Consider the following 55,558-nt stretch of genomic DNA (forward strand, 5'->3'; position numbering starts at 1 on the left):
GGCCGCTTGACGCGGATCAGTGACTTTCCGGCGCAACGTTGCCATATGGAATGTTGCGCGGACAGAAATCGATAAGGGACGTCCTGTCGGGCTTTCGACGGCAGGCGTTGCCGAGAGGAGCGACCGATGAATATCGACAAGTATACTGATCGGGTGAAAGGATTCCTGCAGTCGGCCCAGTCTTTGGCGCTGCGCGAGAATAACCAGCAGTTCACCCCTGAACATCTCCTGAAAGTTCTGCTCGACGACCCCGAGGGCCTCGCCGCCGGGCTGATTCAGCGCGCCGGCGGTCAGCCGCAGCTTGCGCTTCAGCTAACGGAGCAGGCTCTCGCCAAATTGCCGAAGGTGCAGGGTGGTTCGGGACAGATTTATCTCGCGCCCAGCTTGGCGCGCGTGTTCGACACCGCTGAGAAAGCTGCCGAAAAGGCGGGTGACTCCTACGTCACCGTCGAGAGGCTGTTGCTCGCGCTGGTGGTCGAAAAGGACACCGAAGCGGGCAAGGCGCTGGCGCAGGCCGGCGTGACGCCGCAGAACCTCAACGCCGCTATCGAGGCGCTGCGCAAAGGCCGCACCGCCGATAACGCTTCGGCGGAAAACGCTTACGACGCGCTCAAGAAATACGCCCGCGATCTCACCGCCGCGGCGCGTGAGGGCAAGCTCGACCCCGTGATTGGCCGCGACGAGGAAATCCGCCGCACCATCCAGGTGCTGTCGCGCCGCACCAAGAACAATCCCGTGCTGATCGGCGAGCCGGGCGTCGGCAAGACCGCCATCGTCGAGGGGCTGGCGCTGCGCATCGTCAACGGTGACGTGCCGGAGAGTCTCAAGGACAAGCAGCTGCTGGCGCTCGATATGGGTGCATTGATAGCCGGCGCAAAATATCGCGGCGAGTTCGAGGAGCGCCTCAAGGGGGTGCTCAACGAGGTGCAGTCCGCGGAAGGCAACATCATCCTGTTCATCGACGAGATGCACACGCTGGTTGGAGCGGGCAAGTCGGACGGGGCGATGGATGCATCCAACCTTCTCAAGCCCGCCTTGGCGCGCGGCGAGCTGCACTGCGTTGGCGCGACGACGCTCGACGAGTACCGCAAGCACGTCGAGAAGGATCCGGCGCTGGCACGTCGATTCCAGCCGGTGTTCGTGTCCGAGCCCACCGTCGAGGATACGGTGTCGATTCTGCGCGGGCTCAAGGAGAAGTACGAGCAGCATCACGGCGTTCGCATTCAGGACTCGTCGCTGGTGGCGGCCGCAACGCTGTCCAACCGCTACATCACCGACCGCTTCCTGCCGGATAAGGCCATCGACCTCATCGACGAGGCGGCTGCGCGGCTGCGTATGCAGGTGGATTCCAAGCCCGAGGAACTCGATTCCATCGATCGCGAGATCGTGCGTTTGAAGATCGAGGCCGAGGCGCTCAAGAAGGAGCCCGATGCGGCGTCGCGCGATCGGCTGTCGCGGCTGGAGAAAGAACTTGCCGGGCTGGAAGAGCGCTCGTCTTCTCTGACAGCGAAATGGCAGTCGGAAAAGGACAAGCTCGGCCGCGCCGCAGACCTGAAGAAGCAGCTTGATGAAGCGCGCAACGAACTGGCCATCGCCCAGCGGCAGGGTCAGTACCAGCGCGCGGGTGAACTTGCCTATGGCATCATTCCGGGCTTGGAAAAGGAGCTGCAGGAGATCGAGGCCAACGACAACGCCGCCGGCAGCGTGCGTGAGGAAGTGACGCCCGACAACATTGCGCAGGTGGTGTCGCGCTGGACCGGCGTGCCTGTCGACCGTTTGCTGGAAGGTGAACGTGAAAAGCTGCTGCAGATGGAAACGCAGCTCATCAAGCGTGTCGTGGGTCAGCAGGAGGCGGTTGTTGCCGTGTCCACCGCCGTCAGGCGTGCGCGCGCCGGGTTGCAGGATCCGAACCGGCCCATCGGCTCGTTCATGTTCCTTGGCCCGACGGGCGTCGGCAAAACCGAGCTGACCAAGGCACTGGCCTCGTTCCTGTTCGACGACGAGAACGCGCTGGTTCGCATCGACATGTCGGAGTTCATGGAGAAGCATTCGGTGTCGCGCCTGATCGGTGCTCCTCCCGGCTATGTCGGTTATGAGGAGGGCGGCGCGCTCACCGAGGCTGTCCGCCGCCGGCCTTATCAGGTTGTGCTGTTCGACGAGATCGAGAAGGCGCATCCGGATGTGTTCAACGTGCTGTTGCAGGTTCTCGACGAAGGCCGGCTCACGGATGGGCAGGGCCGCACCGTGGATTTCCGCAACACGCTCATCATCATGACCTCGAACCTCGGGGCCGAGTTCCTGGTGTTGCAGAAAGACGGTGAGGATTCCGAAGCCGTGCGCGAGGAAGTGATGGCCGTGGTGCGCAACCACTTCCGGCCGGAGTTCCTCAACCGTATCGATGAGGTCATTCTCTTCCACCGTCTCCAGCGGGATCAGATGACCACCATTGTCGACATCCAGCTTCGCCGGCTGGAGAGGCTGCTGGAAGAGCGCAAGATCACGCTGGATCTGGATGAAAGCGCCCGCAACTGGCTTGCCGAGCGCGGCTACGACCCTGCTTATGGTGCACGGCCGCTGAAGCGGGTGATCCAGAAAAACGTGCAGGATCCGCTGGCGGAGCTGATTCTCAGCGGCAAGATCAAGGATGGCGAGACCGTGCACATCAGCGCCGGGCCGCTTGGGCTTGTCATCGGTGACGTGCCCGTCACGCCGGAGCGTCCGCCGAATGCAGCGCTGAACTGACGCGCCTAGCCGAAACTGGCAATTAATGGAAATCGGGGAGCGACTATCGCTCCCCGATTTTTTATATGCGGCGTTCTAGATTTTGTGTTTCAACACAAACAGCTTTAATTGCCGGCGGGTTTTTTGGCTTCGGCGGAGGTGCAGGACACGGGCTTGTCGGCATCCTTCATCAGATCGTAGAAATCCGCCGAATCTCCCTTGCTCCACCACACGTAGGGGCCACCGGCGTATCGCGCGCCGGATGCTGAGATCACGTTCGACGCCACGACGAACTGGCCATTGAGGGACAGCGTGGCGAGCGAGGTGCCGCCCGCGTTGATGTATTCCACGTTGACCGGCGTGCCGGCGCAGTCATAGGCCACCTTGTTACGCTCCACCGAGCGTGCATCCGGCACGTCGATGGTAATGGCGGCGGAGGGCGATTGGGCCGTGAAGCGCGCAAGCACCTTGCCGTCGCTCCCCAACAGGGTCAGGCCGGCGTCGTCGCGCTTCCAGTTTCGGGCATTTTCAAGCGCATTGTGGAAGCGCTGCTCCTGATCCAGCACCGCTGGCGCACAGGCCATCCGCGTGCTGGCGGACGGTCCGAAGCTGATGGTGTCGGCCGTGGATTCGAACGTGCCGCGGAAGCGGTTGCAGCCGCCGGTGCCCGTGGCGGCATTATCCGAGGCAAGTTCCAGCACGGGCCGCGCATCGCCTGCCACGCTCTGGCCATCGATGTCGGCGGCGATCCACGTGCCGTAAGGGGTATCGGCCGGGGCCTGCGCCCACGCGGGGGCGGCGAAACCGGCGATGGCGACGAGGGAGGCGGCACGAAGGACAGGTTTCAGCATGAGCGGCGCTTTCTTCTTGGATATCCGGCCCCGGAATGGGCCATGGTTCTTCAAGCAGACATTTGTGATCTTGTCATGGCGCTTCATCATGGTGCCTTGTCGGGGAAGGGTTATTCCACGCCGGCTTTGCTTATTTCCGCATAGGCTATTGGGCCGATCCATGCGATGTTGGATCATACCATTTGAGGTCCATGCCATTGGTATACAGGCTGGTTCAGCTTGGGCCGCCGCCGCGAAGACAGTCAAAGTCAACCGAAACGCCATCAACGGAACCTGACATGCCTTTCTCCAACGACAACCAGGCCGACGCTCTCGTGCAGATCGGCCGCGTGGGAACCCTCGGACGCATCCACCTCAACCGCCCCCGGGCGCTCAACAGCCTGACGCTTGAGATGGTGCGCATCATCGTCGGCGCGCTCGATGCCTTCGAGATCGACGACAGCATTGCGGCGGTGCTGATTACGGGCGAAGGGGACCGCGCTTTCTGTGCCGGCGGCGACATCCGCGCCCTGCATGACGAGGGCCGACAGAATCCCGCCGAGGCCCGCACGTTCCTGCGTGAGGAATATCGCCTCAACGCCCGCATCAAGCGGTTTCCCAAGCCCTATATCGCGTTCATGGATCTCATCACCATGGGCGGCGGCGTGGGCCTGTCGGCGCATGGCAGCCATCGCATCGTCACGGAACGCACCCGCCTTGCCATGCCTGAGACAGGCATCGGCTTCTTTCCCGATATCGGCGCCACGTGGCTGCTGTCGCGCGGGCGTGCGGGCCGCGGCAAGGTCGAAACCGGCACCTTCCTTGCGCTCTCCGGTGAGCAGATCGGCGGTGCCGATGCGATCCATGCCGGGCTGGCCGATGCCCTGGTGCCGTCATCCGCACTGAGCGATCTGGCGGATAACCTGTCGCAACTGCCCGCGACCGCCGATGGCGCGGACGTGAGCGCGATCATCGGTGCCTACGTGTCGACGGTTGAGCCGGGGCCGGTGGAGCAGAACGCGGCCGAAATCGATGAGGCCTTTGCCTTCGATACGGTGGAAGAAATCTTTGCCGCGCTGGGTGCTTCGGAAACCGCTTTTGCAGGCAAGACGTTGGCAACGCTGCGCACCCGCTCTCCCACAAGCCTCAAGCTGGCGCTTCGGCTGGTGCGTCTCGCGCGCGACGACGCCCGGCTGGAAGACGCGCTGGAGCGTGAATATGCCGCCGCGGCGGGAATATTGGCCGGGCATGATTTCTACGAAGGTGTGCGCACCGCCATCATCGACAAGGGGCAGAAGCCGCAATGGCAGCCGTCAACACTGGCTGAAGTGACGGAGGAAAGCCTCGCCCGCTACTTCGAACCCGCACCCGAGCGGCTGTTTTCCTGAATCGTTTGATCGGCGGATAGTCGCGCGGGATCCGAAATTGAAATGCTCCTGCTGCCAAGGCAGGCAGGAGCATTTCAAATATATGCGTTTCAATAAGGACAGGCCGCCCGTATGAGCGGCCTGAGTGTTTTTGCGCAATCCAGGTGCGATGGGTTTTCTGAAACCGCGTCAGTCGGCTTCAGTATCGTCGTCGCTCTCCGTGCGCGGCTCCTCGTGAGCGAGAATGGAATAGATCGCTGCCGCATCGCGGGCTGAACGCAGCCGGTCGAGGTTGCCGGGCTCCCGCAGAACGCGCGCCACGCGGGCTAGCGCCTTCAGATGGTCTGCCCCTGCCGATTCGGGAGCCAGGAGCAGAAAAACGATGTCGACAGGCTGCCCGTCGATGGACTCGAAGTCGATCGGCCGCTCAAGTCGGGCAAAAAGCCCGAACAGGCGATCGATGCGGGCCGGCTTGCCGTGAGGAATGGCGATACCGTCGCCGATCCCGGTCGATCCGAGGCGCTCGCGCTGGAGCAGCGTCTCATAGATTTCCCGTTCATCGAGGCCGGTGATTTGAGCGGCTCTGGCCGCGATCTCCTGCAACGCCTGCTTCTTGCCGCTCACCTTGAGGGAGGGGACTATGGCGTCGGATGTGAGGATGTCGGTCAGGGGCATGTTTCGAACACGTGCGCGCACGTGTCGCTCCTTCGGTGCCTGTCCGTTACGCGCACCATGGCGCGTTTCAGGAACGAGGCAATCTACCACAGACTTGAGCGTCGAACCGCCTGCCAAAAAACAGACGGTCGACGCTCGCTCTACACAGCGGCTGGCGGAGACCGTTCCCGGCCGTTATCCCGTCAGCCCTGATTGTCGGAACCGTTCGGCGGATCGATCCAGCCGATGGTGCCATCGTGACGGCGGTATACGATATTTACCCGGCCACTGCCAGCATGTCTGAAGACAATTACAGGAGCACCCGTCAGATCAAGCTCGACAACCGCCTCGCTAACCGAAAAACGGTGCAGGGCAGCAATGTTTTCTGCGACGATGACGGGGTGGAAAGCGTCATCGACTTCCGTTTCCTCCTGCGGAGCCTCAATCACGTAGGCGCGCAATTCTTCGGCATCCACAACCGGGCGGTGGGCCAGATCGGCCGCGCCGGGCTGTGCGCGCTCCTTCAGGCGGCGGCTGTGACGGCGCAGACGGCGCTCGAAGCGCTCCGCAGCCTGGTCGAACGCCGCGTAGGCGTCCGGCGCCACGCCGGTCGCTTCCAGCGTGATGCCGGTGTTGAGGTGCAGCACGCCGACGGCGCGAAAACCGCTGCCTTCCTTTTCAACGACCACGTGGCCGGAATAGCCGGTGTCGAGATATTTGGCGATCGCCGCGGTGACACGTGCTTCGATCTGCCCGCGCAGTGCGTCGCCGATGTCGATGTTTTTTCCGGTTATCCGCAGAGGCATTCTTATCTCCTTCCCTTGCGCGCCGAGGGGGCGAGACGGATTTTTCAACGATACGGCTGCCGTTTCGATCCGGCGCGTATCATGAGCTTAAGTCGAGGAGCAATCCGCTGCCAGCTTTATTTGTTCCTTGGGAAACAGGGGGATGGCCTGTGGAGAGATAAACGATAGCCGGATTGTGATTGCCCGGTCCGGGTTCCCCATCCGCCTGGGGAAAAATCTTACGGCCTTCTCCAATCGCAGAGTTGGTCACCGGCTCGTTGTCATGTGTTTCCGAGGCATGTGCTTCTGGCTCATGCGTTTCTGGCGGCTAGCGCCCGCCGGCGTTCGACGGATGAGGCGAGGCGCAGCGATTCCCGATATTTCGCCACCGTGCGGCGGGCGACCTCGATGCCTTCCGTCTGAAGCTTGCGGACCAGCGCGTCGTCGGACAAAACGTCGCGTGGGGATGCTTCGGACGCGATCAACTGCCGGATGCGATGACGCACAGCCTCTGCCGCATGCGTCTCGCCGCCATCCGAGGCGGAAACGGCGGCCGAGAAAAAGAACTTCATCGGCAGCACGCCGCGCTCGCAGCCAATGGCCTTGTTGGCGGTGACGCGGGAAATCGTCGATTCGTGCATGCCAATCGCATCCGCGACGGTCTTCAGGTTGAGCGGGCGCAGGTGCGCCGCGCCGTGGATGAAGAACTCTTCCTGCATCCGCACGATTTCTGTCGCCACCTTGAGCACGGTGCGGGCGCGCTGTTCGAGACTGCGGGTGAGCCAGTCACCGCTTTGCAGGCATTCGGACAGAAAAGCGCGGTCGGTTTCCGAGCGCGCGCCGCCCATCAACTTCGTGTGGTAGGCGCGGTTCAGCAGCACGCGGGGGAGGGTGTCGTTGTTGAGTTCGACGATGAACCCGCCATCGCGCGACTGGCGCACGAAGACATCCGGCGCCAGCGTTTGTGCCGGCTGGCCGCCGAAAGCACGGGCTGGTCTCGGGTCCAGCCGGCGCAGCTCGGCGAGCATATCGGTCAGATCATCCTGATCAACGCCGCACAGGCGGCGAAGCGCAGTATGATCGTGGCGCGCCACCAGTGCCAGATTGGCGACGAGAGCCTGCATCGCCGGGTCGAAACGATCGCGCTCGCGCAGTTGCAGCGCCAGGCATTCGGCAAGGTCACGCGCGCCGATCCCGGTCGGCTCGCAGGCCTGCACCAGTTCGAGCACCTGCAGAACCTGCGCTTCCGACACTTTCAGGCGGTCCGCGATATCGGCCAGCGATTCCGTCAGATAACCAGCGCCGTCGATGGCATCGATCACGAAACGGCCGATCAGCCGTTGCAACGGGTCCGTCGTCAGCATGTCGAGCTGGGTGCACAGGTGGTCTTGCAGCGAGATATCCGCCGCGAGGGTCGCCTCGATGTCGGGCGCGTCATCCGAATCGTTGCGGGAGCCGCTCGCATGCGGCGGGCCGGACGACACCATCAGCCCCTCGTCAGCCGCAGCGGATTGCTCTGCGACAGCCGGGGTGGCCGCGTCATCGGGAAATACGTTGTCGAGAGAGGTGCCGAAGTCCGCCTCGATGGCGGCGCGTTCCTGCTGCGGCTCCGAGGGCGACCAGTCCGCCGCATCCTCGCCGGTGGCGTCATAGGCACGGTCCTCCTGGGAGGGGCCGTTATCGTCCGAAGATGTATGGGGCGATTCGTCGCTGCTGCCAGCCGCTGCCTCGGCGTATTCCAGCAGCGGATTGCGCTCCATCTCGGCCTCGACGTGGGCCACGAGATCGAGATGTGACAACTGCAACAGCCGGATAGCCTGAAGCAGTTGCGGCGTCATCGCCAGCGACTGGCTCTGGCGCAGTTCCAACCGGTGAGCAAGCCCCATCGCGCATTTCCCCGCCCTGGATACCGCGGCCCGCAACGATCGGATCGATTGTTCGACGGCGTCCGCGTGGATCGCCAGCCATGACGGCCTTGCGGCACGTTTCTTGCTTGCGATGCCTTTTCAGGCTTTCTAGCGGTTTCGCGTCACCACGTCAAAGGTGGAAATCTTCACCCAGATAAAGCCGGCGCACATCCGGGTTGGCGATGATTTCAGTCGGCGTGCCTTCCATCAGCACCCGGCCCGAGTGGATGATATAGGCCCTGTCGATCAGGCCCAGCGTCTCGCGCACGTTGTGATCGGTGATGAGCACGCCGATGCCACGCCGCGTCAGGTGGCGGACGAGGTTCTGGATGTCGCCAACGGCGATGGGGTCGATACCGGCGAAAGGCTCGTCGAGCAGCATGAAGGTGGGATCGCCGGCAAGGGCACGGGCAATTTCGCAGCGCCGCCTTTCACCGCCCGAAAGCGCGATGGATGGCGACTTGCGCAGCCGCGCGATATCGAATTCCTCCAGCAGCGCGTCGAGCTTTTTTTCGCGCTCCTTGCGGCTCGGCTCCACCACTTCGAGCACGGCGCGCAGGTTGTCCTCCACGCTGAGGCCACGAAAGATCGAGGCTTCCTGCGGCAGATAGCCGATGCCAAGACGTGCGCGCCGGTACATCGGCAAGCGCGTGATGTCATGCCCATCGAGGGTGATATTGCCCAGATCCGCCGCAACGAGGCCGGTGATCATATAGAAGATGGTGGTCTTGCCCGCGCCGTTGGGGCCAAGCAGGCCCACCGCCTCGCCCTTGCGCACGGTCAGGCCGGCTTCCTTGACCACGGTGCGGCCGCGATAGCTCTTCTGCAATCCGCTGACGGAAAGCGTGCCGACGCGCATGTCTTGATCCGGCTGGCCATAGGGCGAACCGTCATAAGGTCGGCCCTGAACGTCGCTGCCGGAATTGTCAAAGCTGTCGTATGGCTGCAAAAGCATCACCACTTCATACTTGTTGCGGAAAGGGCGGTATCAGCGTTTCGGCGCGTTGCCGCTGCCGGGCACGAAAACGCCCTGCACCCGCCCGCCGGGCTTTGCTATGCAGTTGGCCACGCTGTTGGCGAGGTTGTAAACGATCCGGTCACACTGCTGGACGTTCTTTTCCTGACTCAACAGGACGTTGCCGCTCAGGGTAACGGTGTTGGCCACGCGGTCGAAAACGGCGTGCTGGCCAGTAGCCGTCTGCCCGCTCGACACGACGGTAACCGGGCCTGCGCAGTCCAGCTTGCGGATGTTGTTGTCTCCGTCCGCCTGCGCACCCTGCGTTTGTGCAGGCTGGTTGCCTGTCGCGCCGCCGGTGGCGCTTTGCTCATAGAACACGTTGAGGGCGGAGCAGCGCAGCGTGGTTTCGCCCTGCACGGCGACGACATTGCCGGTGAAGGTCGCGCGCTTCTCGCTGTCGAACACGTCCAGCCGGTCGGCGTCAATCTTGATGGGGTCTTTGCCTGAGCCGAGCCCGCCGAGGGGAGAATTGGCGGGTGCGGTTGCCTGCGCGAGCGCGCCGGTGCCTGTCGCCGCGCCGGCCACAGCCAGCATCACGGCGGCGAGGCCGACTGCCCGGAGGCGCCGGTTCCACAAACGATTATCGGAAGCAGCTTGCCGCATCATCCGTTTTCTCCTGTCCTGTACGCCGCCCGTCAGCGCGCCCCGTCGCCGCCGTCGAGAACCGTGCGTACTCTGCCCTCGAAAACGATATGCTTGCCATTGTCGGAAATGTCGAGCCTGTCGGCGGAAATCGTCCCCTCGGAAATCGTGACCTCGACAGGTTCCTCGGAGGTGACGCGACCGCCTTTAAAGTCCACGGCGGCGGAAGAAAGCTTCACATCATAGCCGCTATCGGTGCGCACGCGCACATCACCATTCAACGTCAGGTGCTCGACCTGCGAGTCATAGACGCCGGTGGCGGCGCTGATTCGCGCCTGTCCGCCGTCGCTGAGTTCCAGATGACCCGAAATCCCGTCGAGTTCGACGATGGCGGGGTTCTTCACATCCTGCGAGGCAGATGAGGCGGTCAGCTCATAAGGCTGCGTGCCGTCTCGGAAACCGGACAGCTTGGGCGCTTCCATGGTGATCTTGGAGCCGGACAGCGAAACCGGGCCGAGGCTGAGGCCGCCGATGCTGCTCAACGGCTTCAGCACCCCAATCGCGGTGACGATGACGATCGCGCCAAGCGCCGCGATGGGAATGAGACGCTTCATCGTCCGCACGCGCGCCGAGTGACGCAGCGCGGCGCGGTAGGCGGCAGGAGATACGCCCGCGATCGGCAGATCGACCGGCTGTCGGCGTTGAGGCGCGACGCGGGGGCTGGCAGGCGGGTGCTTGGCGTCTGTCAACTGGCTTCCATACTCCGTTTCTGACAACTGTCTTCAGAGAGCACAAGATATAGTCGGCGCAGGCTCCGCTTCCAAGTCACTATTTTGGAACTTCACTATTTTGGAACCGCACTATTTTAGAGCCGTGTCAGATGCTGCCTTACATGTGCGCGAAAATATCGGTCTCCGGCCAGCCGGCGAGATCGAGGCGGGCGCGGATGGGCAGGAAGGTGAAGCAGGCCCGCGCGATATCGGTGCGATCCTCGCGCGCCAGCATGGCGTCGAGCTTTTCCTTCAGCGCATGCAGATAAAGCACGTCCGACGCCGCATAAGCGAGTTGCGCATCGCTCAGGTTTTCCGCCGCCCAGTCGGAGGACTGCTGCTGCTTGGATATCTCAACACCGAGCAACTCACGCAGGTTGTCCTTGAGGCCGTGACGGTCGGTGTAGGTGCGCGTCAGCTTGGATGCGATCTTGGTGCAATAGACCGGGCCCGGCATGACGCCATAGGCATGATAAAGAACCGCCAGATCGAACCGCGCGAAGTGAAAGATCTTCAGCACCCGTTCGTCAGCCAGCACCCGCAGCAGGTTTTCAGGGCGCGGTCCGTCGCGCAGGATCTGCACCACCTCGGCAGAGCCGTCGCCGCGCGACAGCTGCACCACGCACAACCTGTCGCGATGGGGGTTGAGGCCCAGCGTTTCGGTGTCGATGGCGACCGAATCGCCGAAATCGATGTCGGCAGGCAAATCGCCCCGGTGCAGCCTGATGGTCATGTCAGCTTCCTTGCTCGGTCGGTGCGCCGCGGTCCCTCACATCGCAGATCCGGTTTCGCCGCCGGTGGAAACGACGGGCGCGGGGCGCGGGCGAAGGCTGTGAAGCGGCGTTGAATAACAACATAATGATGGCCGCCGCTGTAACACCCGCTGCCCGCGCCCGCAAGAAGCCCGCGCCGGAGCCGACTGTCCCCGGAAAGTTGCGTGTCTGTGGGATTCTGCCGGTAAAATGCGCAGCGGTCTTGCGCCGGGCATTTTTTTCTCCGATATAGGGCACGGGAGGTTGGCGTTGGACGTTCCACTCGCCAACCGGGTCAGGTCCGGAAGGAAGCAGCCCTAACGAGACCGGGCGGGTCTTCGTCCAGCCTCCCACCTTGCGCGATGCCCGGATCGGGGCTGCGCTGTCAGCCCGGATGGTGCCGTGTCCGATTCGCCCAACGCCGCTCCTTATCGCGTCCTCGCCCGCAAATACCGCCCTCGCAGTTTCGATGACCTGATCGGGCAGGAAGCCATGGTCAGAACTCTCTCGAACGCGTTCGAGGCGGGCCGTATTCCTCAAGCCTGGATGCTGACCGGCGTGCGCGGCGTCGGCAAGACGACGACCGCACGCATTCTGGCCCGCGCTCTTAATTATGCTCTGCCGAATGGCTCCGGTGCGCCCACGGTGAAACTCGCCGAGCCGGGCCTGCACTGTGAAGCGATCATGGAATCGCGCCACGTCGATGTGATGGAGATGGACGCCGCCTCCCACACCGGCATCGACGATGTGCGCCAGATCATCGACGGTATCCGCTACGCTCCGGTGAGCGCGCGCTACAAGGTCTATATCATCGACGAGGTTCACATGCTGTCCGAGAAGGCGTTCAACGCCTTCCTGAAGACGCTTGAGGAGCCGCCGCCCCACGCCAAGTTCGTGTTCGCAACGACGGAAATCCGCAAGGTGCCCGTCACCATCCTGTCGCGCTGCCAGCGCTTCGACCTGCGGCGAATTGACGCGGTGGCGCTGCGCAACCATCTGGCGACGATTTGCACGGCTGAAAACGTCACTTTCGATGATGAGGCGCTGGCACTGGTCGCCCGTGCGGCGGAAGGATCGGCGCGCGATTCGCTGTCGCTGCTGGATCAGGCCATCGCCCATGGCGCGGGCCGGGTGGGCGTCGAGGAGGTGAAGGCCATGCTCGGCCTTGCCGACAGAGGCCGCGTGATCGATCTGTTCGAGGCCTTGATGCAAGGCGACATCGCCGCCGCGCTTGCCGGGCTGTCCGCCCAATACGATGCCGGTGCCGATCCAGCTGTGGTGCTCTCCGACCTCGCATCCTTTACGCATCTCGTCACCCGCCTGAAGCTGGTGCCGGCTGCGGCTGACGATGCCGTGCTGACGGATGTCGAGCGCACGCGGGGGGCTGATCTGGCCGCTCGTCTGTCTGTGCGTGTGCTGTCGCGAACCTGGCAGATTCTCGTGCGCGGGTTGCCGGAGGTTCAGGCTTCGGCGCAGTCGCTTGCCGCCGCTGAAATGGTGCTGGTGCGCCTCGCTTATGCCGCCGATCTTCCTTCGCCGGAAGATGCGCTGCGCACCCTGCGCGACGGAGGCCCGCTGGCGTCACCCCGGCCGCCTGCCTCCGGTGGCGCGGGGGCGAACGGCGGTAATGGGGGAACGGTCGGCAGTCTTCGTGGCGGCGGCGCGCAACTTGCGCTGGCTGCGTCCCGGCCCGATGTCGCGCCCATCATGTCTGCCCCCGCCATATCAGCACCTGCCCCGCGCGAAACGATGCGCCTTGCGCGTTTCGAGGATGTCGTCGCACTCGCCGGTGAGCAGCGGGACATTATGATGAAGGCGGCGCTGGAACGCGACGTCAGGCTTGTCCGTTACGAAGACGGCATGATCGAGTTCGCGCTTGTGCCGGGAGCCAATCCCGCCATCGCCAACGATCTTGGCCGCAGGTTGCAGGAGTGGACCGGGCGGCGCTGGATCGTGGCAGTGTCTTCGGACGAGGCAGCGCGAGGCGTGCCCACGCTGGCGGAAACCGCTGCCGCGAAAGCGGAGGAACGACGGGAGGATGCCCGCGCCAACCCGTTGGTGCAGGCGGTGTTGGCACGTTTTCCCGGTGCAACCCTCGTGCGTGTGCAGGATGTGGTGGCGGAAGCGCCCCCGGCCGGCGAAACCGATGATGACAACGGCAACGGCATACAAGAAGGGTGGGAACTGGCTTCCGACGACCTGTCTGCCTATATCGATGACGAGTACTGACGGCACAGCCGCAAGGGAGACGATGCAATGCGCGATATCATGGGGCTGATGAAGCAGGCTCAGAGCCTGCAACAGAAAATGGCCGATGTGCAGGAGGAGTTTGACTCCATCGAGGTGGAAGGCACCGCAGGCGGCGGCACTGTAACGGTTGTGGCCTCCGCCAAGGGGCAGGTGAAGTCTATCTCGATCGATCCTTCGATTCTGTCTCCGGAAGAGAAGGAAATCGTCGAGGATCTCGTTGTTGCCGCGCTCAATGATGCCCGCACCAAGGGCGAGCGGGTGATGCAGGATCGCGTTGCCGATCTCACAAAGGGACTGCCGATTCCTCCCGGCCTGAAACTGTTCTGAGGCAGGCTGAATGGCATCGCCTGCCGGTCCCGAGATCGAGCGACTGATCCGGCTGCTTGCCCGCCTGCCTGGCTTGGGACCGCGCTCGGCGCGGCGTGCGGCGCTGGCGCTGGTCAAGCGACGCGAATCGCTGCTTTCCCCGCTCGCCGAGGCGATGGCGGAGGTGAGCGACCGTGTGCGCATATGCTCCGTTTGCGGCAACGCCGACACGTCCGATCCGTGTGCGATCTGCGCGGATTCCACGCGTGATGCGTCGATCCTTGTCGTGGTGGCGGATGTGTCGGATCTGTGGGCGCTGGAGCGCGCAGGCGCCGTGCAGGCACGTTACCATGTTCTGGGAGGGGTGCTCTCGGCGCTGGACGGTGTAAGGCCGGAGGATCTGAACCTTCCCAACCTCCGTGCACGCGTGGCGGACGATGGCGTGCGCGAGGTCATTCTTGCGCTCAACGCCACCGTCGACGGGCAGACGACGGCGCATTACATCACGTCGCTGCTCGCCGATCTGCCGGTGCGCATCACCCGGCTGGCGCATGGCGTGCCGGTGGGCGGGGAACTGGATTATCTCGACGACGGAACACTGACCGCCGCGATCCGGCAGCGCGGAGACGTTTGAGCCCCCGCGCTGTTTTTCCTATCAGGTATTATCGGGAGTTGCCCAAAACGGCGTTGTTTCCCTGAAAGTGGCGAATACCCTTTCCGCTTCGTCCAGCAATTCCTGCTCATGGGCGGCGTGTTCGTCGCGTAAAACCTGCTCAGCCTCGGAAATGGCCTCGCGCTCGCGTGCGACGGCGATATCGTTCAGCTCCCCGAGCAGATCCTGCAATTTCGACATTGCCGACACCTCGGCCTTCAGCAGCTTGCGCTGTTCGGACGTGTGGTAAAGCGCGGCGAAGAACTCTGCCGAGTAGCGCAGCTTCTTCAATTCGATGCGCACTTCATGACGATCCTCCGCCGACAGCGCGATGATGCTGCCGGATGCGCGGATGATCTTGTCGCGCCGGCGGTCGAGCTGCTTGCTGGCGAATTTTTCAATCGCCTGTTCCCGCCGCCGCCTGGCTTTCTTGCCCGGAGTAACGGTCCATTCTCCCGCCTCGACCCACGCAAGGGTGGCGATGATGGCTTGCGCCAGCCGTCGCGAGCCCAAGGTGTGCCGTGCCTTGTCATAAGCACGGTCGCGCTTTTCATCGTAGGTCGCGACAAGGTCGGCGAAGGCCGGATCATCGGCATGCTCGTTTTGGGCCGGCACCAGCACGTTCTCGATATAGACATCGATGTCGCGGGCGTCGCCGAGTCGGTTGGCCATCCAGCGCAGTTCGCCGCTGATGAACTGGCGCTCTTCGTCATCGACCACGGAACGGAAAACCGAAATCGCCGCGCGCAACCGCCGCAGGGCGACGCGGGCCTGATGCACCGCGCCGGATGACGGCTCGCGCAGCAACACCGCCTCGTTGGCCAGATATTGCGTCAGGCAGGAACGCGCGATGATGCGGAAGGCTTCTTCCGTCGTCGTGCCGGGTTCGATGGTCACGGCTTTGGCGCGCGTCACTTCCGGCGGGCGCGGATCGATGAGATCGTAGCCGCGTTCAGCCTTCGTGACGCGGCTTGGCCGAACTTTCACGATGGTCGAGATATCGCGCGCCAAAGCAAAGAGGTCGGCGGTGTCCCCTTCCTGAAGCTCAAGCTCGACTTCGGAAAAACGGCGCGCTTTGTTGCCCGCCTTCACCCTGCCGCTGTCGAGGGCTGCGTCGATGATCGATGAGCCGTAAGCGATGGTGACGGTTTCCCGGTCGACATCCACGGTAAAGAGCGGCTTGAGCGCCGCGCGCTGGGAGGCATCCATGACGAAGGGCGCCAGCGCCGTTTCCTGTGCATGAACGAAATCCATCCGGGGACCGCTGACCGGACGCTCCCATTCGAGACGATCGGATAGCAGGCCGTCCGGCAGGCGTGTGGCCTTGACAGTCTGGACGAACAACTCGCCATCGCGCCGAACGCGGACGGAGATGCCTGCGTCGCGCAGCGCCTTGGCAGGCGTGTCGAAATAAGTGGAATGAAGCCGGCTGCGAACGCGCTCCACAATGGAGAGTTGGCGAAACGCCTGACTTGCCGCAAGGCGATGTAACGAGGTCGGTGCCAGCGTCAGCTTCAGTTCAATTTCATCAGACATTCAAGACGCCCCTCGTTTTGCGATTTGAGGGCGATTCTGCATGAAGATCGCCCGAATACAACCGTCTAACCCAACCGTCTAACCGATGTGTGCGAATTCATTGTGAGCCAATACCACGACAGTTTGTTGGATGCACAGATGTCAGCGGTAGTGGCAAAAATGACGCTTGACAAATGCCAGAAATGACACATATGTTGCGCATATGTCGGGGCGGTTTGTTTGTGACGCTATTGTGACAACCTGTATTCCTGTAAGATACTTTACGTTAGGTTGGCATAATGTCTGAATATAAGCATTACTGAAGTAAAATTAAAAATCTCTCCGTCTTTTATGTGCTGTTGGTTCGTGTTCGTTCTTAATATGCCGGATGATATTGGAATTGTGGAATTTATTGTTGAATTGGAGGTAGTTGTGTCTGGTTCTGGTGTTACGACGTCCTCCTCAAAGTGGGGGGGGGGGGGGATATTCACGCGCATCTTCCTTCTGACGTGTGTCGGTTAATTGAAGCCGCGGCCATCGAAATTGCGGATGGGCGTGGTACGAGCCGTTCTACGATCGGCTGGAACAGGCAGAAAGCATTGGCTGAAAAAGTATTGATGCGCATCTACATGGAAGGAATTCGTTGTTCAGGGAATAATAGATGATTTGTCTGAAGATCGCATAATATGCTTCGAAAATGCGGACAACTGCATTTAAGGCTCTATTGATATCTTCCTGTTGCCTTTCGCGACAATTGTGTCGTGGATCATCATCAACTGACTATTCGATTTCCTGCCGGGAATCGGTTTCGTGGCCTGAGGCAACGAGACTGACTGCCGATGTCTTCCAACCACAATCGATTTCGGCGCAATCGCGACCGTATTGAAATGAAACAGATCGAGCGGAGTGTATGCCATGTCCACGGCAGAACGTGAAAACCTCACTACGGCGGAAATAACCCGCTCTGTCGTCAAATCTTACGTATCGTTCAACAAGCTTTCAGCGGAGGGGCTGGTTGCGATTGTGCAGGAAGTGCACAACACGCTGGAGCGTCTCAGCGCCGGAGCGCCAGAGCCGGAACCCCGGCCGGAACCGGCGGTTCCGATCGAGGCATCGGTGACGGACGAATATCTGATCTGCCTTGAAGATGGCAAGAAGTACAAATCGCTGAAGCGGCATCTTGCTGCGCATTACAAGATGACGCCGCAACAGTATCGCGACAAGTGGGGTCTTCCGCCAAGTTATCCTATGGTGGCGCCCAACTATTCCGCGACCCGCGCCATGCTCGCGCGTCGGGCCGCCGGCGTTAATGAATAACCTTCAGCGTTGACTTCGCTATTACGCTGAATAATTGCGTAATTCATCCAGAAGAGAAACAAAAGCGCGGGCGCCGTAGGCGGCCGCGCTTTCGCCTTTTTCCGATGTCGCTTTTGTAGCATTGCCGATTGCGCCTGTCGGGTTGATATCCTGGCTCATCCAGCCCAGGCCGGCGGGGCGACTGACACTCAGATAACGGTAACGTTGCTCCAGCGCGATGCCGTTTGACACGAAGTTTTGCGCTTTTTCTCTCCGTACGAGATCGGGACGGAACGCGAGCATCAACGATGTTTCGATATCGCCGCCATGGATACCGTGGCGGATTTCATCGGCATCGAACAGCCCTTCAGGGTATCCGAATCGCTGCCATGACACCGCAACGGTTGTCAGGCCAAAGCGTACCCTGAGATCGCGGGCGACAATATCGACAACAGGTGAGTTGCCGCCATGGGAACTGACAAAGAGAAGTTTGCCGATACCCGCGCGATGCAGGCTTTCTCCAATGTCGGTCCAGGCGCTGATGGCTGTCTCTGGACGCAGGTTGAGTGTGCCGGCGAAAGCGAGATGTTCGTTTGAAAGACCGACGGATTGAGTAGGCAGGATCAATACCTTGTGGTGTTTATCCAGCAAAGCCATCACGCGCCTCAGATATCCCTCCATAATGTACACATCCGTGCCCAGCGGCAGGTGCGGACCGTGTTGCTCAACGGCTGCAACGGGAAGCACGGCAATGGCGTCGGCCATCTTGCCGTCGCAGAAATCCGTAGTTGTCAGATCCGTCCAGAGATGCGGAAAAGGCATAAGGGTTATCCTGTATTTCTGTTCCCCGATGTCATCGGAAACCCCAAGGTGGCGATCCATCGGTATGCTGTCAATCAACGTGCCGGAACGCGCGGTTGAAGGTGGAATCTGTCCATCAACGCTGCAACACATTGAAAGATATATGCAAGCGGCCAGCGAGAAGCGACGAGCGTCATTTTCACGTTATAAGAAAGAGGCATGTTTCGGCGGCAAGGCATCCATTGTCATGCGGCTTATTTTTATGTTGCCGAGAGGCGAATTTTCATAGCCACATTTGTTAATTATTTTCTATATGCAATATTGCGAAGTGAAGTAATTTCTTATGGAAAATATCTGGTTCGTTTCTGATAATGCCCTGTTCCGGTGAGCGGAACTGGGCATCTACCCTGTACCGCGCAAGTTTGCGCTCCGCCATCAATGGGAGAAAACGATGAAGCATCCTGTTGCAAAGACCGTCGGCTGGGCTCTTGTCCATGCGGCGCGTTTGCATCGCACACGTATCGGAGAGCGCCTGACGGCACTGGGTCTGTTCCCGGGGCAGGAGCAGGTTCTGCACGCCCTGTCCACGGTCGAGACCATGACGATGGGCGAGCTGGCTTACATTCTGCGCGTCAAGCCACCGACAGCGTCGAAGACGGTGGCGCGTCTCGCCGCGCAGGGGCTTGTCGAGCGGACCGCCGAACCGGGCGATGCCCGTATCGTGGTTGTGCGGTTGACGCAGGAAGGCGCAAACCGTGCCTCCGCCATCGACAAGCTCTGGGTTGAAGTCGAGAACGAGCTTCTTGAGGATTTCGACAACAAGGAGCGCAAGCGCTTGCGCAAGTTGCTGCGCCGTGTCGCACGCAATCTCGCCGGTGCCACTGCCCTTGACCACGGAGACGATGACGTTGATGATGATGACGACAATGACATCAACGAAGGGGCTGATTGAGCCATTTCAGCGTTTTATTGAAACGTGGGAAAAGGCCTGAATTTTGACCAGAGGCGTTTCTTCATCGTGAGCAGCGCCACGTCGGTCAAAAATCGCTCAGCCGGCAAGTCGACCTGAGAAGCCATGATGACCATCGATATCCTGTTGACCGGCGCCGCCATTCCCTCTGCCCGTGATGCTTTGGCGGAAGCCTATACCTTGCACCATTTGCCTGACATCGTCGACGTGCCGGCATGGGCTGCACGTGACGGAAATCGCATTCGTGGCATTGCCGCGACGAATGGTGTTCCTGTGTCCGGCAAACTGATCGAGGCGCTGCCGAAGCTAGAGATTATAGCCGGCTTTGGTGTGGGCTATGACAATATTGATGTCGCGGCGGCGGTGAACCAGGGCGTTGTCGTGACGCATACGCCGGACGTGTTGAGCGATGAAGTGGCGGATCTCACCATCGGCCTGTTGCTGGCCACCATCCGGCAGATTCCGCAGGCGGATCGTTTTCTGCGTGCAGGCGAGTGGCTGGAGAAACCGTTTCCGCTGACGGCAACTTTGCGCGGGCGCACCATCGGCATCTTCGGTCTTGGCCGCATCGGCGTTGCCATTGCGGAGCGGCTGGCCGCCTTCGGCGTCACCATTCTCTATCACAACCGCAGGCCGCGTACGGATGTGCCTTTTCAATATGTCGGCACGCTGAAAGACCTCGCGACGCAGGCGGATGTTCTGATCATCGCAGCCCCCGGCGGCAGCGAAACGCATCATGCAGTGAATGCCGAGGTGCTGACGGCGTTGGGGCGCGATGGCATTCTTATCAACATCGGCCGTGGCAGCACCGTCGATGAACCTGCGCTGATCCGTGCGCTGGAGAACGGTGATATCCTCTCTGCCGGCCTCGACGTTTTCGAGGATGAGCCCCACGTGCCGGAGGCTCTCAAGGCAATCGAGAGGGTTGTGCTGCTGCCGCATGTGGCCTCGGCATCCGTGCATACGCGCGATGCCATGGGGAGGTTGATGGTCGACAACCTGCGTTCATGGTTCGCCGGCAAGGGGCCGTTGACGCCCGTGCCGGAAACGCCGTGGCCGCAGGTCGATGCCTGAAGCCACAGCGCTTTTTCCATATCGTTCAGGGCAGTGTGAGGATGCCGGCGTTGCCGTTGTCCGTGCCAAAGGCCAGCTTGCTGCCTTTGGCATCCCAGGCCAATGCGGAGACTACTGAAGTATCCGGGGAGCGGACGAGCAATTCGGCTGCATCCGTCAACCGGATCATCAGGATCGCGCCATCGGCATAACCGGCCGCAAGCACGAGAGCGCCCGGGTGAAATGCGACGCGGGTGACGACCGCCGAGCGGACGCCGCATTCACGCGGGGCCTTGCCCATCGGCCCATCTTTGGCAAACGGCCAGACAATGGCGGCGTCTGCACCGGATGTCGCCAGCCAGTCCCCGTCATGCGACCATGCGAAGGACCGCGTCTTGGCCGGATAGCCGGCCATGCGCATATCCTTGCCATCTTTCAGCCGCCAACCGTGAAGCGTGTTTTCCTGCATGGACGTGACGACATAAAGGTTGTCCGGCGAGAAGGTGACATCGAGATGCGCCCCCTTCCATTGCAGCGTTTCCACGCCTTTTTCGACAGCGGGGTACCACAACGTCGCACCGTTGTAGTGCGAAATGGCCAGCCGGTATCCCTTCGGCGCAAAGGCCAATCCCTGTGCGGTGGAGCCAACTGAAAAAGACGTTTCCTGCCCCCGATTGTCGCGGGCTTTGACGTCTTTGCCAAGGCTCCAGGCCAGAGCGCCATCGGGCCGCGCGGCCAGCGCCACGATCCAGCGGCCCTTTTCATCAACAAGTGTCTCGACATTGCCGTTGGCATCGGTGCTGACGATGCGGCCATCGTCGCCGCCGGTAATCAGGCGCTCACCGCTGATGGCCGCCACGAGAGCGCCGGCGTCGGGATGCGCTTCCACTCGCCGGCGGTCGCCAGAAGGGTCCAGCAGGATGACGCCGCCATCGCCAAGGGCAAAGGCAGCGACATCGCCTAGCCACCCGAGGCCGGTCACATGCGCGCCGACATCGAAAGACGCGACACGATCAAGCAGAGAGTCGACCGTCATCGTGTTACGCCGCGCAGGCGAGGAAGCCCTCGCGAATAGCTGCCTCGTCGAGATCGCGGCCGATGAACACGATGCGCGATTCGCGCTTTTCGTCCGGCTTCCAGTCGCGCTGGAGATCGCCTTCCATAATCATGTGCACGCCCTGAAAAACGAAGCGGCGCGGTTCTGCGGGAAACGACAGGATACCCTTGGAGCGCAAAATGCTCGGGCCTTCCCGCTGAACGAGGTCGTTGATCCACGGCAGAAACTTTTCCGGGATCACGTCGCCGGGAATGGCAATCGACACCGATTGCATATGCTCGTCGTGATAATGCTTCAGGCCGCCGCCATGAGCGTGGGTGTGAGCGTGGCTGTGAGCATGACTGTGACCTGGCCCGTGATCATGATTCGCGTGCTCGTGATGGTGATCGTCACCGTGGTGGTGGCCGCAACCGCAGTCCGGACCGTGCTCGTGATGATGATCGTGGCCATGGTGATGGTCATGATCGTGCGCGTCGTCCTCTTCCAGGAGGGCGGGTTCGAGCGTGAGGATGCGGTCGAGATCAAACGCGTTCTGCTCAAGCACATCCGAGAGCGGCACGGCGGCGCGCTGGGTCTTGTGGAGCTTGGCGTAAGGGTTGATGGCGCGGATGCGTCCAACCACTTCGGCCAGTTCGCCGGCGGTGACGAGGTCCGTCTTGTTGAGCACGATCACGTCGGCAAAGGCGATCTGGTTCTTGGCCTCCGGGGCGTCCTTGAGGCGGTCGCTCAGCCAGCGCGCATCCGCGACGGTGACGACGGCGTCGAGCCGTGTGCGGTCCGATACGTCCTTGTCCACAAAAAAGGTCTGCGCCACGGGAGCCGGATCGGCGAGGCCGGTCGTCTCGACGATGATGGCGTCGAACCGCCCACGCCGCTTGACCAGGCCCTCGATGATGCGGATCAGATCACCGCGCACGGTGCAGCAGACGCAGCCGTTGTTCATCTCGAACACTTCTTCGTCTGCACCGACGATGAGGTCGTTATCGATGCCGATCTCGCCAAATTCGTTCACGATGACGGCATAACGGCGGCCGTGTTCCTCGCTGAGGATGCGATTCAGCAACGTGGTCTTGCCGGCGCCGAGATAGCCGGTGAGAACCGTGACGGGGATCTTGTCGCTCATGAAATGCTCCGCAGGCGCGTGACGGTCGAACATTGGAGCGGTTTTCCGCCGCTCGAACATCGTCATCCGAGGGGTAAACGCTCCATCACTGTCGATGTTATATCGTTCATGCCGGCTGAAATGGAAGAGCGCAGGTCGCGTGTATGCAGGTCACCTGTAATCAGGTTGTCTGTGACATTGACCGCTCCCGTCATAGCCAGTCGGGAATGCTTCTTCAGTCAGAGATCCGGCCAGTTGCCAATGCAGCCGGTCAGGAATGTCTGTGCTCGCCCTCAAGGCGCCATGCGCTGCGCGCGAAACGAATCGTTGCCCACGCTGCGAGCAGGCCGAATGCGACCATGAAAATATATTCGAATAACTGGCCGAGTTCGAGCAGGCCGGCAATCGCCCAGCCGGCCGCGAGCGCAAGCGCGAAAAATTCCGCCGCAACGAGAACGATTGCACTCACCACGGTAATAAGGCTTCTGGTGCCCAGCGGCGCGGCGGCCACGGCGGCCGACGGTTTGTCGGCGCGGGTATTCTTGGCCAAAGGTCCAATCCTCCGGTACAGCATGTATCCGGACCAGTTAACGCGGATCACCGCATTGACGCAAGCAGCGTTTACGATGTCTTCTCTGGATCAACGCGGATGAATGAGGAAAACCCCCATGAGCAAGCAGCCAGCCCGCTACGCCATTTATTTTGCCCCAGACCCCGATAGCGCGCTGTGGCGATTCGGATCTGCCGTGCTGGGCTATGACGGCGTTACCGGCGAGGATGTTCCCGATATCGTTCCGGAAGGCTTCGAGATTCCCGATTGGCGGCTGCTGACGGCGGATCCGCGCGCGTACGGCTTCCACGCCACCATCAAGGCACCGTTCCGCCTGGCGCAGGATCAGACCGAGGAAGACCTTGTCGGGGCGCTACAGGCATTTGCCGACAGCAGAACGCCATTCGTGTTGCCGAAGCTGGAAGTCGCCATCGTCGGTGCCCGTGAAGGTGAGGGTGCATTCGTCGCGCTGGTCGAGCCCAAGCCGTCGCCGGCACTGGCAGAGCTGGAGGCGGCGGCCCTTGAGGCGTTCGAGCCGTTCCGCGCGCCGCTCACCGACAAGGAATTCGCCCGCCGCCTGCCTGAGACACTGACGACGCGCCAGCGCGACTATCTCAATCGTTACGGCTATCCGTTCGTGCTGGAGGATTTCCGCTTTCACCTCACGCTCACCGGCCGCGTGCAGGAGGACGAGGTCGAAGCCGTGCATGCATCGCTGGAGGCGCTCTACAAGCAGCACGTGGGTAACGAATCAGTCCGCGTGGATGCGCTGGCCGTTTATCATCAGGAAAAAGGCGCCGGACGCTTCCGCGTGCTTGCGCGCGCGCCGTTCCGCGGATGATTCAGAGCACCTGCCCTGACGGTATCAGGGCAGGTGCTCCAAATGTTATATTTTGCGTTCAATTCGATGGATCGCGCTGAACGCAAGCGGTTTTAGAGAATGAAGCGGCTGAGGTCGGTGTTCTTGGCCAGATCGCCGACTCCCTCGCGCACGAAATCTCCGTCGATCACCACCGTCTCGCCGGAGCGGTCCGGGGCGGTGAAGGAGATATCGTCGAGCACGCGCTCGATGACTGTCTGAAGGCGGCGGGCGCCGATGTTTTCCACGGACCCGTTCACCTCCACAGCGACACGCGCGATGGCGCTGACCGCATCATCCGTGAACACCAGCGTCACGCCCTCGGTCTCCATCAGGGCCACGGACTGCGTGATGAGGCTGGCTTCCGTTTCCACGAGGATGCGGCGGAAGTCCTCTTCGTCGAGCGGCGCGAGTTCCACCCGGATCGGCAAGCGGCCTTGCAGTTCGGGCAGAAGGTCCGAAGGCTTGGCGACGTGGAACGCGCCGGAGGCGATGAACAGGATGTGATCGGTTTTCACCGTGCCGTGCTTGGTGGAAACGGTTGTGCCTTCGATCAGCGGCAGCAGATCGCGCTGCACGCCCTCGCGCGACACGTCCGCGCCGGAGCGGCCCTCGCGGGCGCAGATCTTGTCGATCTCGTCGAGAAAGACGATGCCGTTTTCCTCGGTCTCGCGAATCGCTTCCTGCACGATGCTGTCCTGATCGAGCAGCTTGTCGCTTTCCTCGGCGATCAGCGGTTCGTAAGCATCGCGCACGTTGAGACGCCGCGTGCGCGGACGACCGCCGCCGAGCTTGCCGAAGATGTCGCCGATGGAGATGGCGCCGACTGACGCCCCCGGCACGCCGGGAAGGTCGAACATCGGCATGCCGCCGGCCTGCGTCTGAATCTCGATCTCGATTTCCTTGTCATCAAGCTCCCCGGCACGCAGCTTGCGGCGGAAGGAATCGCGGGTAGTCTGCCCGGCGGTGGAGCCCACGAGCGCGTCGAGGACGCGTTCCTCGGCCGCGACCTGCGCCTTGGCCTTGACGTCTTTGCGCTTTGCCTCGCGCACGAGACCGATGGCGATCTCCACGAGGTCGCGCACGATCTGCTCCACGTCACGGCCGACATAGCCAACCTCGGTGAACTTGGTGGCCTCGACCTTCAGGAACGGCGCGCCGGCCAGTTTGGCGAGGCGGCGGGAAATCTCGGTCTTGCCGCAGCCGGTGGGGCCGATCATCAGGATGTTCTTGGGCAGCACTTCCTCGCGCAGCGGGCCGGTGAGCTGCTGGCGCCGCCAGCGGTTGCGCAGGGCGATGGCGACCGCGCGCTTGGCGTCGCGCTGGCCAACGATGTGGCGGTCGAGTTCCGAAACGATCTCACGGGGGGAAAAACTGGTCATGGGGCCACTATGCTCTGGAAATGCCGGTGTCTGAAATCATGGTGTCTGGCGCTTGTCCGCGATGGGCGCTCATACGGGCGCCGACGCATCCAGCGTCTCGATCACGAGGCTGCCGTTGGTGTAGACGCAGATTTCACCGGCGATCGCCATGGCGCGGCGCACAATCTCCTCCGCATCATGAGACGAATCGGCCAGCGCCCGCGCCGCGGCGAGGGCATAGTTGCCGCCGGAGCCGATGGCCATGATGGCGGTGCCGTCGTGAACTTCCGGCTCCAGCACGTCGCCTGTGCCGGAAAGAAGCAGCCCGACTTCGGCATCGGCGACCAGCAGCATTGCTTCAAGACGGCGCAGATAGCGATCCGTCCGCCAGTCCTTGGCCAGCTCGACGCAGGCGCGGGTCAACTGGCCGGGATATTGCTCAAGCTTGGCCTCCAGCCGCTCGAACAGCGTGAAGGCGTCAGCCGTTGCTCCGGCAAAGCCGCAGACGACGCTGCCCTTGGCCAACCGCCGCACCTTGCGCGCGTTGCCCTTGACGATGGTCGGCCCCAGGCTGACCTGCCCGTCGCCGCCCATCACGACCCGTCCGCCCTTGCGGACCATGAGGATGGTGGTGGCGTGGAATTGTCCGTCGCGATTGTCCTGCATGCCCGCTGCGCCCGATGGCCCCCTGTTGTCCGAACGAATGGACCATCATGTAAGCGCCTTTTGCGCTAATGCAAACCACCCTGCGCACGAGCCTTGACGCTAACGGGCCATCACGGTGGATCAGGCCGGGCGCGCAGCACTCTGGCGCGCCGCGCAAACTCTTGCTACAAGCGCGCAAAAGGACAGGAGTATGCAGAAGATGCGCAGCGCCACGGTGGAACGACGCACCAAGGAAACCGATGTGGCCGTGACCCTCGATCTCGACGGCACGGGCAAGGCGGATATCGCGACGGGCGTGGGCTTTTTCGACCATATGCTCGACCTGTTCGCCCGCCATGCGCTGTTCGACCTCACCGTGAAGGTGACGGGCGATTTGCATATCGACCAGCATCACACGGTGGAAGACACCGGCATCGCGCTCGGCGAGGCGTTCCGCAAGGCGCTGGGCGACAAGCGCGGCATCACCCGCTATGCCGACATTCACCTGCCCATGGACGAGACGCTGACCCGCGTCGCGGTCGACATTTCCGGCCGGCCCTTCCTCGTGTTCCGCACGCACTTTGTCCGCGAAAAGATCGGTAATTTCGACACCGAGCTGGTGCGGGAGTGGTTTCAGGCATTCGCCACCAATGCCGGATTGACGTTGCATGTCGAAACGCTCTACGGCGAGAATGCCCATCATATCGCGGAAAGCAGCTTCAAGGGTCTGGCGCGCACTTTGCGCAAGGCCGTCAGCGTCGATCCGCGCGAGGGCGAGCGCATTCCTTCCACCAAGGGCGCGCTATAGCCCCGGAAGCGCGCTATAGTCCAAGGGCCGTATCTTTTTCGGAGGCGACCGTGGCTGTCTACACCTTCCATCTTCCCCGTGACGCCGTGCGTGGCGATGCATCGGCATTGGAGCAGGCGGTGCTTGTGCGCGACGGTTTTTCCTGGGGCGCGCTGATCTTTCAGGTGCTGTGGTGCCTGTGGAACCGCCTGTGGCTCGTGGCCCTCGGCTTTGTGCTGGTGAGCACGGCGATCTCCGTGGGGCTCGGCCGGGCAGGCGTGTCCGAAACCGCCATCGGCATCGCCGGTGTGCTGCTCGCAATCCTGCTCGGTCTTGAGGGCGGCAATCTGCGTCGGCAAGCCTTGGAGCGCCGTGGTTTTGCCCTGCGCGGCGTCGTCGTCGCGCCGGACAGGTTCGAGGCTGAGCGGCGGGCGTTTTCCGTGTGGTTGTCGCCCGAGGCCGGTTCTGCGGCGGTCGATCTTGTCGCGCCGGCGTCCGGCGACCTGTCAGGTCATGAGGGGTTGCGTGAGCACGGCCTGCCGGCCAGGGATCGCGCGGCGCGCGCACACAACCAGTCTGAGGTCATTGGCCTGTTTCCCGCAGCGGAGGAACCGCGTTGAGTACTGTTATTGTCGATTACGGCTCGGGCAACCTGCACTCGGTGCACAAGGCGTTCGAGCGTGCGGCGCGCGAAGCCGGCATCGATGAGGTGGCCATTGTCAGCGCCGATCCGGAGAAGGTGCGCGCCGCATCGCGCGTCGTCCTGCCGGGTGTCGGGGCTTTTGCCGATTGCCGCCGTGGGCTGGATGCCGTCGACGGGCTCGTCCCGGCGCTGGAGGAAGCCGTGCGCGGGCGCGGCGCGCCGTTTCTGGGCATCTGCGTCGGCATGCAGCTTCTGGCCACGCGTGGCCTTGAATACGAGACGACGCCGGGGCTGGACTGGATCGCCGGCGATGTTTCGCTGATCGAGCCGCATGACCCGTCGCTGAAGATTCCGCACATGGGCTGGAATACGCTGGACGTGGTCAACGATCACGCGCTTCTGGCCGGCATACCGACGGGGCCGGACGGGCTGCACGCCTATTTCGTCCACTCCTACGCCCTGCACCCGGCTGATGCGTCCGATCTCGTGGCGACAACCGATTACGCCGGCGCTCTCACTGCCATCGTCGCGCGCGGCAACGTTGCCGGCGTTCAGTTCCATCCCGAAAAGAGCCAGACGCTCGGTCTGGCGCTCATCGCCAATTTCCTGAGGTGGCGTCCGTGATCCTGTTTCCCGCCATCGACCTGAAGGAAGGCCGCTGCGTGCGCCTCGTTCAGGGCGACATGAACCGCGCCACCGTCTTCAACGACAGCCCCGCCGATCAGGCTGCCGCATTCGTCGAACAGGGATTTTCCTGGCTGCATGTCGTGGATCTGGACGGCGCATTCGCCGGCAAGCCCGTTAACGCGACGGCGGTTGACGATATTCTGGCCCGCATCGACATTCCGGTGCAGCTTGGCGGTGGCATTCGTAATCTCGCCACGGTCGAAGGCTGGCTCGGCAAGGGCATCGCCCGCGTCATCATCGGCACGGCGGCGGTGCGCGATCCGGCTTTCGTCAAGGAAGCGGCCAGGCAGTTTCCCGGCAAGGTCGCTGTCGGCATCGATGCGTGGGACGGCAAGGTTGCCGTCGAGGGCTGGGCGGAAACGTCCGAGCTGACCGCGGTGGAACTGGGTAAGCAGTTCGAGGACGCCGGCGTCGCCGCCATCATCTATACCGACATCGCCCGTGACGGGCTGGTGCAGGGCCTCAACATCGACAGCACGCTGGAGCTGGCGCGGGCGGCCGGCATTCCCGTCATCGCCTCGGGCGGGCTGGCCTCCATCGCGGACGTCAAGCGGCTGCTTGAGCCCGACTGCGCCATTCTGGAGGGTGCGATCACCGGCCGGGCGCTCTATGACGGGCGGCTCGATCCGCGTGAGGCCATCGCGCTGATCACAGATGCGGCCAAGGGCCAGACGATTGCAGGAGATCCGCGCTGATGTTGAAAAACCGGATCATTCCCTGTCTCGACGTCAAGGACGGGCGCGTCGTCAAAGGCGTGAAGTTCGTGGAGCTGCGCGATGCCGGCGATCCGGTCGAGGCCGCGCGCGCCTATGACGCGGCTGGCGCGGACGAACTGTGCTTTCTCGATATCACGGCGAGCCACGAGGATCGCGGCACGCTGCTCGATCTGGTTCGCCGCACGGCGGAGGCCTGCTTCATTCCGCTCACGGTGGGCGGCGGCGTGCGCAAGGTCGAGGATATCCGTGCGCTGCTGCTCGCGGGGGCGGACAAGGTGGCCATCAACACGGCTGCGGTCAACGATCCGCGTCTGGTGCGGCTTGCGGCGGAGAAATTCGGCAGCCAGTGCATTGTCGTTGCGATCGACGCCAAGCGCGTCTCGGCGCCCGGCGAGGAGCCGGCGTGGGAAATTTTCACCCACGGCGGCCGCAAGGCAACCGGCATCGATGCCATCGCTTTTGCCGTGGAAGTGGTTGAGCTTGGCGCAGGCGAACTGCTGGTCACCTCGATGGACCGGGACGGCACGCGGGCCGGTTACGATATCGAACTCGTCCGTGCCATCGCGGATGCCGTGCCGGTGCCGGTGATCGCTTCTGGCGGCGTGGGCACCTTGAGTCATCTGGTGGAGGGGATTCGCGACGGCCACGCTACGGCGGTGCTGGCGGCGTCCATCTTCCATTTTGGCGAGTTCACTGTTGCGCAGGCCAAGGATGCTCTGGCCGCCGCCGGTCTTGCCGTGCGCCGCGACCACACGACCGGCAAGGCGACGGAAGGCGGTGCGGCATGAGCGGCGACGGGCGCTTTACCCTTGAGGATCTGGAAGCCATCGTGGCGCGACGCGGGGCCGAAAGCCCGGACGTGTCCTACACCGCGCGTTTGCTTGCCGGCGGCGTGAGCCGTCCGGCCAAGAAGCTGGGCGAAGAAGCGGTTGAGGCGGTGATCGCAGCCGTCGAAGATGACCGCGACGCGCTGGTCAGCGAAAGTGCTGATGTGCTTTATCATCTTCTTGTTGTGCTGCGCGTGCGAAATATCGCTTTACAGGATGTGTTAAACGAGCTTGAACGGCGAACAGCCCAATCCGGTCTTGAGGAAAAGGCATCGCGAAAAGCCTGATTCGACTGTATCGACACTGGCGAAACCGTAGCGCGGAGGCGGGCAATGATGCCGCTTAACGGAGAATTGTCGCCTTACCGGGTGTTTACCCGTGAAGAATGGGCCAGCCTGCGCGCCGACACGCCCATGACGCTCACCATTGAAGAGCTGGTTCGCCTGCAATCGCTCAACGATCGGTTGTCGCTGTCGGAGGTGGCGGAAATCTATCTGCCGCTGTCCCGGCTGCTATCACTCTATGTCGCTGCCATGCAAGGGCTTTTTCGTGCCACGGAGCGGTTTCTGGCGGTGGATGATGGCAAGGTGCCATACATTATCGGCCTTGCAGGTTCCGTGGCGGCTGGCAAATCCACCACCGCACGCGTGCTTGAGGCGCTGCTGGGACGCTGGCCCAACACGCCGAAGGTGGAGCTGATCACGACGGACGGCTTCCTGTTTCCGAACGCGGAACTGACGCGTCTGGGCATCATGGCGCGGAAGGGGTTTCCCGAAAGCTACGATTCCGCTGCGTTGCTGCGCTTTCTCTCCGCCATCAAGGCGGGCGCCAGAAATGTGCGTGCGCCGGTCTATTCACACCTCACCTACGATGTGATTTCCGGTGAGGAAATCGTCGTCGACCGGCCTGACATCCTCATCGTCGAGGGCCTCAACGTGCTACAGCCCGCGCGCCTGCCGCGCGATGGCCGGGCCGTACCATTCGTTTCGGACTTTTTCGACTTCTCGATCTACGTCGATGCGGAAGAGGATCTGTTGCACGAATGGTACGTGAACAGGTTCATGCAATTGCGCGAGACAGCTTTCCGCGATCCGCAATCATATTTCCGCCGCTACGCCGAAGTGCCGGAGGAGGAAGCGCGTCAGAAGGCCGAGGATTTGTGGGGTGGCACCAACCTCATCAACCTGCGCGAGAATATTCTGCCCACACGCCAGCGGGCAGGGCTCATTCTGCGTAAGGGAAAGAGCCACCGCATCGAAGAAGTGGCGTTGCGGCGGCTATGACCGGATCGTGGACGATTCGCCCCTCGCGGGCGGAAGACCATTTGGCGTTGCTGGACATCTGGCGGAGCGCGGTGCGGGCCACCCACGATTTCCTCGATCCCGCCGATTTCGAGCGGATCGAGCGCGACGTTGCCGAAATATATCTTGTCGGGCGCACTTTTCACGTTGCCGTGGACGCTGCGGACAAGCCCATCGGCTTTCTGGCGCTCGATGGGTCGCACATCGACATGCTGTTCATCGCCGCCGACGGGCAGGGGCGCGGTATAGGCCGCTTGCTTGTGGAGCACGCTCGCACGGATGGGCGGCCACTCAGCGTCGATGTCAACGAACAGAATGAACAGGGTGTCGGCTTCTATCGGCGCCTTGGTTTCCGCCAGACCGGACGGTCCCCGACAGACGATGCCGGCCGCCCCTATCCTTTGTTGCATATGAGAACAGGCGACAGCGCCTGAACGGCCGGTGGCAGGCTGTCAGATGTGGTAGACGAAGGAATCCATCTCATCCTTCGGCAGATCCCGCATTTCGGCGAGGTTGCGACGGTCGAGCACGCGGGCAATCGACTCGCGCACTTCCAGCATCATCAGCCGCACGGCGCAGGCGTCCTCGTTCGGGCAGTCCTCGCAGGGGCGGTAAGCGGTTTTGCTGGCGCAGGGCAGGGGCGCAAGCGGCCCGTCGAGCACGCGCACGATATCGCCGACAATGATGGTTTCCGGCGGACGGGCCAGCATATAGCCGCCGCCCTTGCCCTTCTTGCTGTGCAGGAAGCCGGCGTTGCGCAATTCACCCAGAATCGCATCCAGAAACTTTTTCGGGATATTGTTGCTCTCGGCGATATCGGCGACGAGAGCAGATGTCCCCGGGGTCAGGCGGGCAAGATGAACCACTGCCTTGAGCCCGTACTTCCCCTTTTTTGTCAGCATATTGATGGGTCTCTTTTGCTGCAGGAGGCCGACATTTCACCAAAATGCCCAACCGCTGCAAGATTTTGATATTGAGCGTTTCCGGCCAAGGCAATACTCACCTCATCCGAAAACGCTCCAGATTCCGTTTGGCCGGAGCGTGTGGCGGTCACGTAGCCGGGAAATTCCATTTTATGAACGCAGCCATGAGGACGAAACTTTTGATGCAGCATAGTCTCTCCATAGCTTGCGCAAAATGGAATCTCTTTAAATTATGAATACCTATATCAAGTCTCTATAATTTACAAAATGTATCGCGTAAATTTTTCTGTGCAAGATCGACACCCGGATCGGCCGCCTGTGCGATTCATGATCGCGGATGAGCTGCAATCTTGTCTTCGGCGGTTTCGAGCGCGCGCCAGACCCGAATGGCTTCCGCATGGGCGCGCACGTCATGCACCCGCAGGATGTCCGCACCGCGCGCCACGGCGAACAGATGCGCGGCCAGCGTGCCGTTGAGGCGCTCGGTAGCGGGGCGGTCGATCAGCGCACCGATGAAGGATTTTCGCGAGGCCCCGACGAGCACCGGGTAGCCCATGCTCCTGATTTTCGACAATCCGTGCAGCGCCTGCATGTTTTGCTCCGGCGTCTTGCCGAAACCGATGCCGGGATCGAGCACAATATCCGCGTCGTCAATCCCTGCCTGCCGGGCTATGGCGATGGAGCGTTCGAAGAAGCGCCGCATATCGTCCACAATGTCGATGGCGGGGTCGACAGCTTGCCGGTTGTGCATCGCGATGACAGGCGCGCCGAATGTCGCCGCCACGCTGGCGATGTCCGGATCGCGTTGCAGGCCCCATATATCGTTGACGATTGATGCCCCTGCCGTCAGTGCCGCGCGCGCTGTCGTCGCCTTGTAGGTGTCGATGGATATGGGCACATCCCGCGAGGAAGCAAGGGCGGTAATCGCGGCCAATACTGGTAGAACGCGCGTCTGCTCATCTTCGGCGCTGACGGGCGCGTGGCCAGGACGTGTCGATTCGCCGCCGACATCGAGAATATCCGCGCCTTCCGCCATCATGGTTTCAGCATGAGCGCGCGCGGCGGATGGGGCATCGAAACGGCCCCCGTCGGAAAATGAATCCGGCGTGACGTTCAAAATCCCCATCAGCAACGGACCACGTGCGGCAATACGAGCGGCAAGAGAACAAGCAGCAAGCGGCGATTCGCGCGTCATGCGGCTTGCTCCACGATGCCGTCGATCCACGTTGCGACCACTGAAAGATCGTCGTCCAGCAGCGTGAAGCTGGCACGATGACCGGGACGCAACGCGCCCAGCTCGCCGTCGAGCCGCAGGAAACCAGCCGGATAAAGCGCCGCCATGCGCAGAGCCTCTTCAACCGGCACACCCAGTTGCGACACCGCGTTGCGCACGGCGGATGCCATGTCGAGGTCAGATCCGGCCAGCGTGCCGTCATCCGCCGTGAGGCGACCACCGGCGCGGGTGATGGTGCGCCCGAGCAGCGAGAACGTGTCGCCGGGAATGCCGACAGGCGGCATGGCGTCTGTCACCAGCATCACCCGCTTCGGCCCGTGCGCGCGGATCGCCGCCTGCAACGATACGGATGAGACGTGATGCCCGTCAGCGATGATGCCGATGTAGGCCTGCGGGTCGGTGATGGCCGCTCCGACCGGGCCGGGATCGCGCCCTGCCAGCGGCGGCATGGCATTGAAGAGATGCGTGAACCCGGTGAGCCCATGCGCCCGCGCGGTCGCGATGTCCTCTGCGCTGGCAGCGGTATGTCCGGCGGAAAGCAACACACCTGCATCGGCGAGGGCGGAAAGGGCGTCAGTGGGCACGCGCTCCGGCGCGAGGGTGACCAGCACTCTGAAGCGCGGCGACAGATCGCGGGCGAGGTTTGAGATGACGGTGATATCCGCATCGGTGATCGGACGAATCAAGGCGGCATCATGGATGCCCTTGCGTGCCGGGTTAAGGAATGGTCCTTCCAGATGAATGCCCAGGAAGCCGGGGATTTCAGCGGTTGCGGCTGCCCTGGCGGCGTCGACGGCGCGTTGCATCCGCTCCGGCGTATCGGTGATAAAGGTCGGCAGGAAGCCCGTGGTGCCGAAACGCCGGTGCGCCGCGCCGATGGCGGCGATGCCGTCAGCATCTGCGGAATCGTTGAACAGCACCCCGCCGCCGCCGTTGACCTGCACGTCGATAAAACCCGGCACGAGCAGACCGGCAATGCGGTGGCACGCGATGGCGCGATCAAGCGCTGTCTCGGGCATAATCGCGGCGATGCGGCCATTCGCGACCACCACGGCATGACCTTCCAGCCACTGCCCGTCCGGAGCGAGCAGGCGTGCGCCGATGATAGCGAATGTTTCGCCGGTCGCTATTCTGTCAGCCATTGTCCGCACTCCCGGTCTGGCTGGCGTGCGCCAGAGCGATGGCACCGTCGAGCGCATCGCCGCGCGCGGGTGAGAGCGCCTGTTGCACGTCCGCCGCCAGCCAAGGTTGCACGGTTCCAGCGAGCCCGCCCAGCAGGTGGATGCGCGCCGCGCCCAGTGTCAGCAGGCGGCGGGCGACATCGTCGATAAATCCGGCTGCCTGAGTTGCAATCAGGCGCGCAAGCGGGTCGCCCGTCGCCGCATGGGCATAAACCAGCGGTGCGAACCGGGCATAGTCTGCAGGGGTAGTCTTATCGGCCCAGTCCACCACCTGCTCCGGGGTTGGTCCGATGTCCGCCAGCACGGCTTCTGCCAACGGACTGGCCGGGGCCAGACCGTCATGCGCGCGCAGTGCCTGCCGGACAGCTTCGCGACCCGTTACCGCGCCGCTGCCGTCATCCGACACGGGAAAGCCCCAGCCGCCGATGCTGATGCGCTCACCGCCAAGCACCGTAAAGCCGCAGATGCCTGTGCCGACGATGAGAATAGCCCCGCGATCGTTTTCAGGATCGCCAGGCTGTTCAGGATTACCAAGCGAAGCGCCGAGCCAAGACGTATAAGCGTCGGTGTCCACCGCGATGTCGGCGAAGGGGAAGGGCAGTGCCAGCAGGCGCTCACAGGCGCCGGTTTGCCCCGCGCCGGCCAGCCCGAAGCCTGCATGGGTGCGCTGCCATATCTCGCCATCGAGACCGGATGCGCGCAGGGCGGCCCCGGCGGCGTCGAGAATGGATTGCCGAACGCGCGCCGTATCCAGCCGCGCATTGGCGGGCCCGCCCTTGCCTTCGCCCAGCATGCGGCCTGCCTCGTCACGCAGCCGCGCGCGGCAGCCTGTGCCGCCGCCGTCGATTCCCAAAAAATACCGAACTGCCATCGCCCGTCCGATCATGTGTCGCGAAATGATTCGCTTCACCGATAAAGCATTCGGCCGGGCGATGGAATCCGCTCAAACCAGATTGGGCTCCACACTCGGAGCGCGTTCCAGCCATTCCGGCACGGGCAGATCCTTGGATCGCAGAAATTCCGGGTTGAACAGCTTCGACTGGTAGCGGTTGCCGTAGTCGCACAGGATGGTGACGATGGTTTTGCCGGGGCCAAGCTCCCTCGCCAGCCGGATCGCGCCGGCGATGTTGATGGCGGAAGAGCCGCCCAGAATCAGCCCCTCTTCCCGCACCAGATCGAACACGTAGGGCAGGGCCTCTTCGTCGGGGATCTGATAGGCGAGGTCAATCGGCGCATCCTCAAGGTTTTTGGTGATGCGCCCCTGCCCGATGCCTTCGGTGATGGATGAGCCCGTCGATTTCAGCTCGCCGGTGGTGTAGTAGCTGTAGAGCGCGGCGCCGAGCGGATCGGCCAGCGCGATCTTCACGTCCTTGTTGCGCTCCTTGAGGGCGATGCCCGTGCCGGCCAGCGTGCCGCCGGTGCCAACCGCGGATACGAAACCATCGATCTTGCCGTCCAGCTGATCCCAGATTTCCGGGCCGGTGCCCTCGATGTGCGCCTGACGGTTGGCGACGTTGTCGAACTGGTTGGCCCAGATCGCGCCGTTGGGGTCGGATGCGGCGAGCGCCTCCGCCGTGCGGCCTGAAACCTTCACATAGTTGTTGGGATTGGCATAAGGCACGGCGGGCACTTCGAGCAGTTCTGCTCCGAGAAGGCGCAGCGCGTCTTTCTTTTCCTGCGACTGGGTTTCGGGGATCACGATCACGGTGCGAAACCCGAGCGCGTTGCCGATGACGGCCAGCCCGATGCCGGTGTTGCCCGCGGTGCCTTCAACGATGGTGCCGCCGGGCTTCAACTCGCCCCGCGCGATGGCGTCCCTGATGATATAGAGCGCCGCGCGATCCTTCACCGACTGGCCGGGGTTGAGGAACTCGGCCTTGCCGTAGATTTCGGAGCCTGTCAGCTCCGATGCCCGCTTGAGCCGGATGAGCGGCGTATTGCCGACCGCCTCAACGACGTTTCTCGCCACAGGTGCCGTGACCTTTCCTGCAATTCCCATGAAAGCCTCCACTTTCCAAATTCATGTCGGACAGGCTAAAAGAGTCGGACGGTATTGTCTATTTAGTTTGTAAAAATATCGAAAATACACAATATCAACGTCAATTAGGGTCGCACCTGGCCTGACCGGATCAGGACGGGGGCTTCAATCCTATATTTTACCGCAATTTGCGTTCAGTCCCATGCACGGGTTTGCATGCATAGAGCATTTCGGCATTTCGTTGAAACGCAGAAGTGCTCTATCTTATTGGTTTGACGCGTTTTCTTCACGCAAAGCGGTATCCACTTTGCTTGAAAACGCTTTAGTGCTTCGGCGATCAGGGAAAGGAAAGGCCACATGAGCGTTGTCGATCTGGATATCGAGGAAATCAAGCGCGGTCTGGCGGATGGCTCGATCTTGCTGGTCGACGTGCGGGAAACGGAAGAATATCAGGCGGGCCATATCCCCGGTTCCATTTCCTTCCCGCTGTCGACATTTGATCCGCACGCACTGCCCGAGGCACAGGGGCAGCGGCTGGTGTTCTCATGCAATTCCGGCGGGCGCACACTGAAGGCACTGGCGGCCTCGCAGGCAGCCGGGCTGGATCTTCATGAACATTATAAGGGCAGCTATAAGGATTGGGTCGCACGCGGCGAGGCCGTCAACACCGGCGACGAGCCGTGATCAGTCCATCACGGCAGCTTTGAGGATGCAGACCATGATCGCCCGGCTCGGTCCTTCGCCAATGGCGCGGATGGTGTGCGGGCGGTCGCAGCGATAGCGCAGGCTTTCGCCCGCGCGCACTTCCTGCACCGCGCCCGCGACATCGACTTCGAACGCGCCTTCCGTCACGGACAGGCTTTCCACGGAACCGCGCTGGTGTGCATCCGAATCCAGCACGCCGCCCGGTTCCGAATGGACATCGTACCATTGAAGCCATTCGACGGTCTTGATCCAGCCGATGATGGCCAGCCGCATACGCCCGTCGTCCGACACCAGAAACGGCGTGTCGGGCCGGGAGATCTTTTCGATAAAGGGCTCGTCGGTGTCTGAGGCCAGCACCCTGTCGATGGACACGTCCAGCGCCTGTGACAACCGCCAGATGGTGGCCAGCGTGGGGTTGGTTTCGTTGCGCTCGATCTGGCTGATGATGGACTTGGCCACGCCCGATTGCTCGGCGAGTTCGGACAGGGACAGGTTATAGGCCTTGCGCAGCCGCTGCACCGTCTTGCCCAACTGGCCAGACAGCAACTGTGCCCCCGTATCGATGTCCCGCGTGCGCTCGCGTGCGCCTTCGATCTCGCCTGCCATCCCCGCTCCCGATCCTTGCCGCGATCAAATTCTTGCCGATGCAAATTCTTGCCGACGCAAGCCTGATCAACAAATTCCGCATAGCGGACGATCGTTTGATCCTAAGAACGACATGTCATTATCGGATGCCGGGCGTCAATTGCTAAGTTCGGCGCACATGCTGAAAACGTTCCAGGAAGTCAGCGATGCTGCGTCTCACGCCTCGTTGCCCTCAAGCCGGGCACGGGCGCGGTCGCGGCCGATGAGCGGCAGCAGGTTCGCCAGTTCCGGCCCATGCTCCCGCCCGGTGAGGGCAAGCCGAAGCGGGCGAAAGAGTTCGCGGCCCTTCTTGCCGGTGTCGGCGGCGAGCGCCTGCGTCCACACCTGCCAGGCGAACGGCGACCAGACATCCTTGGTCCACGGCCCGTCCGGAAGCTGTCCGGCAGCGGCGTGCGGCACCAACGGATCGTCGATCACCGGCTTCAGCGGTCGTGAGACGATGTCCCACCAGTCGTGCGCGTCGGCAAGGCGAATGATGTTGCCGCGCACCGCAAGCCAGAAATCCTCGCCGCCGTCCGCATCGAGCGCGATCAGCCGCTCGCGCACGGCTTCATAGGGCAGCTCATGCAGCAGGCGGGTATTGAGCTGCGCCAACTCCTTCTCGTCGAACTTCGCCGGCGCATGGGACATGCGCGCGATATCCACGATCTGGGCCAGTTCCTCCATCGATTCGACCGGCCGCACCGCCTCTGCGGAACCGACCAGCGTCGCCAGCGACGCCACGGCCATCGGCTCCATGCCAGCATCGCGGAGCTGGCGCAGCGAGAGATGCCCGAGACGCTTCGACAACCCGTCGCCCGATGCGGTGGTGAGCAGGTTGTGGTGCGCGAATGTCGGCACATGGCCGCCCAGCGCCTCGAAAATCTGGATCTGGACTGCGGTGTTGGTGATGTGGTCCTCACCGCGAATGACATGGGTGATGCCCATGTCGATGTCGTCGATCACCGATGGCAGCGTGTAGAGATAGGTGCCGTCCTCGCGCCGCAGGATAGGATCGGACAGGGACGTGCAGTCGATGGCGATCTCGCCGCGTGACAGGTCGTTCCACACCACCACGCGGTGATCGAGCAGGAAGCGCCAGTGCGGCTGACGTCCTTCCGCCTCAAGCGCCGCCCGTTCCGAACCGGAGAGCTTCAGCGCCGCGCGGTCATAGGTCGGTGGCAGGCCGCGAGCCATCTGGAGCTTGCGCCGTCGTTCGAGTTCCTCGGCACTCTCATAGCACGGATACAGCCGCCCCTCGTCGATAAGACGCTGGACGGACTGGTCATAAAGCGCGAATCGGTCCGACTGGCGAAAAAACGCGTCCGGCAGAATGCCAAGCCACGTCAGATCCTCCACCACAGCCTGGGCATATTCTTCCGTCGAACGCAGACCGTCGGTATCGTCGAGTCTCAGAACGAAACGCCCGCCGTGGCGCAGGCGGAAAAGCCAGTTGAGCAGCGCCGGGCGGGCATTGCCGATATGCAGGAAGCCCGTGGGCGAGGGCGCGAAGCGGACGGTCGGCGGAACGATGTCTGTCATGAAATTGCGGCCATTGGAAAAATGTTACGGAAGCGTATCGCGAAAACCGTTGGTGATCGGATATCGCCTGTCGCGGCCAAAGTTGCGGCTGCTGACCTTGACCCCCGGCGCGGCTTGCCGGCGCTTGTATTCGGCGATCCTCAGCAGGCGCTCCACCTTGGCCACGGTCTCGGCATCGTGGCCGCGCGCCACGATATCGGAGAGGGAAAGCTCCAGCTCCACAAGACCGTGGAGAATGTCGTCGAGAACCTCGTAAGGCGGTAGCGAATCCTGATCGGTCTGGTTTTCGCGCAGCTCTGCCGTCGGCGGCTTGGTGATGATCCGTTCCGGAATCACCGCGCCGTCCGGGCCATGCGCACCATCGGGCTTCCAGCGGTTGCGCAGCCACGACAGGCGGAAGACCTCGGTCTTGTAAAGATCCTTCAGCGGATTGAAGCCGCCGTTCATGTCGCCATACAGGGTGGCGTATCCGACGCTGACTTCGGATTTATTGCCCGTTGTCAGCACCATGCCGCCGAATTTGTTCGACAGGGCCATCAGGATCGTGCCACGCGCCCGGCTTTGCAGGTTTTCTTCCGTCACGTCCCGGTACAGACCGGCGAAGACAGGAGCCAACGTCGCTTCCAGTCCTTCAACCGCTTGCGCTATAGGCAGCACGTCGTAGCGCACACCGAGTTTTTGGGCGCAGGCGGCGGCATCCTCAAGGCTTTCGCCGGCGGTGAAGCGATAAGGCAGCATGACGCAATGCACGCGCTCCGCACCCAGTGCATCAACGGCCACCGCAGCCGCGAGCGCCGAATCAATACCGCCTGAAAGCCCGAGCACCACGCTCGGAAAACGGTTCTTCTCCACGTAATCGCGCAAGCCCAGCACGCACGCGGTGTAATCCGCCTCGTCCGCTGGAAGCAGCGCCGCGACGGTGCCTGTTTCGAGCCGCCATCCCGCGTCGGTGCGGCGCGCTTCAATAACGGCAATGGCTTCCTTGAAAGCCGGAAGGCGCGCAGCCAGCGATCCATCTGCGTCGAGGGCGAAAGACGCGCCGTCGAACACCAGCTCGTCCTGCCCACCGATCTGGTTGACGTAGACGAGAGGCAGCGCGCTCTCCGCTACGCGTGCGCCGGCAACCGCCGTGCGTTCGTCATCGACCCCACGTCTGTAGGGCGAGCCATTCGGCACCAGCAGCAATTCCGCGCCAGCCGCCTTCAATTCGGCAACCGGGCCGGGCTTCCATATATCCTCGCACACGGGCACGCCCACACGCACGCCGCGCACATCGAGGGGCTGGGGCACAGGGCCGGAATCGAAAACGCGTTTCTCGTCGAACACGCCATAATTCGGCAGGTCGACCTTGCGCGTCTGCCCTGCGACCTGTCCACCGTCGAGCAGCGCGACAGCGTTGTAAAGCCTGTCCCCCTCGCGCACTGGCAGGCCGATGAGCACCGCCGGACCGCCATCGGCAGTGTCACGCGCCAGCTCATCGCGGGCTTTTGCCACGGCATCCGTGAACGACGGGCGCAGCACCAGATCTTCAGGGGAATATCCGGCCAGGAAAAGCTCTGGAAACAGAATGACATCGGCCTGAAGCAACGCGGCCTCGCGCCTGGCCTCCCGTGCGCGTGACAAATTCCCCCCGGTGTCGCCCACCACCGGGTTGAGTTGCGCCACCGCAATGCGCAGATTGTCATGAGCCACTGTCATGCAGGAGGTTTAAACCATATGTGTGAAAAGGAAAAGCGCCTTGGCACCAGAGACAGGACGCTCACGTAAAATCGGAGCGGTCTCTCTAAAGTTCAGTTGTTACAGTGACTTGTGTATCGGCTTTCTGATGATGACGGATGTCGATTGCTTGCCCCCTTGACATATGCGGGGCAAGTTATCACGTTATTAGAACTGTTCTAAAAAATAGTACGCATGGACCATCGTTAAGCGCATGGCGCTGTCGCCGGTTTTGCCGCATGATGCGGTGCGGCATCCTTTCACATGCATGCGCAGCGTCTGTGCGATGTATGCAGAACAACCTGCATTTAACCCGATGCATCGGGCCGAATGCAGGTTGCAGCGAAACTTCCGGGATTTAGTCCCGACACGAGGAGATGAAGATGACGATCAGTACCCGTAATGACCTTGGCCAGAACGTGCGTTCCAAGTCGGTTGATCTGTTGAACGAGCACCTCGCCCTGTTGATTGATCTTGGCACGCAGCTCAAGCATGCTCACTGGAACGTCAAGGGCTCGCACTTCATTGCCCTGCACGAGCTGTTCGACAAGCTCTATGCCAACGTTCTTGATTACACCGACACCGTGGCCGAACGTCTCACCGCTCTTGGCGGCATCGCGCACGGCACCGTGCAGGCCGCTGCCGAAGGCACAAAGCTGAAGGCTTATCCGCTGCACATCACCGATGGTCTTGAGCACGTCGATTATCTGTCGCGCTCGGTTGCGGAGGTCGGCAAATCGGCCCGCGCCGCCATCGCCGTGACGGAAGAAGCCGGTGACGCCGCAACCGCTGACGTCTTCACCGAAGTCACGCGCGCGCTCGATAAGGATCTGTGGTTCCTCGAAGCGCACATTCAGGAAGTCAGCAAGTAAGTTCCGGCTTTCTCAGGCGGGCTGACTCCGCCGCAACAATGACAAGGATGGTGAGGGAAGCTCCCTCACCACCACGCATGGAAATGATGCACCGGGCCGTGGCCCTTGCCGATGGTGAGTGTATCCGATGTTGCGATCGCGCGGCTGACGTAATCCTTGGCCGCTCGCACGGCATCTGCTTCATTCAGGCCGCGAGCCAGGCCGGCAGCAATGGCCGACGACAAGGTGCATCCGGTGCCGTGGGTGTTGCGCGTGGCAATGCGTGGCGCAGGAAGCCGTGTGACTGTGCCTTGCGCATCCACCAGCAAATCGACGCTTTCCTCCCCCCGGGCGTGACCGCCCTTGATGAGCACGGCGCGCGGGCCGAATTTCAGCAAGGCTTCAGCCTGCTCCAGCATGGCCTCCTCACTGTCCGCAACGGTCGTATCGAGCAGGACTGCCGCCTCCGGCAGGTTCGGCGTGACGATGGCCGCGAGCGGCAACAACTTGTCGCGCAGCGTTGAAACCGCATCTTCACTCAGCAAACGATCACCGCTTGCCGCGACCATGACGGGATCGAGCACCATAGCCTGCTGGTGCCAGCGTGAAAGCCCCTCCGCTACCGCCGTGATCGTCTCCGGTCGCGACAGCATGCCGATTTTCACCGCACCGACATCGAGATCCGAAAACACGGCGTCGATCTGCGCGGTGATGAACGCGGCTGGCACATCGTGGATTCCGGTGACGCCAAGCGTGTTCTGCGCCGTCAGCGCCGCGATCACGCTCGCCCCGTAAACGCCAAGAGCGGAAAACGTTTTCAGGTCTGCCTGGATGCCGGCGCCGCCGCCTGAGTCGGACCCCGCGATGGTAACCGCGATGGGTGTGGTTGCGTCGCTTATAGTGCTGTCATTTCTGGTCGTGTCATTCATGGCTTACCTCTTCGCGCCATAGGCTGCGAGGCTGGCATCGACGATGTTACGCAGGCGCCGTGATGCGTCAGTCACGTCATCGGCAAGGAAAATGGCCGAAATCACTGCGATGCCTTCCGAGCCGGACGCGATGACGGATGCCGCGTTCGTCTCGTCGATGCCGGAAATCGCGCTCACCGGCAGATCGGGCACGTCCTTGCGGGCGGTGTCGATGACGGCGGCCAGCCCTTCCAGCCCGATGGGCGGCTTGGCGTCCACCTTACTCGACGTCGCGAACACGCCGCCGATGCAGCCATAGTCGATAGGCTCGCCGGCCGCATTGCTGGCCTCCTGCTCGTTGTTCAGCGTCAGGCCGATAATGGCCTCCGGCCCCAGCAGGCGGCGAGCGTCCTCGGGCGTCATGTCGTCCTGCCCCACGTGCACGCCATCTGCTTCCGCCGCCAGCGCGACATCGAGGCGGTCGTTGATGAGCAGAGGAACGCCGCGTCCGGCGATGGCTGCCCGAATAGCGCGGGCGTTGTCCACCATGCGGCGCGTGTCGCCGTACTTGTCACGGTATTGCAGCAGCGTCACACCGCCATCGACGGCTGCCAATGCAAGCTCAGGCAGCGGCCGCCCGCGTGCGCGCTCGGGATCGAGAATGGCGTAAAGCCGCAGATCGACCGGGCGGCGGATATGGCGCGAAGGAGAAGAGGTCGGCATGAACAATCACTCACTGGCATCGCGGCGATGCGATCTTGGTGAGGTCATGCGGGTTGAAAAAAGCTGTCAGGCGCTGGTGCTCATCGGCCGATCTCGCTTCCCTCCGCCAGCATGACCCGGTTCAGGTTCAGTGGGTTGGCGCGCAGTAACGCGCGCCTCTCAGCCCGGACGGGCACCCCAAGGAGATACGCCATATTGACAGGAAACCACGCCCGCGCAAGGGGCATGAACATCGCGAGAATTTCAGGAATGGCCGATGCATGAAGCCATCGGCCATTCGCATCACACGGTGCGCTGTGCCTCGATCTCGGCCACGCCATTGGCATCGAGGTAATGCTCCAGCCAATGGATATCGTACAGGCCGTTCTGCACGTCCTGATTGCGCACCAGCGCCCGGAACAGCGGCAAGGTGGTTTCGATGCCGTCGACGACGAACTCGTCCAGCGCCCGGCGCAGGCGCATCAGGCATTCCGTGCGGGTGCGGCCATGCACGATGAGCTTCCCAACCAGCGAATCATAATGCGGCGGAATGCGATAGCCCTGATACACCGCCGAATCGACACGCACGCCCAGCCCGCCCGGCGGGTGATAGTAGGTGATCGTGCCGGGTGACGGCCGGAACGACGACGGATGCTCGGCATTGATGCGGCATTCGATCGCGTGGCCGTCGAAAACGATGTCTTCCTGCCGGATCGACAGCGGCACGCCGGCGGCAACGCGAATCTGCTCGTTGACGAGATCAATGCCGGTGATCATCTCCGTCACCGGATGCTCCACCTGAATACGGGTGTTCATCTCGATGAAGTAAAACTCGCCGTTCTCGTAAAGGAACTCGACGGTGCCGGCCCCCAGATACTGCAGCTCCTGCATGGCACGGGCGACGATGGTGCCGATGCGTTCGCGCTCGGAATGGTTCAATGCCGGGGAGGGGGCTTCCTCCCACACCTTCTGATGGCGGCGCTGGAGCGAGCAGTCACGCTCGCCCAGATGCAGCGCACCGCCGCGTCCGTCACCGATGACCTGCACTTCGATGTGGCGCGGCTTTTCCAGATACTTTTCCAGATAGACCGCGTCGTCGCCAAATGCCGCCTTGGCTTCCATGCGCGCCATCGACAATGCGTCGCTGAGGCTCTCGGCATCGCGCGCCACCTTCATGCCGCGTCCGCCGCCGCCCGCCGCAGCCTTCACCAGCACCGGGAAGCCGATTTCAGCCGCAACGCGGTGCGCTTCCTCGTCGTCGGTGATGCCGCCCTCGGAACCGGGCACGCACGGAATACCGAGCGCGCGCGCGGTGCGCTTGGCCTCGATCTTGTCGCCCATCATCCGGATATGGTCGGCCTTGGGGCCGATGAAGGCGATGCCGTGATCGGCCAGCACGTCGGCGAAATGCGCGTTTTCGGACAGGAAGCCGTAGCCGGGATGAACGGCGTCCGCGCCGGTGATCTCGCACGCGGCGATGAGCGCCGGAATGTTGAGATAGCTGTCGCGCGCCGGCGGCGGGCCGATGCAGACGCTCTCGTCAGCGAGGCGCACGTGCATGGCGTTGGCGTCCGCCGTGGAATGCACGGCGACGGTGGCGATGCCGAGTTCCTTGCAGGCTCTCAGAATGCGCAGCGCGATTTCGCCCCGGTTGGCGATCAGGATCTTGTCGAACATCGATTACTCGATAACCAGCAGCGGCTCGCCGTACTCGACCGGCTGCCCATCTTCCACCAGCACGGCGGTAACCGTGCCCGAACGCGGCGCGACGATATCGTTGAAAGTCTTCATCGCTTCCACCAGCAGCAGCTTGTCGCCGGCCTGCACCTTCGATCCCACCTCGATGAACGGCTTGGCGTCCGGCGAGGGGCGGCGATAGGCAGTGCCCACCATCGGCGAGGTGACAGCGCCGGGATTGTCGATCGGCGACACCGCGGTCTGTATGGGGGCCGATGCCAGCGCGACCGCAGCCGGCGCGGCGGCAGGCGCTGCCGCAACAGGCGCTGCGACCACGGTGGCAGTGATGTTACGGGCCACGCGAATGCGCAAGTCACCCTTGGCGACTTCGATCTCGGTCAGGTCGGTCTGGGCGATGAGTTCTGCGAGATCCCTGACGAGATCCGGATCGATGGGACTGATTTTGGCCATGCTTTCTTCAATCATTGGTTCTCGCACCCGTGGGTGCGTTCTGGCGCCGGTCCTGCTGCCGGCCTTGCAGTAACGGAACAATAGCTTCCAAAGCAAGCTCGTAGCCGGTAGCGCCGAAACCGCTGATAACGCCATGCGCTACAGCAGCAATCATGGAATGATGGCGAAATTGCTCCCGCGCGTGCACGTTCGACAGGTGAACCTCGACGACCAGCGCTCCCGCCCCGGCGATCGCGTCACGCAGGGCGATGGACGTGTGCGTGTATGCACCGGCGTTCAGGATGACGCCCGCGCCCTCCAGCCCGGCGCGTTGCACCAGCGTCACCAGTTCCCCCTCGATATTCGTCTGGGCAAAGGCGAGATCGACGGCAACGCCGGCATTGCGTCCCAGTGTCGCGGCCTTGTCGCGCAAACGCGTCTCGATGTCCGCGAGCGTCAGGCTGCCATAGATCGCCGGCTCCCGCTGCCCGAGCAGGTTGAGGTTGGGGCCGTTGAGGATATGGACTGCGACCATTCGGCGAATGCCTGTCCCTTCAGTGGCGAACACGATAAATGACCACGCGGACGCGTGCCGGAGCACGATCCATCATTTCAGGTTAATTTTCCCTCTTAACGCGATGCGGCGCGCAGGGGAAGTCTCGAAACGTCGTTTCGCAAAGGTTATCACGCCGGAAGATCCCGGCGCGTTTCCTCTGGCGAGCGGGCTCAGCAGGTCACCTTGCCGCACTGGCGCACGGACGCGACCACGGTTTTGAGCGTGTCCACCCCGACCGCACCGGGCAGAACGCCGTCGCCGACGACAAAGCTCGGCGTGCCGGAAATCCCCAGCTTCTCGCCGGTCTCCAACGTGCCCGCCAGCACCTGCCGCACGGCGTCGGAAGCAATGTCCCTCTCAAGCTGCGCCATGTCGACGCCGCTGGCCTTGGCAGCCGCCAGCGCCTGCGGCTTGCCGACGACGCCCTGCTGCGACAGAAGATCGGCGTGGAAGCGGAACAGCTTGTCACCCTGCAACTGTTTTGAGGCAGCGATGCTGACCAGCGCCGCATCCACCGATTCCTGCCGCAGGATCGGGAAATCCACCAGCACGAAACGCAGCCGCGAATCAGCTTTGACCAGCGCCTCGATATCGCCCAGCGCCCGTTTGCAATAGCCGCAGTTGTAGTCGAAGAACTCCACCAGCGTAATGTCGCCGTCCGGGTTGCCGACGACGATGCCCGGAATATCGCCGGCGGTCATCTCCTTCACTGCCTGCGCCACCGCGGCGCGCTCCTGCGTCTCCTGATGCGCTTCGAGCGCGGCCAGCGCTTCCTTCAGCACCTCGGGGTTATTCACCAGATAGTCCCGGACCACGCCTTCGATCTGTGAGCGCTGTTCGGCTGGAATCTCTGCCGCGACGGCGGGAGTTGTCAGCGCCAGCGCGCCGGCGAGCAGGGCGGGACGAAGCCAACCGAAGGCACGCATGGAGTTATATCCTGGCATGGGATCATGTCCTGAGATGCGCCGCGCCGGACGATGTCCGATCCCGCGACCTGAAACAACGAGGCAGCCGCCCATCAGAGCGCCGCGGAAATACGCCGCGCCCGTGCGGGTGATTCGCCTGCCTTATACCAACATTCGCGAGCGTCTTCGCCATCCGGTGCGCCAGCGACGACATTATCGTGAACGTCGCCCCGGCTGCGGTCAATGACACAACATGGTGAAGCCGTCGTGATGAAGCCGTTACTCGGCAGAGACGGCAAGCCCGTTATCGATGGCATGCTGGCGCAGGTTTTTCTGCGGCCTCGCACCGACCTGCTGGATGATGTGCGCGGCGGCCAGCGATCCATGATGCGCGGCGGTGCGCACGTCGAGATCGTGTGACAGGCCATACAGGAAGCCGGCGGCGAACAGATCGCCCGCACCGGTGGAATCGACGATGCTGTGAATCGGGCTCGCGGGAACGGCCAGCGATTCCTCACGGGTCACGACCAGCGCGCCCTTTTCCGACCGCGTCACCACCCCGAGCACGGTCTCCTCGCGCAGCGCTGTGACGGCGGCATCGAAGTCGGAGGTTTCGTACCGGCTCTTCAACTCGGCCTCGTTGGCGAACACGATGTCGACCGTCTGCGTACGCAGCAGGCTGATGAATTCTTCGCGGTAACGTTCCACGCAGAACGAGTCGGATAGCGTCAGCGCCACCAGCCGGTCGGCGCCGTGGGCGATGCGCGCGGCTTTGACGAACGCTTCCTTCGCCTGCGCCGGATCCCACAGATAGCCTTCGAGATAGGTAATGGCTGCTGCCTCGACAGTCTCGCGGTCGATGTCCTCGGCATCTAGATGCTGGCTTGCGCCCAGATACGTGCTCATCGTGCGCTCGCCATCCGGCGTCACGGCGATCAGGCACATGGCGGTGGCCGGTCCATCCTTGGCGAATGCGGTGGGGAAGGCCACGTCGAGCGAGCGGATGTCGTGGGCGAAACGTGCGCCGGCTTCATCGTCCTTCACCTTGCCGATGAAGGCGGGCTTTGCGCCCAGTGAGGCCAGACCCGCGACGGTGTTGGCGGCGCTGCCGCCCGAGGTGTGCGTCGCCGGGCCCATGGCATCGAACAATTGCCGGGCGCGCGCCTCGTCGATGAGTTGCATGGAGCCTTTGACGAGGTTCTGCGCGACCAGGAAGTCATCGTCCTCGCGGGAGATGACGTCAACGATCGCATTGCCTATTCCGAGCACATCGTAGCGGGTTGTCATGGGATGTCCTGTTTTGCGACGGTAGGGAAGCCCAGTATATGAAGCCTCCCTTGCCGGTATGGCGAAACAGGGTTCCAAGTCAACAGTCGGAAGAGTCAACAGTCCGAAAGAGTCAACAGTCGGAAGATAAGTCAACAGTTAGAAGCCAGACGGCCGCCGCCTCGTGCGCCGGCCGTCGTTTGCTCTCGGTTCAGCCGATGATGCTGTAGCCGGCGTCGATGTAGATGAGCTGGCCCGTGATGTTGCGGGCGCGGTCGGAAGCGAGGAAGGCGGCGATGCTGCCAACGTCGTCCGGGGTGGCGAGGCGGCGCAGCGGCGCATACTTCACGGCGCGTTCCAGCAGTTCGTCGAAATCGCCGATGCCCGAGGCCGCGCGGGTCAGCATGGGGCCGGGCGACAGCGTGTTCACGGTGACGTTCTTCTCACCCAGTTCGGCGGCGAGCTGGCGCGTGGTGGCTTCCAGCGCGGCCTTGACCGGGCCCATCAGGTTGTAATGCTCGACGACCTTGTCGGCGCCGTAGTAGCTCATGGTCATTGCCGAACCGCCGTCCTTGAACAGCGGCTCGGAGCGCTTGAGCAGGCGGATGAACGAGTGCACCGAAATGTCGATGGCGACCTGCATGCCTTCCAGCGAGGAATCGACGACGCGGCCGTGCAGATCCGCGATGGGAGCGAAGGCGATGGAGTGAACCAGCGTGTCGAGCTTGCCCCACTTTTCGGTGATGGCGGCGAACAGCGCATCGGTCTCTTCCTCGCTGCGCACATCGAGCGGCAGGAAGATCGGCGCATCGATGGATTTCGCCAGCGGCTCGACATAGGGCTTGGCTTTTTCGTTGAGGTAGGTCAGCGCGACCTGTGCGCCAGCCTCGTGAAGGGCCTTGGCCACGCCCCAGGCGATCGAATGTTCATTCGCAACGCCGACTACCAGTGCATGTTTGTTGGACAGATCAACCATGGTCAAAACCCCTCGAAATCAAGCAATGCGCCGGAATATTGCACAGCTTGCGTCAATTCAGATGACAGTGTTTCATCAAATATTGCAATTGCGAAGTCAGAGATGTTGCCGGCACGTCCGGGCTGGGCCACTTGGTGGTGATATCGCCGGATGGATGGCGAACCATCGGGCCGAGTCGCCGTTTTAATGTGATAGTTTCAAAAATCGACCGGCGCGCGGTTGATTGCAACATCGACGCTCTTTGCACGCGGCGTGAACAGGACCATATTCGCACCATGGCGAACACACCTAAAAAACCTGCGTCTTCCGCGACGGGCACGGCGCGCAAACGTGCCGGCGCTGCCGGAAAAGCGTCGAAGCCGCTGGTGACCCCGCTCGATCCCTTTCTGGCCGAACTGCTGAACCCGGCCCTCAACGAGAAGCGCGGCCTTTCGGAAGCGCCGCAGGCCGGTTACCGCATCGACGGCGAACCGTTTTCCGATCCCGATCTGTCGGCAAAATTCGCTCTCGACGGCGAGGCAGACGCGCCGCGCAAGCCGGTGCACCGGCGCGGCAAGGATTTAACCGCCTCCCATGCGATACCCGGTTCCGGCGTGTCGGCCACGGTCGAGGCGCTGACGCAGTTGCTGGAGAGCGGCAACCCGTTCATCAAGGGCGACACGATCTGGACGCCGCACCGGCCTGAGCGGCCGGACAAGTCCGAAGGCGGCATCAGCTTCCGCATGCAATCGGATTTCGAGCCGGCAGGCGATCAGCCGACGGCCATTGCCGAGCTGGTGCAGGGCGTGCGCGACAGCGAGCGCGATCAGGTTTTGCTCGGCGTTACCGGCTCCGGCAAAACCTTCACCATGGCAAAGGTGATCGAGCAGACCCAGCGCCCGGCGCTGATCCTGGCTCCCAACAAGACGCTGGCCGCCCAGCTTTACGGCGAGTTCAAGAGCTTCTTCCCGGACAACGCCGTCGAATACTTCGTTTCGTACTATGATTACTATCAGCCGGAAGCCTACGTTCCGCGTTCCGATACGTATATCGAAAAGGAATCGTCGATCAACGAGCAGATCGACCGGATGCGCCATGCGGCCACGCGTTCGCTGCTTGAGCGCGACGATGTGATCATCGTGGCGTCGGTGTCGTGCATCTACGGTATCGGCTCCGTCGAGACCTATACGGCCATGACGTTTTCGGTGAAGGTGGAAGAGCGCATCGAGCAGCGCCAGCTCATCGCCGATCTGGTGGCCCTGCAATACAAGCGCACCGGCGGCGATTTCACCCGCGGCACGTTCCGCGTGCGCGGCGATGTCATCGAGGTGTTTCCGGCTCACTATGAGGATCGCGCGTGGCGCATCTCGCTGTTCGGTGACGAGGTGGAATCCATTGCCGAATTCGATCCGCTGACCGGCCAGAAGACCGCCGATCTCGGTTTCGTCAAGCTTTACGCCAACTCGCACTACGTGACGCCCCGTCCGACGCTGCTGCAATCGATCAAGGGCATCAAGGAAGAAATGCGCGTGCGCGTCGATGAACTGGTCCGCATGGGCCGGTTGCTGGAAGCGCAGCGGCTGGAACAGCGCACTGTTTTCGATATGGAAATGATGGAAGCGACGGGGTCGTGCGCCGGTATCGAGAACTACTCGCGCTACCTCACGGGTCGCAGGCCCGGTGAGCCGCCGCCGACCCTGTTCGAATACCTGCCCGACAACGCCATCGTCTTCACGGACGAGAGCCACGTCACGGTTCCGCAGATCGGCGCCATGTACAAGGGCGACTTTCGCCGCAAGGCGACGCTGGCGGAATATGGCTTCCGCCTGCCCTCGTGCATGGACAACCGCCCGCTGCGTTTCGAGGAATGGGACGCCATGCGGCCCCAGTCCATCCACGTATCGGCAACGCCCGGCAGGTGGGAGCTGGACCGCACCGGCGGCGTGTTCGTGGAGCAGGTCATCCGGCCCACGGGCCTTGTCGATCCGCCGGTGGAGATTCGCCCGGCCCGCGCGCAGGTTGACGATCTGCTCGGCGAGGTGCGTGAAACGGCGGCGCGCGGCTACAGATCGCTGGTCACGGTGCTCACCAAGCGCATGGCCGAGGATCTGACGGAATACTTGCACGAAAACGGCGTGCGGGTGCGCTATATGCACTCGGACATCGACACGCTGGAGCGGATCGAGATCATCCGCGATCTGCGTCTGGGCGCATTCGACGTGCTGATCGGCATCAACCTGCTGCGCGAGGGCCTCGACATTCCCGAATGCGCGCTGGTCGCGATTCTGGACGCTGACAAGGAAGGCTTCCTGCGCTCGGAAACGTCGCTGGTGCAGACCATCGGCCGCGCCGCGCGGAATGCCGACGGGCGCGTCATCTGCTATGCTGATAAAGTGACCGGCAGTCTTGAGCGCGCCATGGCGGAGACCAACCGCCGCCGTGACCGGCAGCTTGCCTACAACGAGGAAAACGGCATCACGCCGCAGAGCGTGCGCAAGCGCATCGGCGACATCCTCGAATCCGTCTACGAGCGCGATCACGTCACCGTCGATACCGGCATGACGGAGAAGTCGGCGGTTGGCCACAACCTGAAAACCGTTCTGGCGGACCTCGACAAGCGCATGCGTGCGGCGGCCGCCGATCTGGACTTCGAAACCGCCGCCCGCCTGCGCGACGAGATCAGGCGTTTGCAAGCCACGGAGCTTGCCATCGCCGACGATCCGCTGGCACGCCAGGAGCAGGTGGAGGATCGCGCGGGGAGTTACGCCGGCACGCGTAAATATGGCGCAGCGGGCAATCTGCCGCCGGAGAGCGCCGGGCGCGCCCGCAAGCCGACCCTCGACGAGATGGGGCCTGGGCGGGAAACGGCTCCGCTTGGCGCGGAAGATTACAAGCCCCGCTCCACCGGCGGCTGGCCGGGCAAACCGACCAAGAAAAAGCGCACGCGCAGCAAGCCGTCGTCGTAACGCAAGTTGCGGCGACATAGAGAATCTGTGGCGCCGCCATTGCGGCAAATGAAAAGCGGCGGAGATGATCCGCCGCTTTTGTTCGATGCAAACCGTTTGGAAGCTGGCAGCGTTTATGCCTGCTGGATCGCGGATACGAGCCACTCGCCGCCACGCGCGCGGCGGAACGTCCAGATTTCCGTCACAGTGATCGGGGTGGACGGATCGCCGTCGACGACAGCGTTGGTCGCGCGGTCGAAGGTGGTATCACGCAGCGAGAACTTCATCGCCACGGTCGCATATTCGGTGTTGCCTTCGCTCCACGCTTCAGCCAGATCGCCCTGCAGGAAGTTGACGTCCGACACGCGGTTGACGACGCCCTTCGAGGCGTTGTCAGTCAGCTCTTCGGTGAAGTACGACGCAACCTCGGGGGTCGCGAAGCGGCGCAGGGCTGAGAAGTCTTCGCGCGAGTAAGCATCCTGAGTCTGGTAGAGCAGGCGCTCGAAAGCCGCGTAATCGGCATCCGCTATGTTGATCGGCTGCGAGGCGGCTGCCTGGGGACGTGAGCCGGCCGCTGCACCAGCACCTGCCGCGCCGCCGAGACCCAGACCCGACAGGCCGCTACGGCCGCCGGCGGCAGGGCCGCCCTGACGTGCGTAGTTCTGCGGGCCACCGGCGGTGGCTTCCTGACGGCGGCGGAACCAGCCGATTGCGAAGCGCACCAGCAGCACGATCAGGCCGATCTGCAGCAGGAGGCCGAGGAAGGAGCCGAAGCCCGACATGCCGCCGAACAGGCCCGAGCCGGACAACAGCCCGAACAGGCCGGCGCCGAGCAAGCCGCCCATCAGCGCGCCGCCGAAGCCGCCGCCGAAGAAACCGGGGCGCCGCTGCGCAGCAGCCGCGTTGGGTTGCGCTGCGCGCGGGCCGGCGTTGGGCGCGGCCTGCGGCGTCGTCGAACGCTGGATCGGCGCGGCAGTCGGCGCGGTATTGGTGGGGGCGGGGGCGCTGTGGGTGCGCGTGCCACGGCTGCCGAAGCTGCCGCCGCGACCGGAGCGGGCCTCGGCGATTCCGGCCGTCAGAAGCAGGGCGGCGGCTACAGCGGCCAGAACGCGGCCTCGGCGGGACAATGACATCAGGTTCTCACCTCAGATAACGGGTTGAATGATCAGATGGCTTGAGCGCGCAATATATATGAATGAAGCCATCGCGCTACCCAAGCTTTGTGCCGAATATGGGGGGAAATATGTAACAATAAAAGAACCGTACGTGGTCTGAGGCAAATTTTTTCCGCCACCGACGCAATTGTGATATCGACAAGGGCCGAGCGGAACCTCTCCAGCGCACGAATGAATGCGCCATCATACAGGACAAACCGCGCGGCGGCGGCAGAACCTCCTGCATCTATTCGAGTAGACCGGATGAAGAAATTTCCCCGCCCTTCCTTGCGCTCACTCTTGTATCTGGACGCTCCGGCGGCGGCGGAAGCCATTGCCAGCACCGAGGCCGATGCGCTGATCGTCGATCTTGCCCCCAAGGCAACCGGCGGAGAGGCGGCCCGTGCAATCGTCGACGCGGCACCAGACCGCCTGCCGGTTTTTGCCCGAATCAACAGCCTGACGGCCGGTCAGCTAGCGGCGGATGTTGCAATCGCGATGTCGTTCCGGCCTTTCGGCATCATCCTGCCGGACATCGCCAATGTCATCGATATCGAGGAACTCGGCGCGCATCTGCGGGTCAGTGAGGCGGAGCTTGGCCTTGCCGACGGCGGCACGCGGATTCTGCCGACCATTGGCTTGCCCGCAGGTGCGCTGGCGTTTACGGCGGGCAGCCAATTGCCGCAGCGCGTCGCGGCGCTGGTGTGGGAGTGGCCGGGGTCGTCTTTTGGCGAACGGCTGAACGATGCCGCCACACTTTCACGCAGTCTCACCGTACTGGCGGCCAGCCGTCACAACGTACCCGCCATCGCAGCACTGCCGCTGATTTCCGATGCGGGGGAGGCGTTCAAAACCGCTTGTTCAGCCGCCTGCTTCGAGGGCATCAGCGGGGTAATCGTGCGCAGCGAAGCGCAGGCGCGTGTCGCCAATACCATCTTCTGAACAAGCGCTTTAAACTCTATCACTGAACACAGACTGCTTTTGCCTGCACGGGGTGAATGGGGCTGGCCCTGATGTAACCAAAATGCGACGATTATGGTGTATGTCTTGGGTCCGCAGGGTGAAATGCAGCATCTGCATCTTGCATTCAGACGCAAGTAAGGCGATCACTATTGGCAATACTTGGTCGATGACAGTCCGGCCGGTCACATCCCGGCGCCTGGTCTCGCGCTTGCAACGGTGCGAGAATAGGGCGTTCGGGGTTTTGGATGGGAGCTATCATGCGTTCGTTTATCGCCAATGGCATTGCAGCCGCCGCCGTATCCATCGCATGTCTGGCAGGTGGACAGGCTATCGCAGCTGACTACGGACGCTATGCCGCCCCGCAAGTGAGAACCAGCCCCGGCAACCAGCCGCGCGCCGAGGACCGTATTCATCCTTTCTCCGCCAACATTCCTGCCTGTGACGATCCCGGCGTGCTGCGGACGATTTCGAGCCGGTTCGCCCATCGCGAAGCACATTTCTGGAATTCCCCGCTGACCGTGCAGGGCTTCTATAACGTCCGGAGCGTGGCGTTCCGTCCGTGGGGCGATTCGTTCATCCCGCGCCGCTTCTGCACGGCACAGGCTTATCTTTCAGATGGCTACAAGCGCACGGTGAATTATTCTGTGCGCGAGGCACTTGGCCCGATCGGCCTCGGCAGCAACGTGGAATGGTGCATTGTCGGGCTGGATCGCAATTACGCCTTCGCCCCCGCTTGCCGCGCCGCGTTGCCCTGATCGTCCGGGCGAACCGATTCGATGACCTGTCGCGCGTCTGCCTTTATGCCATGGTCCCCTCTGTCGGCGGGGCGCATGTTGATGGGGGTCGCGCTGGCTGCCCTTCTCATGTCGGGCGGTCCGGCATCTGCCCAAGCGCGCCAGGGTGGCGCCGCTGGCGATTTTGACTTCTACGTGCTGGCGCTGTCATGGTCGCCCGGCTTTTGCGCTTCGGAAGGTCGCGCCAGCCAGCGTCAACAATGCGCTGCCGGTCTGCGCCATACCTTCGTTGTGCATGGTCTGTGGCCGCAGTACGAGCGCGGTTATCCGCGCGCCTGCGGAGCGCGCGACGATTCGATCCCGCGTGACCCTTCCCGTCGCGCCATGAGCCTTGCCGCCGGAATCTTTCCCGAGCAAGGGTTGGCCCGCCATCAGTGGCGCATGCACGGCACTTGCTCCGGCAATTCTCCGGAGACATATTTTCGCGACACGGCCCGCGCGCGCTCGATGGTCACGGTACCACAGGCATTGCAGGGGCTTGTCACGGCACGGCGCATTTCGCCCGAGGCCGTGGAAAGAGCTTTCATCGCTGCAAACCCCGGCCTGCGGCCCGATATGATCGCAACCACATGCGCACAGGGGAGGCTGAAAGAGGTTCGCCTTTGCCTGAAGCGCGATCTCTCTGGCTTCACCTCATGCCCCGAGGTCGACCGCAACGGCTGCCGCGCCCGCGACATCACCATCGATGCGCCGCGCTAAAGCGTGCCGAAACACCGATATTGCGCCGAAAGGCTTTATGGGTTGACGGTTGAGCATGGGGCAAAA

Annotated in this window: 57 protein-coding genes, 1 other RNA gene and 1 riboswitch; of the genes, 25 read left to right on the forward strand and 33 right to left on the reverse strand. The window is 62.6% G+C overall.

Features of this window, described 5'->3' with window-relative positions; translation table 11 throughout:
- Positions 1 to 126: 126 nt before the first annotated feature.
- Positions 127 to 2,742: an ATP-dependent chaperone ClpB gene (gene clpB, locus FHS81_RS06785; RefSeq protein ID WP_183751344.1), complete on the forward strand. Its 2,616-nt coding sequence runs from the start codon at positions 127 to 129 to the stop codon at positions 2,740 to 2,742.
- A 104-nt stretch (positions 2,743 to 2,846) separates the two neighbouring features.
- Here clpB and FHS81_RS18915 read toward each other — a convergent pair whose 3' ends face one another.
- A complete protein-coding gene (locus FHS81_RS18915; protein WP_246374881.1) occupies positions 2,847 to 3,572 on the reverse strand; it encodes an META domain-containing protein in 726 nt (241 codons plus the stop codon).
- Positions 3,573 to 3,850: 278 nt separating this feature from the next.
- Here FHS81_RS18915 and FHS81_RS06795 point away from each other — a divergent pair, with 278 nt between their 5' ends.
- Positions 3,851 to 4,939, forward strand: a complete 1,089-nt coding sequence (locus FHS81_RS06795; protein WP_183751345.1) for an enoyl-CoA hydratase/isomerase family protein — start codon at positions 3,851 to 3,853, stop codon at positions 4,937 to 4,939.
- A 168-nt stretch (positions 4,940 to 5,107) separates the two neighbouring features.
- On the opposite strand, the gene ptsN is transcribed toward FHS81_RS06795, so the two are convergent.
- The 7 genes from ptsN to FHS81_RS06830 form a co-directional block, all read right to left on the reverse strand.
- Positions 5,108 to 5,593, reverse strand: a complete 486-nt coding sequence (gene ptsN, locus FHS81_RS06800) for a PTS IIA-like nitrogen regulatory protein PtsN (protein WP_183751954.1) — start codon at positions 5,591 to 5,593, stop codon at positions 5,108 to 5,110.
- Between the two features lie 182 nt (positions 5,594 to 5,775).
- The gene (gene hpf, locus FHS81_RS06805; protein WP_183751346.1) at positions 5,776 to 6,378 is read right to left on the reverse strand and encodes a ribosome hibernation-promoting factor, HPF/YfiA family; all 603 of its coding nucleotides are present in this window, start codon (positions 6,376 to 6,378) and stop codon (positions 5,776 to 5,778) included.
- A 290-nt stretch (positions 6,379 to 6,668) separates the two neighbouring features.
- Complete coding sequence (rpoN, locus tag FHS81_RS06810; protein WP_183751347.1) at positions 6,669 to 8,243, reverse strand: RNA polymerase factor sigma-54; 1,575 nt, start codon at positions 8,241 to 8,243, stop codon at positions 6,669 to 6,671.
- A gap of 151 nt (positions 8,244 to 8,394) precedes the next feature.
- Positions 8,395 to 9,219 carry an LPS export ABC transporter ATP-binding protein gene (gene lptB, locus FHS81_RS06815; RefSeq protein WP_183751348.1) on the reverse strand — a complete coding sequence of 275 codons (825 nt, stop codon included), beginning with the start codon at positions 9,217 to 9,219 and terminating at the stop codon, positions 8,395 to 8,397.
- 33 nt (positions 9,220 to 9,252) lie between these two features.
- Positions 9,253 to 9,888, reverse strand: a complete 636-nt coding sequence (locus FHS81_RS06820; RefSeq protein ID WP_183751349.1) for an LptA/OstA family protein — start codon at positions 9,886 to 9,888, stop codon at positions 9,253 to 9,255.
- 29 nt (positions 9,889 to 9,917) lie between these two features.
- Complete coding sequence (lptC, locus tag FHS81_RS06825) at positions 9,918 to 10,613, reverse strand: LPS export ABC transporter periplasmic protein LptC (RefSeq protein ID WP_183751350.1); 696 nt, start codon at positions 10,611 to 10,613, stop codon at positions 9,918 to 9,920.
- 139 nt (positions 10,614 to 10,752) lie between these two features.
- Complete coding sequence (locus FHS81_RS06830) at positions 10,753 to 11,367, reverse strand: ribonuclease D (RefSeq protein WP_183751351.1); 615 nt, start codon at positions 11,365 to 11,367, stop codon at positions 10,753 to 10,755.
- 277 nt (positions 11,368 to 11,644) lie between these two features.
- On the opposite strand from FHS81_RS06830, the gene ffs reads away from it, so the two are divergent.
- The 4 genes from ffs to recR all read left to right on the forward strand — a co-directional run bounded on the left by ffs (position 11,645) and on the right by recR (position 14,576).
- An RNA gene (ffs, locus tag FHS81_RS06835) (signal recognition particle sRNA small type) lies at positions 11,645 to 11,741 on the forward strand.
- 47 nt (positions 11,742 to 11,788) lie between these two features.
- A complete protein-coding gene (locus tag FHS81_RS06840; protein ID WP_183751352.1) occupies positions 11,789 to 13,615 on the forward strand; it encodes a DNA polymerase III subunit gamma/tau in 1,827 nt (608 codons plus the stop codon).
- 27 nt (positions 13,616 to 13,642) lie between these two features.
- On the forward strand, positions 13,643 to 13,963 hold the full coding sequence (locus FHS81_RS06845; protein ID WP_183751353.1) for a YbaB/EbfC family nucleoid-associated protein: 321 nt from the start codon (positions 13,643 to 13,645) through the stop codon (positions 13,961 to 13,963).
- A gap of 10 nt (positions 13,964 to 13,973) precedes the next feature.
- Entirely contained in the window at positions 13,974 to 14,576 is a 603-nt protein-coding gene (gene recR / locus FHS81_RS06850; RefSeq protein WP_183751354.1) for a recombination mediator RecR, read from the forward strand.
- Positions 14,577 to 14,597: 21 nt separating this feature from the next.
- Here the strand turns inward: recR and FHS81_RS06855 are convergent, their stop codons facing one another.
- A complete protein-coding gene (locus FHS81_RS06855; RefSeq protein WP_183751355.1) occupies positions 14,598 to 16,130 on the reverse strand; it encodes a CYTH and CHAD domain-containing protein in 1,533 nt (510 codons plus the stop codon).
- 894 nt (positions 16,131 to 17,024) lie between these two features.
- On the opposite strand from FHS81_RS06855, the gene FHS81_RS06860 reads away from it, so the two are divergent.
- Entirely contained in the window at positions 17,025 to 17,426 is a 402-nt protein-coding gene (locus FHS81_RS06860; protein WP_183751356.1) for a Ros/MucR family transcriptional regulator, read from the forward strand.
- A 21-nt stretch (positions 17,427 to 17,447) separates the two neighbouring features.
- Here the strand turns inward: FHS81_RS06860 and FHS81_RS06865 are convergent, their stop codons facing one another.
- Positions 17,448 to 18,287, reverse strand: coding sequence for a creatininase family protein (locus FHS81_RS06865; protein WP_343052445.1), 840 nt, complete (start codon positions 18,285 to 18,287; stop codon positions 17,448 to 17,450).
- A 4-nt stretch (positions 18,288 to 18,291) separates the two neighbouring features.
- Between FHS81_RS06865 and FHS81_RS06870 the strand changes: the two genes are divergently transcribed.
- The 3 genes from FHS81_RS06870 (at position 18,292) to FHS81_RS06880 (ending at position 20,250) form a co-directional block, all read left to right on the forward strand.
- Complete coding sequence (locus tag FHS81_RS06870; RefSeq protein ID WP_183751357.1) at positions 18,292 to 18,495, forward strand: hypothetical protein; 204 nt, start codon at positions 18,292 to 18,294, stop codon at positions 18,493 to 18,495.
- A 162-nt stretch (positions 18,496 to 18,657) separates the two neighbouring features.
- A complete protein-coding gene (locus FHS81_RS06875; RefSeq protein WP_183751358.1) occupies positions 18,658 to 19,158 on the forward strand; it encodes a MarR family winged helix-turn-helix transcriptional regulator in 501 nt (166 codons plus the stop codon).
- A gap of 123 nt (positions 19,159 to 19,281) precedes the next feature.
- On the forward strand, positions 19,282 to 20,250 hold the full coding sequence (locus FHS81_RS06880) for a 2-hydroxyacid dehydrogenase (protein WP_183751359.1): 969 nt from the start codon (positions 19,282 to 19,284) through the stop codon (positions 20,248 to 20,250).
- Positions 20,251 to 20,275: 25 nt separating this feature from the next.
- On the opposite strand, the gene FHS81_RS06885 is transcribed toward FHS81_RS06880, so the two are convergent.
- The 3 genes from FHS81_RS06885 to FHS81_RS06895 form a co-directional block, all read right to left on the reverse strand.
- Entirely contained in the window at positions 20,276 to 21,265 is a 990-nt protein-coding gene (locus FHS81_RS06885) for a WD40 repeat domain-containing protein (RefSeq protein WP_183751360.1), read from the reverse strand.
- 4 nt (positions 21,266 to 21,269) lie between these two features.
- Entirely contained in the window at positions 21,270 to 22,409 is a 1,140-nt protein-coding gene (locus FHS81_RS06890; protein ID WP_183751361.1) for a CobW family GTP-binding protein, read from the reverse strand.
- 250 nt (positions 22,410 to 22,659) lie between these two features.
- Positions 22,660 to 22,938: a hypothetical protein gene (locus FHS81_RS06895; RefSeq protein WP_246374884.1), complete on the reverse strand. Its 279-nt coding sequence runs from the start codon at positions 22,936 to 22,938 to the stop codon at positions 22,660 to 22,662.
- 118 nt (positions 22,939 to 23,056) lie between these two features.
- Here FHS81_RS06895 and FHS81_RS06900 point away from each other — a divergent pair, with 118 nt between their 5' ends.
- On the forward strand, positions 23,057 to 23,779 hold the full coding sequence (locus FHS81_RS06900; RefSeq protein WP_183751362.1) for a DUF1045 domain-containing protein: 723 nt from the start codon (positions 23,057 to 23,059) through the stop codon (positions 23,777 to 23,779).
- Between the two features lie 92 nt (positions 23,780 to 23,871).
- On the opposite strand, the gene hslU is transcribed toward FHS81_RS06900, so the two are convergent.
- Both hslU and hslV read right to left on the reverse strand, forming a co-directional pair.
- Positions 23,872 to 25,179 (reverse strand): ATP-dependent protease ATPase subunit HslU, encoded by a 1,308-nt coding sequence (gene hslU, locus FHS81_RS06905; protein WP_183751363.1) that lies wholly within the window; start codon positions 25,177 to 25,179, stop codon positions 23,872 to 23,874.
- Positions 25,180 to 25,248: 69 nt separating this feature from the next.
- Positions 25,249 to 25,824: an ATP-dependent protease subunit HslV gene (gene hslV / locus FHS81_RS06910; protein ID WP_183751364.1), complete on the reverse strand. Its 576-nt coding sequence runs from the start codon at positions 25,822 to 25,824 to the stop codon at positions 25,249 to 25,251.
- A gap of 199 nt (positions 25,825 to 26,023) precedes the next feature.
- On the opposite strand from hslV, the gene hisB reads away from it, so the two are divergent.
- Genes hisB through FHS81_RS06950 form a run of 8 tightly spaced genes read left to right on the forward strand, consistent with a single transcriptional unit; the run spans position 26,024 to position 31,198 of the window.
- Positions 26,024 to 26,611 carry an imidazoleglycerol-phosphate dehydratase HisB gene (hisB, locus tag FHS81_RS06915; protein ID WP_183751960.1) on the forward strand — a complete coding sequence of 196 codons (588 nt, stop codon included), beginning with the start codon at positions 26,024 to 26,026 and terminating at the stop codon, positions 26,609 to 26,611.
- A gap of 50 nt (positions 26,612 to 26,661) precedes the next feature.
- Entirely contained in the window at positions 26,662 to 27,210 is a 549-nt protein-coding gene (locus FHS81_RS06920; protein WP_183751365.1) for a DUF2628 domain-containing protein, read from the forward strand.
- Positions 27,207 to 27,857 carry an imidazole glycerol phosphate synthase subunit HisH gene (gene hisH / locus FHS81_RS06925; RefSeq protein WP_183751366.1) on the forward strand — a complete coding sequence of 217 codons (651 nt, stop codon included), beginning with the start codon at positions 27,207 to 27,209 and terminating at the stop codon, positions 27,855 to 27,857. Before FHS81_RS06920 ends, hisH begins: the two co-directional genes overlap by 4 nt.
- Entirely contained in the window at positions 27,845 to 28,615 is a 771-nt protein-coding gene (gene hisA / locus FHS81_RS06930) for a 1-(5-phosphoribosyl)-5-[(5-phosphoribosylamino)methylideneamino]imidazole-4-carboxamide isomerase (protein ID WP_183751367.1), read from the forward strand. The genes hisH and hisA overlap by 13 nt, the downstream gene beginning before the upstream one ends.
- Positions 28,615 to 29,424 carry an imidazole glycerol phosphate synthase subunit HisF gene (gene hisF / locus FHS81_RS06935; RefSeq protein ID WP_183751368.1) on the forward strand — a complete coding sequence of 270 codons (810 nt, stop codon included), beginning with the start codon at positions 28,615 to 28,617 and terminating at the stop codon, positions 29,422 to 29,424. The genes hisA and hisF overlap by 1 nt, the downstream gene beginning before the upstream one ends.
- Entirely contained in the window at positions 29,421 to 29,750 is a 330-nt protein-coding gene (locus FHS81_RS06940; RefSeq protein ID WP_183751369.1) for a phosphoribosyl-ATP diphosphatase, read from the forward strand. Before hisF ends, FHS81_RS06940 begins: the two co-directional genes overlap by 4 nt.
- A gap of 45 nt (positions 29,751 to 29,795) precedes the next feature.
- A complete protein-coding gene (gene coaA, locus FHS81_RS06945; protein ID WP_183751370.1) occupies positions 29,796 to 30,746 on the forward strand; it encodes a type I pantothenate kinase in 951 nt (316 codons plus the stop codon).
- Positions 30,743 to 31,198, forward strand: a complete 456-nt coding sequence (locus FHS81_RS06950; RefSeq protein ID WP_183751371.1) for an acetyltransferase — start codon at positions 30,743 to 30,745, stop codon at positions 31,196 to 31,198. Before coaA ends, FHS81_RS06950 begins: the two co-directional genes overlap by 4 nt.
- Positions 31,199 to 31,216: 18 nt before the next feature.
- Here FHS81_RS06950 and FHS81_RS06955 read toward each other — a convergent pair whose 3' ends face one another.
- The 6 genes from FHS81_RS06955 to FHS81_RS06980 form a co-directional block, all read right to left on the reverse strand.
- On the reverse strand, positions 31,217 to 31,666 hold the full coding sequence (locus FHS81_RS06955; protein ID WP_183751372.1) for an RrF2 family transcriptional regulator: 450 nt from the start codon (positions 31,664 to 31,666) through the stop codon (positions 31,217 to 31,219).
- On the reverse strand, positions 31,660 to 31,878 hold the full coding sequence (locus tag FHS81_RS06960) for a hypothetical protein (protein ID WP_183751373.1): 219 nt from the start codon (positions 31,876 to 31,878) through the stop codon (positions 31,660 to 31,662). Before FHS81_RS06960 ends, FHS81_RS06955 begins: the two co-directional genes overlap by 7 nt.
- Positions 31,879 to 32,012: 134 nt before the next feature.
- Positions 32,013 to 32,882, reverse strand: coding sequence for a dihydropteroate synthase (gene folP, locus FHS81_RS06965; protein WP_183751374.1), 870 nt, complete (start codon positions 32,880 to 32,882; stop codon positions 32,013 to 32,015).
- The gene (gene nagA, locus FHS81_RS06970) at positions 32,879 to 34,063 is read right to left on the reverse strand and encodes an N-acetylglucosamine-6-phosphate deacetylase (protein WP_183751375.1); all 1,185 of its coding nucleotides are present in this window, start codon (positions 34,061 to 34,063) and stop codon (positions 32,879 to 32,881) included. The genes folP and nagA overlap by 4 nt, the downstream gene beginning before the upstream one ends.
- Positions 34,056 to 34,973: a glucosamine kinase nucleotide-binding domain-containing protein gene (locus FHS81_RS06975; protein WP_183751376.1), complete on the reverse strand. Its 918-nt coding sequence runs from the start codon at positions 34,971 to 34,973 to the stop codon at positions 34,056 to 34,058. Before FHS81_RS06975 ends, nagA begins: the two co-directional genes overlap by 8 nt.
- 72 nt (positions 34,974 to 35,045) lie before the next feature.
- A complete protein-coding gene (locus FHS81_RS06980; RefSeq protein WP_183751377.1) occupies positions 35,046 to 36,101 on the reverse strand; it encodes a cysteine synthase A in 1,056 nt (351 codons plus the stop codon).
- A 336-nt stretch (positions 36,102 to 36,437) separates the two neighbouring features.
- On the opposite strand from FHS81_RS06980, the gene FHS81_RS06985 reads away from it, so the two are divergent.
- On the forward strand, positions 36,438 to 36,764 hold the full coding sequence (locus FHS81_RS06985; protein ID WP_183751378.1) for a rhodanese-like domain-containing protein: 327 nt from the start codon (positions 36,438 to 36,440) through the stop codon (positions 36,762 to 36,764).
- On the opposite strand, the gene FHS81_RS06990 is transcribed toward FHS81_RS06985, so the two are convergent.
- From FHS81_RS06990 to FHS81_RS07000, 3 genes are all read right to left on the reverse strand, one after another.
- The gene (locus FHS81_RS06990) at positions 36,765 to 37,391 is read right to left on the reverse strand and encodes a helix-turn-helix domain-containing protein (RefSeq protein WP_183751379.1); all 627 of its coding nucleotides are present in this window, start codon (positions 37,389 to 37,391) and stop codon (positions 36,765 to 36,767) included.
- A 195-nt stretch (positions 37,392 to 37,586) separates the two neighbouring features.
- Entirely contained in the window at positions 37,587 to 38,951 is a 1,365-nt protein-coding gene (gltX, locus tag FHS81_RS06995) for a glutamate--tRNA ligase (RefSeq protein WP_183751380.1), read from the reverse strand.
- A gap of 24 nt (positions 38,952 to 38,975) precedes the next feature.
- Positions 38,976 to 40,649, reverse strand: a complete 1,674-nt coding sequence (locus FHS81_RS07000) for an NAD+ synthase (RefSeq protein ID WP_183751381.1) — start codon at positions 40,647 to 40,649, stop codon at positions 38,976 to 38,978.
- Between the two features lie 401 nt (positions 40,650 to 41,050).
- Here FHS81_RS07000 and dps point away from each other — a divergent pair, with 401 nt between their 5' ends.
- Positions 41,051 to 41,539 carry a DNA starvation/stationary phase protection protein Dps gene (dps, locus tag FHS81_RS07005; RefSeq protein ID WP_246374886.1) on the forward strand — a complete coding sequence of 163 codons (489 nt, stop codon included), beginning with the start codon at positions 41,051 to 41,053 and terminating at the stop codon, positions 41,537 to 41,539.
- Positions 41,540 to 41,604: 65 nt separating this feature from the next.
- Here the strand turns inward: dps and thiD are convergent, their stop codons facing one another.
- The 8 genes from thiD to fabI form a co-directional block, all read right to left on the reverse strand.
- A complete protein-coding gene (thiD, locus tag FHS81_RS07010) occupies positions 41,605 to 42,447 on the reverse strand; it encodes a bifunctional hydroxymethylpyrimidine kinase/phosphomethylpyrimidine kinase (protein ID WP_183751383.1) in 843 nt (280 codons plus the stop codon).
- 3 nt (positions 42,448 to 42,450) lie between these two features.
- Positions 42,451 to 43,149 carry a thiamine phosphate synthase gene (gene thiE / locus FHS81_RS07015; RefSeq protein WP_183751384.1) on the reverse strand — a complete coding sequence of 233 codons (699 nt, stop codon included), beginning with the start codon at positions 43,147 to 43,149 and terminating at the stop codon, positions 42,451 to 42,453.
- An 80-nt stretch (positions 43,150 to 43,229) separates the two neighbouring features.
- Positions 43,230 to 43,339, reverse strand: a riboswitch (TPP riboswitch).
- A gap of 92 nt (positions 43,340 to 43,431) precedes the next feature.
- The gene (gene accC, locus FHS81_RS07020) at positions 43,432 to 44,805 is read right to left on the reverse strand and encodes an acetyl-CoA carboxylase biotin carboxylase subunit (RefSeq protein WP_183751385.1); all 1,374 of its coding nucleotides are present in this window, start codon (positions 44,803 to 44,805) and stop codon (positions 43,432 to 43,434) included.
- 3 nt (positions 44,806 to 44,808) lie between these two features.
- On the reverse strand, positions 44,809 to 45,276 hold the full coding sequence (gene accB / locus FHS81_RS07025) for an acetyl-CoA carboxylase biotin carboxyl carrier protein (RefSeq protein WP_183751386.1): 468 nt from the start codon (positions 45,274 to 45,276) through the stop codon (positions 44,809 to 44,811).
- 7 nt (positions 45,277 to 45,283) lie between these two features.
- Entirely contained in the window at positions 45,284 to 45,790 is a 507-nt protein-coding gene (aroQ, locus tag FHS81_RS07030; protein WP_183751387.1) for a type II 3-dehydroquinate dehydratase, read from the reverse strand.
- 191 nt (positions 45,791 to 45,981) lie between these two features.
- Complete coding sequence (locus tag FHS81_RS07035) at positions 45,982 to 46,737, reverse strand: DsbA family protein (protein ID WP_183751388.1); 756 nt, start codon at positions 46,735 to 46,737, stop codon at positions 45,982 to 45,984.
- 258 nt (positions 46,738 to 46,995) lie between these two features.
- On the reverse strand, positions 46,996 to 48,003 hold the full coding sequence (locus FHS81_RS07040) for an adenosine kinase (RefSeq protein ID WP_183751389.1): 1,008 nt from the start codon (positions 48,001 to 48,003) through the stop codon (positions 46,996 to 46,998).
- A 190-nt stretch (positions 48,004 to 48,193) separates the two neighbouring features.
- On the reverse strand, positions 48,194 to 48,958 hold the full coding sequence (fabI, locus tag FHS81_RS07045) for an enoyl-ACP reductase FabI (protein ID WP_183751390.1): 765 nt from the start codon (positions 48,956 to 48,958) through the stop codon (positions 48,194 to 48,196).
- A gap of 275 nt (positions 48,959 to 49,233) precedes the next feature.
- Here fabI and uvrB point away from each other — a divergent pair, with 275 nt between their 5' ends.
- Positions 49,234 to 51,903, forward strand: a complete 2,670-nt coding sequence (gene uvrB / locus FHS81_RS07050) for an excinuclease ABC subunit UvrB (protein ID WP_183751391.1) — start codon at positions 49,234 to 49,236, stop codon at positions 51,901 to 51,903.
- A 113-nt stretch (positions 51,904 to 52,016) separates the two neighbouring features.
- Here the strand turns inward: uvrB and FHS81_RS07055 are convergent, their stop codons facing one another.
- Positions 52,017 to 53,015, reverse strand: a complete 999-nt coding sequence (locus tag FHS81_RS07055; protein ID WP_183751392.1) for a TIM44-like domain-containing protein — start codon at positions 53,013 to 53,015, stop codon at positions 52,017 to 52,019.
- Between the two features lie 285 nt (positions 53,016 to 53,300).
- On the opposite strand from FHS81_RS07055, the gene FHS81_RS07060 reads away from it, so the two are divergent.
- The 3 genes from FHS81_RS07060 (at position 53,301) to FHS81_RS07070 (ending at position 55,492) form a co-directional block, all read left to right on the forward strand.
- A complete protein-coding gene (locus tag FHS81_RS07060) occupies positions 53,301 to 53,978 on the forward strand; it encodes a hypothetical protein (RefSeq protein WP_183751394.1) in 678 nt (225 codons plus the stop codon).
- 278 nt (positions 53,979 to 54,256) lie between these two features.
- Positions 54,257 to 54,754 (forward strand): hypothetical protein, encoded by a 498-nt coding sequence (locus FHS81_RS07065; RefSeq protein ID WP_183751396.1) that lies wholly within the window; start codon positions 54,257 to 54,259, stop codon positions 54,752 to 54,754.
- 75 nt (positions 54,755 to 54,829) lie between these two features.
- On the forward strand, positions 54,830 to 55,492 hold the full coding sequence (locus tag FHS81_RS07070) for a ribonuclease T2 family protein (protein ID WP_183751398.1): 663 nt from the start codon (positions 54,830 to 54,832) through the stop codon (positions 55,490 to 55,492).
- The last annotated feature ends 66 nt before the right edge of the window (positions 55,493 to 55,558 follow it).

Origin of the sequence: Pseudochelatococcus contaminans, assembly GCF_014195635.1 — a bacterium.
Taxonomy (GTDB): Bacteria; Pseudomonadota; Alphaproteobacteria; order Rhizobiales; family Beijerinckiaceae; genus Pseudochelatococcus; species Pseudochelatococcus contaminans.

Coding starts and splice junctions, on each gene's coding strand:
- FHS81_RS06865 (WP_343052445.1), bottom strand. CDS start 18,287: ATGGATCGCCACCTTGGGGTTTCCGATGACATCGGGGAACAGAAATAC.
- nagA (WP_183751375.1), bottom strand. CDS start 34,063: ATGGCTGACAGAATAGCGACCGGCGAAACATTCGCTATCATCGGCGCA.
- FHS81_RS06985 (WP_183751378.1), top strand. CDS start 36,438: ATGAGCGTTGTCGATCTGGATATCGAGGAAATCAAGCGCGGTCTGGCG.
- FHS81_RS07035 (WP_183751388.1), bottom strand. CDS start 46,737: ATGCGTGCCTTCGGTTGGCTTCGTCCCGCCCTGCTCGCCGGCGCGCTG.
- FHS81_RS06875 (WP_183751358.1), top strand. CDS start 18,658: ATGAAGCATCCTGTTGCAAAGACCGTCGGCTGGGCTCTTGTCCATGCG.
- aroQ (WP_183751387.1), bottom strand. CDS start 45,790: ATGGTCGCAGTCCATATCCTCAACGGCCCCAACCTCAACCTGCTCGGG.
- clpB (WP_183751344.1), top strand. CDS start 127: ATGAATATCGACAAGTATACTGATCGGGTGAAAGGATTCCTGCAGTCG.
- hisF (WP_183751368.1), top strand. CDS start 28,615: ATGTTGAAAAACCGGATCATTCCCTGTCTCGACGTCAAGGACGGGCGC.
- FHS81_RS18915 (WP_246374881.1), bottom strand. CDS start 3,572: ATGCTGAAACCTGTCCTTCGTGCCGCCTCCCTCGTCGCCATCGCCGGT.
- accB (WP_183751386.1), bottom strand. CDS start 45,276: ATGGCCAAAATCAGTCCCATCGATCCGGATCTCGTCAGGGATCTCGCA.
- hpf (WP_183751346.1), bottom strand. CDS start 6,378: ATGCCTCTGCGGATAACCGGAAAAAACATCGACATCGGCGACGCACTG.
- FHS81_RS07060 (WP_183751394.1), top strand. CDS start 53,301: ATGAAGAAATTTCCCCGCCCTTCCTTGCGCTCACTCTTGTATCTGGAC.
- FHS81_RS06960 (WP_183751373.1), bottom strand. CDS start 31,878: ATGCTGCATCAAAAGTTTCGTCCTCATGGCTGCGTTCATAAAATGGAA.
- recR (WP_183751354.1), top strand. CDS start 13,974: ATGGCATCGCCTGCCGGTCCCGAGATCGAGCGACTGATCCGGCTGCTT.
- uvrB (WP_183751391.1), top strand. CDS start 49,234: ATGGCGAACACACCTAAAAAACCTGCGTCTTCCGCGACGGGCACGGCG.
- FHS81_RS06860 (WP_183751356.1), top strand. CDS start 17,025: ATGTCCACGGCAGAACGTGAAAACCTCACTACGGCGGAAATAACCCGC.
- hslV (WP_183751364.1), bottom strand. CDS start 25,824: ATGCAGGACAATCGCGACGGACAATTCCACGCCACCACCATCCTCATG.
- dps (WP_246374886.1), top strand. CDS start 41,051: ATGACGATCAGTACCCGTAATGACCTTGGCCAGAACGTGCGTTCCAAG.
- fabI (WP_183751390.1), bottom strand. CDS start 48,958: ATGGTTGATCTGTCCAACAAACATGCACTGGTAGTCGGCGTTGCGAAT.
- hslU (WP_183751363.1), bottom strand. CDS start 25,179: ATGACCAGTTTTTCCCCCCGTGAGATCGTTTCGGAACTCGACCGCCAC.
- rpoN (WP_183751347.1), bottom strand. CDS start 8,243: ATGGGGCTTGCTCACCGGTTGGAACTGCGCCAGAGCCAGTCGCTGGCG.
- FHS81_RS06855 (WP_183751355.1), bottom strand. CDS start 16,130: ATGTCTGATGAAATTGAACTGAAGCTGACGCTGGCACCGACCTCGTTA.
- thiD (WP_183751383.1), bottom strand. CDS start 42,447: ATGAATGACACGACCAGAAATGACAGCACTATAAGCGACGCAACCACA.
- accC (WP_183751385.1), bottom strand. CDS start 44,805: ATGTTCGACAAGATCCTGATCGCCAACCGGGGCGAAATCGCGCTGCGC.
- FHS81_RS06870 (WP_183751357.1), top strand. CDS start 18,292: ATGCTGTCAATCAACGTGCCGGAACGCGCGGTTGAAGGTGGAATCTGT.
- folP (WP_183751374.1), bottom strand. CDS start 32,882: ATGACGCGCGAATCGCCGCTTGCTGCTTGTTCTCTTGCCGCTCGTATT.
- FHS81_RS06885 (WP_183751360.1), bottom strand. CDS start 21,265: ATGACGGTCGACTCTCTGCTTGATCGTGTCGCGTCTTTCGATGTCGGC.
- FHS81_RS06980 (WP_183751377.1), bottom strand. CDS start 36,101: ATGGGAATTGCAGGAAAGGTCACGGCACCTGTGGCGAGAAACGTCGTT.
- ptsN (WP_183751954.1), bottom strand. CDS start 5,593: ATGCCCCTGACCGACATCCTCACATCCGACGCCATAGTCCCCTCCCTC.
- FHS81_RS06940 (WP_183751369.1), top strand. CDS start 29,421: ATGAGCGGCGACGGGCGCTTTACCCTTGAGGATCTGGAAGCCATCGTG.
- FHS81_RS06795 (WP_183751345.1), top strand. CDS start 3,851: ATGCCTTTCTCCAACGACAACCAGGCCGACGCTCTCGTGCAGATCGGC.
- FHS81_RS06955 (WP_183751372.1), bottom strand. CDS start 31,666: ATGCTGACAAAAAAGGGGAAGTACGGGCTCAAGGCAGTGGTTCATCTT.
- FHS81_RS07040 (WP_183751389.1), bottom strand. CDS start 48,003: ATGACAACCCGCTACGATGTGCTCGGAATAGGCAATGCGATCGTTGAC.
- FHS81_RS07070 (WP_183751398.1), top strand. CDS start 54,830: ATGTTGATGGGGGTCGCGCTGGCTGCCCTTCTCATGTCGGGCGGTCCG.
- FHS81_RS06975 (WP_183751376.1), bottom strand. CDS start 34,973: ATGGCAGTTCGGTATTTTTTGGGAATCGACGGCGGCGGCACAGGCTGC.
- hisB (WP_183751960.1), top strand. CDS start 26,024: ATGCGCAGCGCCACGGTGGAACGACGCACCAAGGAAACCGATGTGGCC.
- FHS81_RS07065 (WP_183751396.1), top strand. CDS start 54,257: ATGCGTTCGTTTATCGCCAATGGCATTGCAGCCGCCGCCGTATCCATC.
- FHS81_RS06830 (WP_183751351.1), bottom strand. CDS start 11,367: ATGACCATCAGGCTGCACCGGGGCGATTTGCCTGCCGACATCGATTTC.
- FHS81_RS06820 (WP_183751349.1), bottom strand. CDS start 9,888: ATGATGCGGCAAGCTGCTTCCGATAATCGTTTGTGGAACCGGCGCCTC.
- FHS81_RS07055 (WP_183751392.1), bottom strand. CDS start 53,015: ATGTCATTGTCCCGCCGAGGCCGCGTTCTGGCCGCTGTAGCCGCCGCC.
- FHS81_RS07000 (WP_183751381.1), bottom strand. CDS start 40,649: ATGACAGTGGCTCATGACAATCTGCGCATTGCGGTGGCGCAACTCAAC.
- FHS81_RS06990 (WP_183751379.1), bottom strand. CDS start 37,391: ATGGCAGGCGAGATCGAAGGCGCACGCGAGCGCACGCGGGACATCGAT.
- FHS81_RS06880 (WP_183751359.1), top strand. CDS start 19,282: ATGATGACCATCGATATCCTGTTGACCGGCGCCGCCATTCCCTCTGCC.
- FHS81_RS06950 (WP_183751371.1), top strand. CDS start 30,743: ATGACCGGATCGTGGACGATTCGCCCCTCGCGGGCGGAAGACCATTTG.
- coaA (WP_183751370.1), top strand. CDS start 29,796: ATGATGCCGCTTAACGGAGAATTGTCGCCTTACCGGGTGTTTACCCGT.
- FHS81_RS06845 (WP_183751353.1), top strand. CDS start 13,643: ATGCGCGATATCATGGGGCTGATGAAGCAGGCTCAGAGCCTGCAACAG.
- FHS81_RS06890 (WP_183751361.1), bottom strand. CDS start 22,409: ATGAGCGACAAGATCCCCGTCACGGTTCTCACCGGCTATCTCGGCGCC.
- gltX (WP_183751380.1), bottom strand. CDS start 38,951: ATGACAGACATCGTTCCGCCGACCGTCCGCTTCGCGCCCTCGCCCACG.
- FHS81_RS06900 (WP_183751362.1), top strand. CDS start 23,057: ATGAGCAAGCAGCCAGCCCGCTACGCCATTTATTTTGCCCCAGACCCC.
- thiE (WP_183751384.1), bottom strand. CDS start 43,149: ATGCCGACCTCTTCTCCTTCGCGCCATATCCGCCGCCCGGTCGATCTG.
- lptB (WP_183751348.1), bottom strand. CDS start 9,219: ATGCTTTTGCAGCCATACGACAGCTTTGACAATTCCGGCAGCGACGTT.